The following is a 57671-nucleotide window of genomic DNA, read 5'->3' as shown; positions in this document are numbered from 1 at the left end:
TCACCAGTTGGAATTTCATCCAGGAAACCTTTAACCGCTGTATACAAGCTCACAACCTGCTGTTCAACAGGCAGAGGCTGGTTTACACCCTGTTTCAGGATTTCCATCATGCGCGCACCACGATTCAGGCGGGCCTGAGTGGCTTTGTCCAGATCGGAACCGAACTGGGAGAACGCTTGAAGCTCACGATATTGAGCGAGGTCGAGACGCAGGGAACCTGCAACCTTTTTCATCGCTTTGATCTGAGCAGAACCACCGACACGGGATACGGAAATACCTACGTTGATCGCCGGGCGTTGTCCAGCATTGAACAAGTCGGCTTCCAAGAAGATTTGTCCGTCCGTGATGGAGATTACGTTCGTTGGAATGTAGGCAGATACGTCAGAAGCCTGTGTTTCAATGAATGGCAGAGCGGTTAAAGAACCACCACCAAGTTCATCATTCAGCTTCGCTGCACGCTCCAGCAAACGGGAGTGCAGATAGAAGACGTCACCCGGGTAAGCTTCACGGCCCGGAGGACGACGAAGCAGCAAGGAAAGCTCACGGTATGCAGCCGCTTGTTTGGTCAAGTCATCATAGATAACCAGCACGTGCTCGCCTTTGTACATGAAGTACTCACCCATCGAACAACCGGAATACGGTGCGATGTACAAGAGTGGGGATGGGTCGGATGCTGCTGCAGTTACAACGATTGTGTACTCCATTGCGCCTTTACGACGAAGGGTTTCCACAACTTGAGCAACTGTAGATTGTTTTTGACCGATAGCAACATAGATACATTTCATGCCGCTGCCTTTTTGGTTCAGGATCGCATCGATTGCGATCGATGTTTTACCTGTTTGACGGTCACCGATGATCAACTCACGTTGTCCACGACCGATTGGAACCATCGCATCAATCGCTTTGATTCCTGTTTGCATCGGCTCATGAACCGATTTACGATCCATTACGCCTGGTGCTTTACCTTCAACCGGACGGAATTCCGTTGTAGCGATTGGCCCTTTGCCATCCACTGGAATACCGAGCGGGTTCACAACGCGTCCAATCAATGCTTCGCCAACTGGCACTTGCATGATTTGACCTGTACGTTTTACCTGATCGCCTTCACGGATGTCAGAGTACGGTCCCAGGATAACGACACCGACATTGCTCTCTTCCACGTTCATGGCGAGGCCCATAACACCGCTTGGGAATTCAACCAACTCGTTGGACATGACATTCTCAAGTCCGTATACACGGGCGATACCGTCACCGACCTCAATAACCGTCCCGACTTCGACTACATCGATATCGTTCTTGTATTGTTCGATCTGGCTCTTAATTAATGTACTGATTTCTTCTGGTTTGATACTCAAGTGTCCTCACCCCAATCTACTGTACTCGTCTGTTAAAAGACTGCTCAAGACGTTCGAGCTTGCCAGCCAAGCTGCCGTCATAGATCGTATCGCCAATGGCGACTTTCAATCCGCCCAGCAGAGTCGGATCGACAATGTTCTCGATACGAATCTTTTTATTCACACGGCCACCGAATTCACGGGCTACCGCTTCTTTTTCTTCATCTTTCAGTGCATAAGTCGAGTAAACGCGCGCATCAGCAATGCCGAGCGAATCGCCCTCGATCTTCAGATAATCACTCAGCAGAGCTTCCAGCAGTTCAACGCGACCACGCTCGATCAGGAGCAGAACAGTGCGCAGGACAGGTTCGGACACTTTGCCGTCAAGGCTTGCATGAAGCACGTTCCGCTTGGCTTCGTCAGAGATGTTCGGAGATACGATAAACTTGATGATCTCGGAATCCCCGGTCAAACCGCTGACAACCGCACGCAGTTCCTGTTCAACTTCAAGCACCTGCTGCTGCTGGAGAGCTACTTCGAACAATGCTTTCGCATAACGCTTGGCAACAATCGTATCGCGGCTCATTGTCGGCCCCCTACCTCATTGAGGTATTGGTTCACAAGCTCCTCTTGTGCAGGACCGTTCTCAACTTCTTTTTTGATCAACTTGGAAGCAATCTGAACGGAAGCTGTACCCAGTTCGCTGCGAAGGGCTGCAACTGCTTTGTTCTTCTCGCTTTCAATTTCACGTACCGCATCGTCTTTCAGACGATTAGCTTCAGCTTTTGCATCAGCCAGAATGGATTCAGCCTGTTTGCCGCCCGTTTGTTTGGACTGTTCAATGATGTCGTGAGCTTCTTTGCGCGCTTGCTCCAGAGCTTGTTTTTGCTCCTCCACATAGGCAATGGCCTGTTCCCGAGTCTGAGCAGCCTCATTCATCTGCGTCAGCACGAGTTCACGACGTTTTTCCATGATGGAGAACAAAGGACCGAAAGCATAACGACTAAGCAGCCAATATAAAATTGCAAATGCGATAATCGCAAGAAGCGTATTTTCCCATACGAAACTCAATCTGTTCACTCCTTCCTGGAGGTATCCTTGAAACGTTCATCCGCAAGTACGGACATTACCTAAAAAGAAGGCGCGGATGGCTATGGCCTTCCCCGCCAAACCTTATCAATTTAATTAAGCCATACCGTAGAACATGAACGCGAGTACCACACCGATGATCGGCAATACCTCGATCAGACCTACCCCGATAAACATTGTTGTTTGAAGAGTGGATTTTGCTTCCGGTTGACGGGCAATTCCTTCTACTGTCTTGCTGATTACCATACCGTTACCGATACCTGCGCCAAACGCGCCCAGTCCTGCAACAATTGCTGCTGCGATTAATGCCATTGCTCCCATTTGTATATCCTCCTTAAAATGATAAATCGAATTTTTTATTGTTCAGCCTGGTGAAGAAATCTTCGTAGGGCTTGGAACTTAATGTTCGTCGTGCGTCTCGATGCTCTGTGAAATGTACACCATCATCAAGATTACAAAAACAAATGCCTGGATCGCACCGATAAAGATACTGAAGCCTTGCCACACCATCAGCAACGGAATGGCAGCAATTGCACCAAACACTTTGAACGTGGTCAGCTTCAGGATTGTTGTGATCAATACCTCACCCGCGAAGATATTCGCGAATAGACGCATACCGTGTGTCAGCAGCTTGGATGCCGTCTCAATCAAGTTGATGGGCAAGAACAAGGCGAAAGGCTGAAGGTAGTGTTTGAGATATCCTCTCGTGTTGCGGAACAATCCAAGTCCATGAGATACCATGAACGCTACAAGCGCCAGTCCCATCGTTACCGATAAATCAGCGGTAGGTGATTTCCACCAGGCCAGTTCAACGTGCGGATGTGCTTCAGGGTCCTTGGCATGCGCTTCTTCAAACGCATCAACCGCTGTAACGATCGGCTGACCGAACACCTGCGCATGTTCTGCGCTATCCACTGAGGTTACCGCCTGAAACGGAAGACCCAACATGTTACCGACAAAGATGAACATAATCATGGAAAGAGCGAGAGAGATAAAATGTTTCCCTTTCTTCATATCCATCGTACTGGAAATCAGATTGCGGACGAATTCTACTGCCCACTCCATAAAATTTTGCAGCTTGCCGGGGTTTTCAACGGACAATCTCCGTGTAGCCAGGACAGCAAAGATAAAAACGAGGGCACCTGTAACAACAAGCATCAACACAACCGATAGATCCAATCGAAATCCGCCAAGCATAATAATTGGAGCTTCATGCATATTTTTCTCACCCCTTTCTCGACTTGAAAGCTGCAGCACCTAACTTCACTCTGCTCTGCGGGAATAGACGATCCCTATAATCAGTAAGGAAAATTGCGCAATGACCAGACCGCCTGCAACCGCGTATGTATTGAAGTACTGCGGAAAGCGCATCGATATGAATATACCGAGCACAGCGAGTGCCGCTCTTGTCAAAAATCCCAGGTTCACACGCTTCAAGTTACCTTCTGCCGCATCATCAGACATTTTCCTTACTTTGTAGCCCAGGTAAAATGCATTGATCCAGCTAATTCCCGTACCCAGGGCCAGTCCCAAAGCAATTGTCTCCACACGTGGCATAAAGGCCGCTGCGAGAAAACAAATCATAAGAAAGTACATGATGAAAACAGTCATCCATCTGCGGTATCTGGTTAGTTCACTCATCACTGTCCCCCATGAATTTTTTAGCGATAAAGTAGATGCTTACACCGCCTGCAGCCAGAAAAAAGAGAACGCTTACGGCGATCCATATTCCGTTACCTCCAATGGTCTTGTCCAACCAGGAGCCAGCGTAATATCCGGCAACAGCGAGAATGGCAATCTCGATCCCAAATGCTGTCACGAGCCCCATCGCTTTCCATACGTTATCGTCATGGTTACGGGATGAATTTGGTTTGTTCGAATCGGCCATTTTCCACGCCACCCTTGCAATCCCAGTTAATTTTACTGAATGATGAGAGCCTTTGTCAATTGATTGATTTTAGCGTTTTAAAGGGTAAAACGGCAGGTTTACAGGCCCCCGGGAGCCCATAAACCCGCGTAAACCGTACAGTTTAACTGTATGCTGTACCCTTTGGAATTCAGTCAGAAAAAACGAATTATTTTTTGAATTTTCTGTGAAATGATTCCGGACGTTCATTATTTACGCCAAAATGGTGCAAAATTGCATTGACAATTCTTTCCGAAGCATGTCCATCACCGTATGGATTGGCAGCTTGACTCATGCTTGCATACAGTGTTTCGTCTGTAAGCAGAGCTCTGGTCCGCTCATATACACGTTCCTCATCCGTACCCACCAGCTCTAACGTTCCGGCTTCAATGCCTTCCGGGCGCTCCGTGGTATCCCGCAGAACGAGCACTGGCACACCAAACGACGGCGCTTCTTCCTGCAAGCCGCCTGAATCCGTCAAAATCAAGTGAGTATGGGGGTAAAAATTATGCAAATCCACCACGTCTAGTGGATCAATCAATTGAATACGGGGATGATTCCCCAAAATCGCGTGAGCCGGCTCCTTCACAGCAGGACTTGGATGCACCGGATACACGATGGCAATATCTTCGAACTCGTCGGCAATCCGTTTGACGGCCTGGAAAATGTTGCGGTGAGGCTCGCCCTGGGATTCACGGCGGTGAGCGGTCATCAGCACAAGACGTTTGCCCTGTGCCCATTCAAGTACCGGATGTGTGTAATCCTGCCGTACTGTATATTGAAACACATCTGTTACCGTGTTGCCTGTGACATACGTACTAGACTCCGGTTTATTTTCTTTGGCAAGGTTGGAGAAAGACCAATCCGTCGGTGCAAAATGCAGGTCTGCAAGCACACCGGTTAACTGACGGTTCATCTCTTCCGGGTATGGAGACAGCTTGTTCCATGTACGAAGACCGGCTTCCACATGACCCACCTGAATCTGCTGCAGAAACGCAGCATAGCTGGCTACAAACGTAGTCAGCGTATCCCCGTGAACAAGCACGATATCGGGTTTCGCTTCGCGCAGAACAGGCTCCAAGCCTCCAAGCACACGAATCGTAATTTCATTCAACGTCTGACGATCTTTCATGACGTCCAGATCATAGTCCGGTTGAATGTTAAACACCTCAAGAACCTGATCCAGCATTTGACGATGCTGTGCGGTCACACAGACGATGGATTCGATAGATTCGGGATGTTTCTGAAGTTCCAAAATAAGCGGAGCCATCTTGATGGCTTCCGGACGAACTCCGAATATCGTCATGACTTTAATTTTGTTGGACATTAAAACAAAGCCCCTTTTCTATTCAGCATGCAGCATGCTTATTTAGTGCCGTACAGACGGTCTCCTGCATCTCCCAGTCCGGGAACGATATAACCGTGATCATCCAGACGGTCGTCCAGTGCGGCCACGTAGATGTCCACATCGGGATGTGCATCCTGAACTGCTTTAACACCCTCAGGAGCTGCAACAAGGTTCATCATTTTGATTTGAGTGCAGCCGCGTTTTTTCAACACGTCAATAGCAGCAATGGCCGAACCACCAGTTGCCAGCATCGGATCAATCACAATCAATTGGCGCTCTGTCACGTCTGTAGGCAGTTTGGTGTAGTATTCTACCGGTTGCAGTGTTTCCGGATCACGGAACAGACCGACATGTCCAACTTTTGCAGCTGGCAACAATTTCACAACGCCATCGAGCATTCCGAGTCCTGCACGCAGAATCGGCACCAGTCCGAGCATACGTCCGGAAATGACTTTGCCTTGTGTTTCAGCTACAGGAGTTTGTACATCAATCGTCTCCAGTTCAACATCTCTTGTAATCTCATAAGCCATCAACGTTGCTACTTCATCCACCAATTCTCGAAAATCTTTCGTATTCGTACGCATATCGCGTATAAACGTCAGTTTGTGTTGAATCAAAGGGTGATCACATATTACTAATTTTCCCATCTAATTTGTCCCTCCGGTAAGTTCTTCATGTTCAGCATTTCCAATAATGCCTAATCATCATTCATAGGCCCGATAAATCCTGTATATTATATCATCACCTACACCGAATTACACCATCAAAGGACATGTAATCATTACAGAAAACCGAATACTATAAAAATAGGACCGGAAACTTGGCATGTTCCGGTCCTTTTTGCTCTAGATGTGGGTTGTTTCCATTGGTGAATGGACTAGTATTTCAGATCAGTGTACAGCGGAAATTGGTCCGTAAGTGCCGTTACTTCTGCACGAGCTTCATCCAGCTTCGCTGTATCTTTCGGATTTTTCAATGTTTTGGCAATGATTTTACCAATGGCAACCATAGCCTCTTCGTTCATACCACGGGAAGTGGCTGCCGGGGTACCAATACGAATACCACTGGTTACAAACGGGCTGGTAGGATCAAATGGAATTGCATTTTTGTTCACGGTAATACCGATGGAGTCGAGGACATGCTCGGCTTCCTTACCTGTGATGTTCACGCTGCGTGTGTCGATCAGCATCAGGTGGTTGTCTGTACCCCCGGATACGATGTTCAATCCTTCGGCAATCAATGTTTCTGCCAATACCTGAGCATTCTTCACTACGTTCTGTGCGTATGTTTTGAATGAAGGCTGCAGCGCCTCACCCAATGCTACCGCTTTGGAAGCAATAACGTGCATCAAAGGTCCGCCTTGGGAACCCGGGAATACGGCTTTATCAATCGCGGCTGCCCAGGATTTGCGGCACAGAATCATACCACCACGAGGTCCGCGCAGCGTTTTGTGTGTTGTTGTTGTTACAAAATGAGCATGTGGAACCGGGCTCGGATGCAATCCGGCTGCAACCAGTCCTGCAATGTGGGCCATGTCCACCATGAACAATGCGCCTACGTCATTGGCGATGGAAGCCAGTTTTTCAAAATCAATGGTACGCGGATATGCGCTTGCACCTGCAACGATCAGACGAGGGCGATGCTTAAATGCCGCTTTGCGCACTTCATCATAATCGATCAGGAACGTATCTTCCTGTACGCCATAAGCCACGAAATTGTACAGCAAACCGGATGCATTCACCGGGCTGCCGTGAGTCAGGTGTCCACCATGAGCAAGGTTCATGCCCAGTACCGTGTCGCCAGGTTTCAGGGCTGCAAGGTACACTGCCATATTCGCTTGTGCTCCGGAGTGAGGCTGCACGTTCACATGCTCAGCACCAAACAGCTCCTTCGCGCGGTCACGTGCGATATCTTCCACGACATCCACGTGCTCGCAGCCACCATAATAACGTTTGCCTGGGTATCCTTCAGCGTACTTGTTCGTCAGTACAGATCCAAGTGCCTCAATTACCGCTTCACTTACGATGTTCTCGGATGCAATCAGCTCAATGTTGTTCTGTTGACGTTTCAGTTCAAGATTCATCGCTTCTAGTACTGCAGGGTCATTCTTGCGCAATTGTTCCATGTTTAAATTCCTCCCAGGTATAAGTGAAGTTATAAAGCGAAATTAATGTTTACACGAAAACGGAGAGTGCAGGACCAATCTAGAGAAACGAAGTGTTCGCCTTTATCACCGGATTTCCCCTTTATCACCGGATTTCCCCTTTAAAGGGGATTCAAAAAAATCTGGGGATAACAGCGATCGGAAGATGGTTTTGCAATCGGAGTTAGGAGTGTAACCTTTCAGTTTCGCTTTATAGTTGGTTGAAGATTTTAGTCGCAAAATGTCGAATCTGGTTGCTCTTCCATACGATACACCGCGCGTTCGCCGCCAATCAACTTCGGACGGGTCAAGGCTGTCGTTACACGGGCTTCCCCGATGTAGCGAAGTGCTGTACGGAACGGGACTGCCACATGCCGTAAATGCATGCCAATCATCGTTTCCCCAATATCCATTCCCGCGTGAGCCTGCACATGTTCGGCCAGGCAGGGATCACTCAGCGAGCGATATGCTGCGGATGCCATGGAACCGCCTGCCTTGGGAACGGGTACGGCCCCCACCTCGGTCAAACCAAGACGTGTGAGCAAAGAACGCTCCATCACCAGCGCACGGTTTAAATGTTCACAGCACTGGAACACAGGCTCGAAGCCAAATTCCTGCTGCACCTCGCGGATACCCGCAAGAAGCTGCTGTGCCACTTCAATCGCACCACTTGTACCAATTTTCTGGCCTGCGACTTCACTTGTACTTGTACCGATTACCACGATCTGTCCAGGCCCAAGCTGTCCGGCATGTGCCAGTTCTCGCAGAATGGATGCGGTCTGTTCCTGCAATCCGGGTTGTTCCGAATCTAACTCAATAGTCATCCTATCGCCTCCCGATAAAATCATGCCTGACTTCCTCACGGCTGCCCGATTTTGTATTCATGCACGGCATTTCAGGTACTATTATAGCGAATAATCAGATGAAAGACGAAAAAAAGAGCAGTCTGCGGGTACCGCAGAATTGCTCTTTTGCCCAGGCGACCGGCCGTTTGTTCCGGTGCTCCATTGTGGTTGTGCCCACTTCGTCGCCAGTTACACCGGATCCCTGTTTTCCCCTTCATCATAAAACAACCTGCGTCTAAAATCAACGGGTATTTTACACCACATGTTCGTTTTTTTCATAGGAAACGGAGTCTTAAGATTCGATCGTTACCGCCCAATTACATTTCCCCGCACAGCACCGGTTTATCCCAACTTGTCCAGAAGCCGATCCAGTGCGGTCCTGATCTCTGCCGCAGCTATATTATAATCGTCACGACTGCCGCCGAACGGGTCGGATATATCAAAGCTCGGAATGCGTTGGCGGATCTCAATCACGCGCTCACGCTCTGACGCCAGAATCTCCTGACCCAGTGCACGTTTCAGCTCCAGTGTCGCAAACAGGCTGTCCAGTTCCTGAAGATCATTCAGAACCTGCTCATCATTTTCCACATACTCTTTCAGGGTATACGTCTTGTGGACCGAATCCGGGAAAACCTGCATTACATGCTGCTTGTGGCTTCGCGTCAATGTAAGGATCAGATCGGCCCATCCAATGAGGCTCGCACTAAGCTGCGTGGAATGTGCAGGTCCCTCCACTTGATGATCTCTTAATACGGCTTCGGCATGACGGGAAATCGGCATACCGGTTGTTGCTGCTACACCAGCAGAACGAACCTCTACCTGAATGCCCCGTTCTGAAGCCAGCTTGCGTAAAAGCCCCTCCGCCATGGGGCTGCGGCACGTATTCCCTGTACATACAAACAAAATATGTTTCATTGTGATAGCCTCCCCATTTCGCAAATGTTGTCGAATGATGCCATATTTTAATTTTAAACGAAGCAAATTGAAAGAAAATAGGTATGACTGCACAATGCTGCAAGCATTCCGCGTGAATGGCTGTTTTAAAATATAAACAATAGCCCAAAAGCGAGCAGAATGGCTCCACCAATGGCTTCGCCATAATCGCCAAGGTTTTGACTCACTCGTCTTCCCAGCAGCAGTCCCATCACGGACATGATTCCGCCACACGCGCCGAAAGCCAGTACAGTCAGTACCAGATCGCTGCTAAACATGCCGAGTGACACGCCAACGGAAAATGAATCCACACTTACACTGAGCGAAAACAAAATTACACCCAGCATGGATCGGTGATCCACCAGCTTTGTGTCTCCTTCACGGAACGCATTCAAAATCATGTGACCACCGAGCAAAACGAGCAGCCCGCCTGCAGCATACGTCGTAATGTCCCCAAGGAGAGAACTGACGTATTTCCCCGTATACATACCGATCAGCGGCATGATGACATGGAACAGGGCTGTGACAAAGCTGATTCGCAGCACGTCGCGTAAACGAATGCCTTTCATGCCTATCCCAATGCCAAGCGAGAAGGCATCCAGCCCCAGAGCGACGGCCATGATCAAAATGGTTACCAACTGCCCCAAATGGGCAGATACATCCCACATCCCCATACCCCCAAGTCACGTAAAGGTTCTTGTACACGATATGCGGACAAGGACACAAACATGACGGGAGATAACCTTGCGCTTCCATTATTCCAAAGATCCCGGCTGAATGGAACATTTCCTTTAAGCGAGAGATTCGGATAGGAAGCAGAGATGTAAGCACACGGGTGTTAAAGGGGACGGGTCCAATCGGCAGGCAGCGAGTATCGCTGTCGTCACTGCCTGCCGATTAGGTGGACCGGAGGGAGAATAACCTCCGGTCTCCGGGTTACAGGTCACCAACCTGTATCAGTTGGTGACCCGCCGCCTTGAGCAGCCGATTCATGACGGCTGCTCCCAGCCCTTCGCGTGAGCAGGCTTCAGCCACAATATATGTGGCGCCCTGCTCATCGCAGCTGCGCAGCGCGGCATACAGCCGGCGCGCTGCTTCTTCGAGCTCGCTGGCATCGCCCAGCGAGAACACGGCATCGGCGCGGTACTGCTCCGCGTGCTCGGCGAATGCCAGCACCGCGGTGCGCTCTCCGCGCTGCGCCGCCTCCGCGAGAGCGGCGCTGATCCAGGCCGCCACGGCTGGCGGCGGCCCCTCTACCACGCACAGCGACCCTGTGGGCGCATAGTGCGTGTACTTCATGCCCGGCGAGCGCGGCGCCGGGCTTCCCTCGCCAACGGACCCTTCGGCGAGAATCGCCGGGTCCGTGGCGACACGGGCGGCGACGGCGGACAGCTGTTCCGCCGTAATGCCGCCAGGGCGCAGGATGGTGACGGTACCGTCGTCACCGACCTGCACCACCGTGGACTCGACGCCCACCCCGGTGGGGCCGCCGTCCACGATGCCGCCGATGCGGCCAGCCAGATCCTCGCTCACATGTGAAGCGAGCGTCGGGCTTGGCCGCCCGGAGCGGTTGGCGCTTGGCGCGGCCACTGGACACTCGGCCGCGGCAAGCAGCTGCAGAGCCACCGGGTGATCCGGCATGCGTACGGCCACTGTATCCAGACCGGCAGTAACCCGCGGGGAAACTGCCCCTGCCTTAACCGGCAGCACAAGCGTAAGCGGCCCTGGCCAAAAGGCCTCGATCAGCGCTTCCGCCGCTTCATTCACTTCCGTAACCAGCGGATCCAGCTGGTCGCGATGCGCAATATGCACAATCAACGGATTGTCTGACGGGCGGCCTTTGGCTTCAAATATAGCCTCTACTGCGGCTGTACTGCGTGCATCTGCGCCTAATCCGTATACCGTCTCCGTCGGGAACGCTATCGTCTGACCTTGACGAATGCAGGCTGCGGCAGCCTGCAAGTCGGCGAGCGCCTGCTGATAGGCGCTCCCCTTTTTCACAACAGATCCATGTTCTGTAGCCGTCAGCGAGTCGACTTCTGGCCCGGAAGATGACTCTTCCGCATGTTCACTCATAACAGAATTACCCACAATATGAGGAGGTTTCTCGTTCAGCAATGCTCTAACATCCCACATGGAGGTAGGTGATCCTCCCTGAGTTTCCGGAACGCTGTTTTCTGTGTAAACATCTTGTTCATTTTTTCTGTTCATATATCCATCATCCCTAAACTCCAATAGGTTAGTAAACGCGTCCTCTACCTTGGCGGTAGCTGTCTTGCTTATATTTCGAATACCTATAATTATAGCATATCTGTTCAACCTAAGAATGGGCTCCATGTCTCTCCGCGCAACCCCGTATCAGGGCAGCATTCGGAAACCCGGAGTAAAAGGATCAAAAGGGCAGCTCCCTGAATCGAAGTTGCCCTCCATTATGAATGCTCGCAGTATTATGCGAACAATCCAGCTACCCAATCCCACACCTTGACAGCCAGATCCACCAGGAAGAAACGCGCTTCAGGTGTACTTCCCTGGACGGACGCTTCTGCATCTCCAGGCTCAGCTGCCGCAGCAGATACGGTCGTTGGCTTCGCCAGCGCATCCCCCGTACTTGCATCGATGAAGCACAATGGCGGAAACAGCACACACCACCAATTCTGGCCCTTTCCTTCTCCCAGTGTTATACGCACTGCTTCGTAATCTCCTGCGGGATATACAGTGCCTCCATATAGTTTGGTTGGAAACGGAACAACACCGAGCTCTACCTGATAAGGATAATCCAGCCCACGGCTCGCCAGTTCTTCGCCCACCCGATCTTCAATTTCAGACAAATGCTCGCGAATGACATGGCGCGCTTCATCCAGACTCTGCGGGTTGTCCAATTCTGTAACCCACCCGCTCATCTGAGCAACAACGGCATCCCGAATCTCGCGTTTGACCAGTTGATCCCCTGCTGCATCCGAATTGGCGAGAATGCGCAATCGAATGGATTGTTCCGGAATCGCTGCAGCCGCCAGAGCTGCATCTGTCTTTTGACCTTCCCACATCATAATCATCATCATAAGACAAACCATAATAAGTCCAATTTGTTTCACTACCCGTCTGCTCATCCCGTTTTCCCCCTCGGCTCCCGTGATCATGCTCCCTGCAACTCTCTCATGTCTATCAGTATGCCCGGAAGAGACAGAAGTAAACCTAGTATAAAACATAAATCTAGCATATCGATTCTCTCATTCTAATGCTGATGAACAGCTATCGAAAAAAGGCCAATCCACACCTGGCTCAGGGCGGATTAACCATACTCACACGTTACCGTTGAACAACACTCTATTAACTTACAGAATCTATTGATGTACAAAGCCATTTCTGAACTATACCGTTGTCTTCTCTCTCTTGAGCAGCTGCAATAATCGTTCTGGCAGACTCGGTCTCTGCTCTCCCAGAAGAAGTTCATCTTCCTCTTCCTGTCCATAGAGTTTGATGCTCATAACCAGTCCGATACATGCCATATTTATGAGTAATGAAGTCCCTCCATAACTGATAAACGGAAGCGTAATACCCGTAAGCGGCATCAGTCCGAGGAACGCGCCGATGTTTTCGAACACTTGGTAGAGCAGCATGCCGATAATACCTACAATGATGACCGGACCTGCCCGATCTTTGCACTCCAGACCGATCAGCACCATCCGATGGATAAGAATAAAGTAGAGTAACAAGAGTACCGAGGCCCCAACAAAACCAAACTCCTCCGCTATAACGACAAATATGGAATCCGAATACGTATAAGGCACGCGTCCACTTTGCACGGAAGTACCTTGTAAATAACCTTTGCCAATGATGCCTCCTGAACCTATAGCCAAACCGGCATTTTTGGTATGCCACGTCGCCTTGGATGTGGCCTTTTCCGGTACAAGCCAAGGGTCAATCCGTTCCGCCCAATGCTCACGGTCTACCTTTTCGAGAAAGGTGAAGATCTGCTCGTGATATGTCGTATACGCTTTGACGAAACCAAAAAAGGTCGTCCCAATAATCACAAGACCAATAATCGCGTGTTTCAGCTTGATATTACCGATCCAGAACACAGCAGACAGAATGACAACGTAGCCCAGTGCGTTACCCAGATCATTTTGAATCATGACAAGTGCAAACGGAACGAATGCCCAACATCCGATGGGAACGATATCTCTCCAGAAACCAAGCATGTTTCTCTGACGTTTCACAAGCAAATGTGCGAGGAAGAGGATCAAAATCATCTTGAACAACTCCGCAGGTTGAAACGAAAGGTTCTCTCCAAGCTTAATCCAGCCATTGGCGTTATTGATCGGACCACCCACAAAGTTGACGAGCACAAGCAGAACGATTCCTATGCCATACAGATAAAATGCATATTTTACATACAACTTGTAATTCACTAACCCAATACCCACCACGGCAACAAATCCTGCAGTATAAAATAACAAGGTCTTGATATGATGTCTGGCCAATGTGGAATCTGTCTGCGTACCACTGTAAATGGCAAACACACTGACGATCATCAGCAGTAACAGTACAAAAAGGATGACGCCATCCATCTTTTTCAGCATTCTTAACATGATTCCATCCGACCTCCCGGATAACTATATATCCATTTACCAAATTAACTCAATATTTCCATTGTATAAAATCAGGAGTTAAAATGGAAATTTTTATTGTCCTGAGGAGGATGGGCCGCAAGCCACGTAGCAAACGTAACAAGTATAGCAAAACAAAAACCCCGGAAGAGTCAGATCCAAATGGATTGGATTGATCTTTCCAGGGTTCTATGTCTAACTCATTTTTATTTCTGCACACGTTAAAGAATTACTGTTCCTGCTGAGACGGTTTACGTCTGAACAACTTCATGACCAGATCCGTAATCCCTGGTTGTTCGGCAGAACCGAGAATATCCTCGTTCTCTTCCGTGTGAACCTTGATACTCATCACAATACCCATACTGATCATGTTCAGCACGAGTGAGGTTCCGCCCGAACTGATAAACGGCAGCGTGATCCCGGTCAGCGGCATCAACCCAATGAACGGACCGATGTTGACGAAAATCTGATAGAGCAGCATGGCGATGATGCCGACAATAAGATAAGGCCCAGCGCGATCCTTGCACTCCAGTGCAATCAGCACCAGCCGATGTATGAGAATAAAGTAGAGCAGCAGTAATACCGAGGCGCCTACAAAGCCGAACTCTTCCCCAATCTGTACAAAAATGGAGTCGGCATAGGCCAGCGGCACCCGATTCGACTGAATCGTTGTACCTTCCAAATAGCCTTTACCACTAATGCCACCCGAACCAATCGCCAGCTTCGCGTTGTACGTCTGCCAGAGCACATCTCGCGAGGTCTGATCCGGCACCAGCCATGGGTCGAAACGATCCGCCCAGTGCGAACGGCCAATGTCCTTCAGAAATTTGACGATCTCATCATGATAGTGAATGTACGCCTGTGTTCCACCGACAAAAGCAGCCACGGCAATCATAAAACCAATGAGGGCATGACTAAATTTGATGTTGCCAATCCATAGCAGTCCGACCAGAATGACTACATAACTCAGCGCGTTCCCCAAGTCATTTTGAAGCAGCACAAGCAGCAAAGGTGGCAGCACACAGAGTGAGATCGGTATGACATCACGTCCAAAATAAAGCGGTCGATTCTTCTTTCGGGCCAGAAGGGCCGATAAGAAAACAATGAGACAGAGCTTGAACAACTCCGCTGGCTGCAGACTGAAGCCAAAAATGGACAACCAGCCCTTGGCGCCGTAATATTCCTGACCTATAAACATAACAAGAATAAGCAGCAGCATGCCTACTCCATAAATATATAAATAGTTTTTGATGATGACTTTGTAATTGATCATCGATATTCCAAAAAAGATCACGAAACCTAAAATATAAAAGATAACAGCGTTTCTCGTGAGCCCCTCCAGCTTCGGACGGCCAAAGGTCGTACTATAAATGGACAAAATACTGATGACCATCAGGATCAGTAAGATGAACACAATCGAGTAGTCTATCTTTTTAAATTTATGCAGCATGTAGTTATGTTCCCCCAAGCATTCAGCAATCTTCGGTATATCCCATTGTAGAGGATTTCACGGCAAAAAGGAAACCCGCGGAACCTTACACTTTCGTCACCTGTTCCGAAGTACGAACACCCAGGACATGCCGCTCGATCCCGGCAAGGTCCGGGACAATGATAATTTCCGGCCAATGTCCGGCTGATTCAAGCAATGCTGCGATGTCGCGAGCCTGCCCCTGACCCAGCTCAAATCCAATGACCTGAGGCGGCGCAGGCAGCAGTACCAGCTGCTCCAGCATGACGCGGTACGGCGCAAGTCCGTCCGGACCACCGTCCAGTGCCGTGCGCGGCTCATGATCGCGCACCTCGGGCTGCAACCCGGCGATGTCGGCAGCCGGGATATAAGGCGGGTTGGACACCAGAATGTCCACCCGCACCCCGGCGAACGGGGCCAGCAGATCACCTTCGCGGAAGTCGATCTGCACCCCGTTCGCGGCCGCGTTCCGCGCGGCCACTTGCAGCGCAGCCGCCGAGATATCTCCGGCGCCGACCTGCCAGCGCGGGCGCTGCGAGGCAATCGTCACGGCGATAGCCCCGCTGCCCGTGCCAATATCGACGGCGTGCGGAGCGCCGTCAGGAAACACGCGGTCGGCTTCGCGCAGCACAGCCTCGACCAGCAGCTCGGTCTCCGGCCGCGGAATCAGCACGGCCGGCGTGACCTCGAACGGCAGCCCGTAGAATTCCTGGCTGCCGATGATGTACTGCGCCGGCTCACCCGCAGCCTTGCGCGTGACAGCGTCTTCCCAGCGGCTGCGGTGCTCGCTAGGAAAGGGATCCGGCTGCATCATGTAGTACGCGGCACCATAGGCGCCGAGCACATGCTCCAGCAGCAGCCGGGCATTATTCTGCGGCTCGTACACGCCGCACTTTTCCAAAAAAGAGGAAGCCTCCACGAAGGCTTCCCGACAGCTCTGTTCCGGCGTCATCACAAACTGCGCGCGGGTCACAGCATTATTCTCCTCTATCCATCATCTCCGTCTGCTCGGCAATCGTCAGTGCAGACAGGATTTCTTCAATCTCTCCGTTCATGACCTGATCCAGTTTGTGCATGGTCAAACCAATGCGGTGATCTGTCACACGGCTTTGCGGGAAGTTGTAGGTACGAATCCGCTCACTGCGGTCACCTGTACCCACTTTGCTCTTGCGCTCCCCTGCAATTTTCGCTTCTTCTTCCTGACGCATCATATCGAAGATCCGGGTACGCAATACTTGCAGCGCTTTTTCCTTATTCGAGTTCTGCGATTTACCATCCTGACACGTTGCCACAATACCTGTTGGCACATGTGTTACCCGTACAGCGGATTTTGTTGTATTAACCGATTGTCCGCCGGCACCGCTGGAACAGAACGTATCCACACGGATGTCTTTGTCATGGATCTCAATATCGAAATCTTCAGCTTCAGGCATGACAGCTACTGTCGAAGTAGAGGTATGAATTCGTCCACCCGATTCGGTTGTCGGAATCCGTTGTACACGGTGTGCACCGCTTTCGTATTTCATTTTGCTGTATGCACCGCGACCGTTAATCAGGAAGATAACCTCTTTAAATCCACCGACATCGTTCGTATTGGCGTCCATCAGCTCCACGCGCCAGCCTTGATTATCAGCATAGCGTGTGTACATGCGGTACAGATCCGCTGCAAACAAAGCAGCTTCATCTCCGCCAGCTGCTCCGCGAATTTCCACGATGACATTTTTGTCGTCATTCGGATCTTTTGGCAGCATGAGAACACGAATCAATTCATCCAGTTCTTTCTGGCGAGCGCTTAGCTCATCAATTTCCATTTTGACCATTTCGCGCATCTCGTCATCCAGTTTCTCGCCCTGCATTTCCTTGGCAGCTTCGAGATCCTGACTTACCTGTTTGTACTCATTGTAAGCTTCATACGTCGGCTGCAGATCCGATTGTTCTTTGGAATACTCCCGCAACTTTTTGTTATCACTAGCTACATCCGGGTCACACAGCAACTCGCTAAGCTTGTCATAACGGTCGGCTAATGCCTGTAATTTATCCAACATATATAGTCACCTCACGATTTATTTTTGGTTAATACGCTGTACATCGTTTCCGATGAGCGCTCCATGTTCCATATCTATTTCATCTATTTTTCATAACGCACAGGTTCTCAACAATCTGACTGAACCCCTGACCGTAACATTCATTAATGACCGACGCACAACATCGCTACAACGTCATCAAATCCTTTACTTATAAGTTATATAAAAGAGCCCATGCACCTTAAGCGGAATCCCGCTTTGGCCCTTTAAATAATGAGCCAAATCAACCTAGGTACACGACTCTTAATTATAGCATATTCTTATCACCCTGAACAGATGCTTTTCCACCTGCCTACGGGCTCTCTTAAGATTCATGCCCTCTTCCTCTATTATATCCACGTCTTGCTAACAATCCAGCAAAAGCTGAGCGGAATTCATGCTTTGATCTCTGCATTTGTGAAGCAGCCTTCACATTCATCTAAATAAAAAGCCCTGCCATCTTCATGGAGAAGACAGCAGGGCTGTACTTGTTTATCATATATTGCTTTGATTGGTTATAGGTTTTATACGTTGAAACGGAAATGCATAACATCGCCGTCATTCACAACGTACTCTTTACCTTCCAAACGAAGCTGCCCACGCTCTTTGGCACCGTTCATGGAACCGGCCGCAACCAGATCTTCGTAGGAAACGACCTCTGCACGGATGAATCCGCGCTCGAAGTCGGTGTGAATTACACCGGCTGCGCCAGGCGCTTTCGTACCCTTGCGAATCGTCCACGCACGAACTTCCTGTACACCTGCCGTGAAATACGTGTACAGTCCCAGCAATTTGTAAGCGGCTTTGATCAACAGGTTCAGACCGGAATCCTCGATACCGAGTTCTTCCAGGAACATTTGTTTATCTTCGCCTTCCAGCTCGGAAATTTCTTCTTCGACTTTCGCGCTGATTGGCACCACTTCTGCATTCTCAGCAGCTGCGAATTCTCTTACTTTTTGCACATATGCATTGTTTGCCACATCACCGATTTCGTCCTCGGCTACGTTCGCTGCATACAGAACAGGCTTCAGGGTAAGCAAGTGCAGATCACGTACGATCAGACGCTCTTCATCTGTCAATTCCATGCTGCGTGCTGGCTTGTCTTCGTACAGAACGGCTTTTACTCTCTCCAGTACTTCCACTTCTTGAGCAGCCTGCTTGTTGCCGCCCTTCATGTTTTTCTTGGAACGATCAATTTTCTTCTCCACACTCTCGATATCGGCCAGGATCAGCTCCAGATTAATCGTCTGGATGTCGCTCACCGGGTCAATTTTTCCATCTACGTGTGTGATGTTCTCGTCGACAAAGCAGCGTACCACATGAACAATCGCATCCACTTCACGAATGTGGGCAAGAAACTTGTTACCCAAACCTTCGCCTTTACTTGCACCACGTACAAGACCTGCGATATCTACAAACTCAAACGCCGTTGGAACCGTCTTTTTCGGCACAACAAGTTCTGTCAATTTGTCCAAACGCTCGTCCGGTACTTCAACGATCCCCACGTTAGGGTCAATCGTACAGAACGGATAGTTTGCCGACTCGGCACCTGCTTGTGTAATTGCGTTAAACAACGTAGATTTTCCGACGTTCGGAAGTCCTACAATTCCTGCTTTCAAAGCCATGTATATGACAACTCCTCATTCATTACTTGTTCGGTATGGATAATCCTATACATTATATATGACAAACCCTAAGGCATCAAGGAACTTCGGGATTTGGTGTTACTGACGATTTACCCGTTCAATTCCTTGTACATCGTCAGATCCGTTACCTCATATCCCATCTTGCGATATAGGCTGCTCGCCCGCACATTATGTCCAAACACATGCAAACCAATTCGATCCACACCCAGACTCCGGGCCGCTTGTTCAAGGGCATCCATCGTTTCGGTGCCATACCCTTTGCCTCGATGCGCTTCTTCAACGACAATGTCGAGCAAGAAGGCTTCCTTGCCGCGCCGATTGTCCGTAATGTTAAACCAGATATATCCCACATTGCCGTCCATCGGATGCACCAGGTTATAGATATAAGCTCCAGCCGTATTGAGTCCTTCAGGCAAAAAGCGATTGTAGGATGCCTCTGCAAGTTCCTGCGCCTCTTCCACCGCCCATGCTCCCGCTTCCACTTTCTCTTCTGCAAAATCCTTAATCGAACGCAAGCGAAAGCTCTCAAACTCTTGATCATTCATGGGTACAAGCTCCAAAGTATTGCCTCCCGGGTTCAGATTCGGTGTAAAAAATGTTCTATCATCCTATACCATTGTAACTTTTTATTTATCAATCTGCATAAAGGAGTTATTGATATTTCCGCACAACTTTTGATAGTCCTGCTTCGTTTATTACCATAATGAAAGGAGTTGAACACGAATGGGCATGCCCCGCCGCTCGCTACCTTGGCGAATAATTATCCCCACAATCATCGTGATTGTGATAGGTTTGGTTGTTTATTTCAGCTTTCAGAACGCCTTTGACCTTTTCAGGAACTTCCGGGTCACCATAAATAATGAATCCGACTATGACATTGTATCCGTTAAAACAGGACTGGAAAAAGGAGACAATTCCAAAAATAACATTGAGGATGGATCGTTGTATATTCTGCAAAAGGATGTTCCCAGCGGTAAAAAGGTAAAGTTTGCTCCACAGCTAAAACTCTCTGGTGAAGGAGCGATCTATCTGGAATTCACCGACAATCAAGGCAAATCCCAGCACCATACCGTGTGCGGCTATACGGAATATTTATCCGGCAACTCCTATGTCACCATAACCAACGATAAGGTCTCTGTTGTAGAGGAGTGTATGTAAACACCCTGCATCTCAATAAACAAAACGGATGCTCAGAAGCATCCGTTTTTTTATCCCACTCAAGTGCCAGTCAGAGACAAGGAACCTTACCGCCGCTCGATCAACCTTGTCGTCTGCTGCAATTCTTCAATCTGTCCGGCACCGATGCCGAACATGACGGTACGCAGTTCGAATTCCACCTGCTCCAGCCGCCAATCCAGTGCTTCATCCGAAGCCACTGCCGATTCGAGCAAAGAGCGACCGAAACCAGCCAGGTCCGCACCCAGTGCGAGCGCTTTGGCTGCATCCACCCCATTCTGTAGTCCGCCGCTGCCAATCAGCACACCTTCCGGATTCAGCGCTCTGACTTCCCGGATGCACTCGGCGGTCGGAATGCCCCAATCGGCAAAAGCTTCGGCCGCAGCGCGGCGAACCGGATTGTTGTTCCTGTATTTCTCCACCTGTACCCAGCTGGTGCCTCCTGCTCCGGCCACGTCGATAAACGCTGCACCTGCTTCATACAACCGCTGCGCCGTGATTCCATCAATCCCCCAGCCTACTTCCTTCACCCCGACAGGTACATCCATTGTGCGGCACAAGTCTTCAATCCGATTTAACAACCCACTGAAGTCCGTATTTCCTTCAGGCTGGAAAATCTCCTGCAAACCGTTCAGATGCAGCACCAGCACATCGGCACCAGCAATCTCAACCGCACGCTGAAAGTCGGCAGTGCTGAAGCCATAGTTCAGCTGCACTGCGCCCAGATTGGCAATCACCGGGATGTCAGGTGCCCAGCGCCGTACATCAAAGGTGGTCGCCAGGTCAGGTTGTTCCACTGCTGCCCGGATGGAACCTACACCAAGCGCCCAGCCTCTGGCATTGGCCACACGGGCAAGCCGCTCATTAATGGCACCTGTCGTTTTGCTTCCACCTGTCATCGAGCTGATGAGCAGAGGTGTACGAACCCTTTTCCCAAAAAACAATGTGTCCAGGCTTACCTCATCAAAATTCAGTTCAGGCAGCGGATTGTGCCGAAATGTATACCGTTCCATTCCGTTCGTTATCCCTTCTCCTGCCACATTCTCTTCCAGGCAGAGGCGCACATGCTCCAGCTTCCGTTCCCCCGTAGCCACCTCGGGAAGCAGCCGTTCGCCGGCCCGCTCTTGTTCATTCATGGTGAGACCCCCTTATGTGAGAAATTGTGCGGATGGACAGGGATCCCCTGCCGGTTCCGTTCAATAGGCTGTTCCATTTTTTCCTTGCTTCTATGTAACGCACTTCTGCATGAACAGGATCTATCATAGCCATGGTTAAACACATACCGCGCGTCAACTCTACCCAGTATACCGTTCCGAACATGCTATTGAAAGGGCGCACTCGCCCATCCCCGATTCATCGTACGAGCTCGGATGCAAGCTGCTCGCCAACCAGTTGCCCGGATAACGTCACAATCGGTGTCCCGCCTCCCGGATGTGTCGTTCCACCTACATACCACAGCCCCTTTACATCCTTGCTTTTGTTGCCCGGACGTGAGAAGGTCTGCTTCACCGAGTTGGATGATATGCCGTAGATTGACCCTTGATGAGCCAATGTATCGCGCTCGATATGTTGAGGTGTGTACCGAATCAGCACATCAGACTGTTTGAGCCCCTTGATTCCCCGCTGTGCCAGCTTATCCAGAACAATCTCACCGTAGCTTTCCGTTTGCTCATCCCAGTTCCAAGCATCGGACAAATATGGGGCGTTCACCAATATGAACAGATTACTTGCCCCAGCTGGAGCCATGCCCGCTTCGGAATAGCCGGAATAACAAATGTAGATTGTCGGATCAAGCGGCATCCTGCGTTCACGAAAGATATGGTTAAACTCCGGCTCATACTGTTCAGGGAAAAAGACAGTATGATGAAGCAGGGAATCATACTGCCGACGCACTCCAGCCAAAGTTACAAATCCGGATATGGATGGCTCATACTTGCGGATTCGACTATCACTCATCTGTTCCCGATGCTCCGGTGCCAGCAGTAGACGATTCACACTGAGCACATCGCCGTTGGCAACAACCTGATCGGCTTCCCGGAAGCCCCGATCTGTGTCCACACCTGTGACTTTGCCATTTCGAACGACAATTTGCCGGACCTCCGTGCCCGTAACAATCTCTACGCCTTTTTCCCGGGCAAGCTTTGTCATGGCAGCAATCAGCTGATAGGTCCCGCCTTTCACACCATAAACACCCTCACCCGCCTCTACATGGCCCATCATGGCGAAGATGGATGGTGCCTGATAAGGTGAAGAGCCGACATAGGTCGCATAACGGCCAAACATTGCCAGGGTATGCGGATGACTGAAATAGGATCGCAGAAGCTGATTCAGTTTCACGGTCGGCCGCACCCGCAGCAAACTGCGCAGCATTTGAAGATTATATTTGTCTTTTGCGGTCAGCAGCAGTTTGCCAAGAAAATGGCGGCTCGCTTCTGCATAGAGGGCTGCTGACTCATCCATAAATGCATCGTAACGGAGTGCGTCCTCCGGGCTGTAGGCTGCGATCTGTTCCTCCATCCACTCCCGCTTTCCGGACAGATCCACCACAGTACCATCAGCAAACACATTGCGTGTGCGGGGCTCCAGCTCATACAGCTGGACGTAATCTTCCATTTCCACTCCCGCATGCTCAAAGACAGAGCGGAAGGCGGAAGGCATCGTAATGGTACTGGGACCGCGGTCAAAATGATATCCGTCCTGTATCACCTGCTGCAGCTTGCCTCCTGCGTGTGCCTGCCGCTCCAGCATGGTTACCCGTACGCCTTGTGAAGCAAGGCGTATGGCACAGGACAAGCCTCCAAACCCAGCGCCGACAATGACAACTTTTCTGCTCAACTATACCGCCTGCCTTTCCATACATACCCTTTACCAGAGCGGCCTGCACGCCAGGAAGCCATTCCAATACCAATGACACAGGCCATGCTGATGGGTTGCAACCATGCAAGCCACCACGGCTGCCCGCCCGCTTGATCTGCCACCCTTTTCACCCCCATGCCCAACAGCGTGCCGATGATTCCATATATCATGGATGTAGAACTACCTGAATATAATCCGAAAACGAGTCCTATTGGAGGTACAAGGTACATGACTGTATACATCAACAGGGTGCCCAGCAGGAGCACATCCCTGCGTCCTGTGCCCTCGTACATGTTTTTCTTATAACCGTTCCATACCTCTAAACCGTTCTGATACATTCGTGTGCTGACCAATTCATGCACATCAACCAGCATGACCGGATGACCTGCGCGCTTGATCGCTTTCGCCAGACTCATGTCATCCACCAGATCTCCCTGAATGGCTGCATGACCACCTGAAGCCTCGTAACTCGAACGATGAATCAGCAGGAATGCTCCCGTTGCGGCGACAAATAACGGACTGGAAGACCTGCGCACCATGAAAATTGGAAGATGACTGATGATCGTAAATACCATCATGGGAACGACCAGCTTCTCCATCCACGTCTTCGCCACCTGATAGGGGAACCCTGTCACAAGACCTCTTCCCTGATCACATCCGGCAGCGACAGTTTGCCGAATCGCCTCTGGTTCCAGTCGCACATCCGCATCAACGAACATAAACCAATCGCCTTTGGCCTCCTGGACCAGTTGGTGACACGCGTATGACTTGCCCATCCACCCTGCCGGGGGTTCGGCTCCACCCAGCAGTCGCACACGTGCATCCCGATTCGCAATTGCCTGAATGATGGATGCCGTCTCATCTTCCGAGCGATCATCCAACACCAGCACTTCCATCCGGAAGCCGGATGTATCACTTGCAAGCACACTCTCCAGACATCCCTCAATATGTAGTTTCTCATTACGAGCCGGAATCAAGACAGAGACGAGTGTATCCGGGTGCAGCAACCGGTCAGCAGGGAACGAGCGGATTTTGGGCAGACAGGTCACATTCCATAGTGCAAAAATCAACTGCACACCTAGCACAGACGTCAAAATGATCCATAATATCTCAAATGCACTCATCGCTAACGGATTCCCCGCTTTCGTGCCGCATCGTATTTTTCACTCGTAGATCGTCCGTTACGAATCAGGGAGATTGCTCCCGGTAAACTTCCTTGTCCAATGCGCACCAACTCAGACTTGTGATGGTCTAACTGCTGCTCCAGCACAAGACCAAGTCTGACCGCAATCTCTTCACTCTTCCACACACTCCAGTCTTCCATTATAGGCGCACCGGCCACCATCGATATCTCCGGCAAATCATGCTGAACCATGCCATGACACAGAGTTACAGGTACAGCCAGCGTCTGGGGAGAACGACGAAGCAGTAATCCGATGCCAGGGCGAAACCGAATGGGCCTTGCATCCTGATGCAGGATTTCGCCCTGGGGAAAGATCCACACTCTTTTCCCCGCCTGAAGCAGCCCCGTTGTATACTGCATGGTCTTCCGGATTGCAGAAACACTCTCCTTGTTGATGGAGTAAGCGCCCAATTTGCGAAAGAAGGCATATTGCTGCAGCTGCTGCTCTTCCATCATGACATAATGGTCTCCTGCGGAAGTCCGGAGCGCTGCGTGATAGAGTAACAGGCCATCCCACCAGGAACTGTGGTTCATGAAATAGAGGACGGATTGATTCGGTGCTATGGACAAGCCGATTTTGCCGCCAAGCTGTGGGTCCAGTTTCCCCGAAAGCGTGAATGAACGAAAGCGCCGACGCAGCAAATAATACTGATTGTATAAGTAGAACATTCGGTTAAACCGTTTTGATTTTACGGCGGGAATCACTCAGCCAGCTCCCTTCTGCAAGCAGTGCGCCCACAAGCGCAATGATGAAACTGCCTGTGATGTCTTCTTTCAATGCAAGCAGACCGAATAACAGGATGAACAGCTGGTACACCCACTTGGCTCGCAGCAAAGAATGGCCGTCAGCAGGCATGGCTGGAAGAAAGAGCGACAGAAACGCACCCATAATGAACCAACTGATGTAATTGGTCCAGGGAACGCCATAGAATCCGCCGGGGGCCTCCCAATGCCAGAAACCTCTCGCATGCGCAACCGGATCAAGCACCAGATCAAGCACAATAGCCCAGAATCCGGTTTTGACCGCCCGAACCAGCTTCCCGGGCCAGCCAGAACCGCCGCCGCTTAGCAGAGCGGAGTTTCCGACTACTGCAATCCAGGCGAAGCCCAGGGTGACCGGAACACTGAACAGATGGATGCCGAAAAAATCTGAGTAGCCATACTCCCCAAAGGGCCATTTCGTATGGACACCAACCCACTCCACACCCATGCCGCCCAGCCACAGGATGGCTGAAGCGGCCCAGAGTCCTGGTTCCTTCCATATGACTGACTGGTCGGACAGTCCTGTTCTTTTCCGCCCCTGATAGATCAGATCCAGCACACAGAGTGCATAGAAAACAAGAAACAGACCGTTGGAAAAAGATAATATGTCAGGGACTCCGATGGTGAGCATCAGTGTTGCCCCAATGACGTACCATGCCCAATACAAAACCTGTATCATCAGGAAACCGCCGTACGGGAAGCCTGATAAGCCAATACCGGATACCGTTTCACAATCACACCGAGCATCTCCAGTTTCAACTCATCGGTCACAAAGGCCCGTTTGTTATATACGTCATAGTCGTTACGTTCTACCGCTTGTAAGATGGTGGAGTAAAAGGCGGCCGCCAGTTCGATGGCAAATGCACTTTCCGCAGGGTAGGTCTCCAGCCGATCCATCCCAAGCCTGAACCACTCCAATGCTGATGTTTTTAATTCCTGAATGATTGCTACAAACCGTTCGTCCACAATGCCATCTGCCCAGTCCTGTTCGGAGTAGCCATGTTTCTCCATGATTTCGAGGGGTACATAACGACGTGCTCTTGCCCGGTCTTCGCCCACATCACGAATAATGTTTACGATCTGCATTCCCTTGCCAAGTGCAATGCCGTTCACGGCCACTTCCGCGCCATTATCATCCCGCAGCACAGGCAGCAGCATTTCACCTACCGTTCCGGCAACGAGATAGCAGTAATGTTCAAGATCTTTCATCGTCCCGTAATGGGTTACCTCAAGATCGGTCATTTGCCCATCCATCTGGCGGAAGAAAGGCCCCTTGTCCAGGTGAGGGAAATTAGAAAACAGCCATCTCAATGCAGGCCAGATAAAGTGGCCTTCCGCCTTCTCAAGATGTTCAAAACGATCACGAATTTCGTGTATGGTATACATCGACTTTTCCGGCTCATCCACACTGTCATCAATGATGCGGCAGAACGCATAGATTACATATACTGCTTCACGACGCGGACTTGGCAAACCTCTGAAGGCCTGATAAAAAGAAGAAGAACCTTTTTGCATCAACTCTTCGCACCTGTTCAAAATCGTTTCATTCATGTTCCCATCTCCTTCATGAGTAGATTGACGGCCATACGCGCACTTTGCATCACGATCGGGACTCCGCCTCCGGGATGGACCGACGCCCCTGCTGCGTACAATCCGCGTATTGCCGGGAATGGTTTCGGCTGGGGCCGATATACACCCGATTGAAACAGGATAGGCGCAATACCGAAACTGCCCCCGCCGTATAGTCCGTCACGCTCGGCATCTGCTGGCGTACGTATCTTCTTCCATCTAATCGCTGCACGAAGCCCCGGGAACCCACGCTGCTCTGCTTCTTCCAGGACCCGATCGGCCAGTGCATCACTTTCCGTTGACCAGTCCACCCCTTCAGCATCTGGTACCGGAATGAGAAAATATAATACACTTTGGCCTGCCGGAGCAGCAGATTCATCCACAGCAACCGGGTTAAATACATAAAACGAAGACTTTGCCGGAATACGGCGCTGGTTGAACACTTCCCGCAAGCTTGCATCAAGACTCGGTGGCAGGAAAAATTGATGCGTTGCTGCATCCTCCCAGGTCTTGTCGACACCAACATAAATTAATACACAGCCGGAAGAGGGCCGATACGGCTTTTTTTTGACCGCTGCTTCAGGCATGTTGCCAAGCAAGCCCTTTAAATGAGGGAAATCCCCATTATAGATGACTGCATTCACCTCTTCAGCGCCTGCTGCCGTTTCTACACCCTGGCAAACGCCATCTTGAATACGAAGCCCGGTCACTTCTGTGTTCAGCACGACACGCCCCCCGCGCGCAATCAGTTCTGATTCCAGAATCGAGGGTAATGCAGCATACCCACCCTTCACCATCCAGATTCCATATTCATGTTCTGCATAGGGAAGAAGAGAGTAAATTCCAGGGGTACCAAACGGCGATCCTCCGATATACAGACTCTGAAGCGAATAAGCATCAAGCAGTTCTTCATGATGAAAGTAATCCCCTACAGCTTTACGTACACTTTTGTGTGCACGCAGCCTGCCCATCAGGGACAGAAGAGACGGTGTGAAAAAATCCCTTTTCCGCGGAAATGCTCTTTCCAGAAAAGCAGATCGTCCTGCCGGGAACAGCGTATCCATGTCCTTCATAAATTTCGTAAATCCCCGGCTCTCTCCAGGGAATAACCGCTCAATCTCCTCAGCCTGCTGCCTTCGGTCTGTCATCTTGGTCATGACGCGTCCGCTGCTATAGTGAACCCTGTATAACGGATCACAGCGCAGCAATTCCACCTTGGAGCGATCCACACCGGCCTCCTCCAGAATGCCATGCAGCATGTCAGGCAGAAGCACAATCGTTGGGCCCTGGTCAATGCGATACTCCCCATTTTGTTCATAGCCAATGCGTCCGCCAACTCGTGTACCCCGTTCGTATACCGTTACGTCCCAGCCTTGCCGATTCAGCAAAAGTGCCGAGGTCAGCCCGCCAATGCCTGCCCCCACAATGGCTGCCCGCTTCATGAACGGCCTCCGGCCTTAGCGGTCTTCACATATGAGGATCGATTTGAACGGATTCTGGCATCCTCTTCCTGAATCAGCCTGACACTGATTCGAGCGGACTCGAATATGGTAGGCAGGCCGCTGCCCGGATGGGTTCCGCCACCAACCAGCCATACCCTTTTCAATTCTTCAAACTGGTTATGCGGGCGAAGATACATCATCTGACCCAGATTATGAGCCATGTTAAACGTTGCCCCGCGGTACACATCCAGTTCATTTTCCCAATCCAGCGGGGTAAACATCATGGATTCTTCTATACGGCTCCGAATGTCTGCCAGCTCGGGGATCGCCTCAAGCCGCTGCATCATTGCTTCACGTACATTCTCTCGTTCCCCTTCCCAGTCGATGTCCCCCGTAAGGTTCGGAGAAGGCATGAGCACGTATAATGCAGATTTTCCTGCAGGGGCAAGCGTCGAGTCGAGCTTGGAAGGGTTATGAATATATAGAGACGGGTCAGCGGACAGCACTTTATGCTTCGTGATCTCATCGACGTTCAAACGGTAATCTTCGGGAAAATAAATCGAGTGATGCGGGAGATTAATCTCGCCGTCTACCCCAAGATAGAGCATCGCAGTAGAACAGGAGTATTTCTTGCGTTTCATTTTCTCTGGTGTATATTTCTTGAGCACACCCGGTTCAAACAGATGGTTCACCGCATGTGCAAAGTCTGCGTTGACGACCACATGATCCGCTTCAATGCGTTCACCGTTCTCCAGCAACAACCCTTCAGCTCGGCCATTACGAACGATAACCTGTTTAACCGGGCTTGATGTATGTATTCGTCCTCCATACTCTTTTACAATGTCAGCCATGGCTTGAAATACACGATTCACGCCGCCAATCGGATGAAACAGTCCATAGTGGTGCTCAATGAATGACAGGATGGTGAATGTCCCTGGACAATCCCAGGCAGACATGCCCAGATATTTGGACTGGAAAGTAAAGGCCCAGCGCAATCGCTCGTCCGTAAAATAACGGGACAGGATGCCGTAAACCGTATTGTTCACATCCAGCTTCGGAAGAGCCGTTACAGCGTCCTTGCGCAGATAGTCTGTCAACTTGCCAAAGGGCCTGCGCAGCAAGGGCATAACTTTGCCAAACTTGATCTCCTCTTCCTGCATAAACCTCAGATAATTGTCCTCATTACCGGGAAACAACTCCTTGATCTGGGCAGCGGTATCCTCACGGTTGCGGGAAGGCGTGAATACCTTATCGCCAAAGTTCAGGGCATATAAGGGAGTCAGCTCCTTCAGGTCCACATAATCGGATAGTTTACGTCCCACAACGTCAAACATCTCTTCAAGCAGCTCGGGCATCATCAGAAAAGTCGCACCCCGGTCGAAGCGATACTCACCGAGCTCCAGTCTGGCAGAGCGTCCACCGATCACTGGCTGTTTCTCATAAACGTCGACTTCATATCCCTGACCGGACAATAACATGGCCGCTGCAAGTCCACCCGGACCAGCACCAATAACAGCTGCACGTTTACGTTGCTGATTAGATATCATGCCAACTCACCTTTCTTATGGTCAAAAACATGCTTCCTACGTCCTTGACCTATTATTAAACAGTTGATAATTCATCGAAGCGGATATGGTCCAAAACGTTATACAAATATAATACAAATATTATACGAACTTGTAAACCGAATAATGACTCGCTGGTCAAATTACTGTAAAACTAAACGTTTACAACATAAAAAAACATCCTTTGCGCTTTTGCGTCAAAGGATGTCACTTAATTTATAGCCTATACATTATCATGCAATAGAAGTTGCTCATGAACTCCCTCATGTGGTCTACACCTTGTCAAAAACTGGACACCGCTTAGTTCTGCGTACGCAAAGGATTCTCCGTCAAATACTCCCGCTCCAGCCATGCCTGCCAGTCTGATGAATTCTCCGGCATGATCCAATCCGGATAAGCTGCATTTTTATTGCGCTCATAACCCTTGCCTCCAAGGATAAAGCGCATATACGGAAACTCGGACAGAATGCGATCGATCAACCGATCACTCTTTTCGCTTAAGCTGGGATTCGTAATGGAGAGACAGACCAGTTTAATCTTTTGCTCCCGGATAATGGGGAATACCCCCTCCTCGGGAGTATTGGCACCGAGATATAATACCTCGGCTCCATTTTTGCGCATAAACAGCGAAAATAACAGCAACCCCACCTGATGATGCTCCCCTTCCGGACAGAGTGCCAGAACTTTGGGCAGATGCGGATAGATCGGGAACAGATGGAAAAACTGATAGAACCGCTGTGAGATCAGCTGGGTCATAAAGTGTTCCTGTGCCACCGTTGCTCTGCCCTGCTCCCATGCATCCCCCACACGAACGAGAATGGGGACAAGCACATGATAAAACATGGAGTCATATCCATACATGGTGAAGCCAAAATCAATCAACCCGTTGGCGCGTTCACCCTGAAAATGGTAGAGCGAGTCATAAATCTGATCGGCCATGCGTGAGTATGCCTCTTCCATCGTGGGAACCGGGGTAGTTAGCGGAGCTGGCATGACCGATTCGGGCGGCTGGGGCGGCTTTGCTTTGTTCTCTTTTAACATGCGTACAGCTTCAGATATGTTGGTCTGATGCTGTTCAACCTGCTCCTTCAACCAGCGCAGGTCTTCAACATTCTCATCGGTGTACAGTCGATAACCCGATTCCGTCCGTTCAGGGGTTACCGCACTGTACCGATTCTCCCAAGCCCGGAGCGTTACCGTTGGAATGTCCAGCATGGCAGCGACTTGTTTGATGGAATACACTTTATTACCCACTCTCTTTTCTGAAATATCCAGGCCATCAATAGGTTAACGAATACTTCCTCCGTCCTTGTCAGGTATATGGAAATCCCAACATTCCACAAAAATAATACACTCATTATACACAACGGCCTTACACCTGTCGATTGCATTCAGGCAATTCGTTTATGGACTAAAACCCGTTTCTCCCTGTCCAAATACGCAGCCTGCGTCAATATGGATAACGGAGTGGTAATAGAAGTCAGCAAGTTTACAAAAGGGGGATATGCTGTTGTTTAATACAAGCCGATCATCATCAGAACACAAGACATCCAAACGTCGTTTTCCATACATACTCACAGCTCTTGGAGTTCTTATATTATGGCTCGTGGCAGTCATGATTTATCAAACATACAAGCCACTACCTGCAGGCATTTCCTATGAAAGCCCTGAATATCGGGTAGACGAGGTAGCCTTCCTTCATGACCTCACTTACCCCTCCGGGGACGGACAGATGGAACATGAGCAGCAGATTTTCCAGCGCATGCTTCAGATTGTAGAGGAGGCTGAACAGTTTGTTGTGGTGGATATGTTCCTATTCAACAACTATCAGCATAAGGGACAGCATTTCCCGCCGGTCAGTTTGGAATTCACAGATGCGCTGGTCGCCAAAAAAAAGCAGCATCCCGACATGCAGATTCTGTTTATTACGGATGAAGTGAACACCAACTATAACTCTGCACCCAATGCACTGCTGGAACGAATGAAGCAGGCTGGTATTCAGGTTGTCATTACAAATGTAGATCCCCTCCGTGATTCGACGCCTGTATACTCGGCGGTCTGGCGTACGTTCTTTCAATGGTTTGGTCAGTCGGGAGACGGCTGGCTGCCGAACCTGATGGCAAGCGACGGCCCAGACATCACGATGCGCTCCTATCTCAAGCTGCTCAACGTAAAAGCCAATCATCGCAAGGTCGTTGCCAGTGAGAAGATGGCGATCATTTCCTCAGGCAACATCCACGATGCCAGTGCCTATCACTCCAACGTGGCTTTTGAGGTTACCGGTCCAGTCATCGGGGATATACTCCAGTCGGAACAGGCTGTACTCGACATATCAGGAGGAGGTCAGGTTCCTTCCTATACTGCTCCTTCCACGGATCCAAACAAGGGGGATTTGCGAATTCGCTATCTGACCGAAGGAAAAGTAAATGATGCGGTATTGCATGAGATCAATCTGACGGAAAAAGGGGATACCTTGTGGATGGGCATGTTCTACATTGCTTCTCCGAAGGTACTGGATGCGCTGCTGGATGCGTCCAAACGGGGAGTCAACATCCGGCTTGTGCTCGATCCGAATGAAAATGCATTCGGTCAGGAGAAAATCGGCATTCCGAATCGTCCTGTAGCCGCAGAGCTGCATGACAAATCAGATGGCAAAATCCAAATCCGTTGGTATAACACAACCAAAGAGCAGTATCACACCAAAATGATGTACATTGCCAAGGCAACCGGGGATCATATCGTACTTGGCGGATCAACCAACCTTACCCCACGAAACATGAATGACTATAATCTTGAAAATGAACTATGGGTGGCTGCGCCCGCGAACCATGAGTTCACTCGCAACGTGGCGGATTATTTCGAACGAGTGTGGAATAATGAGGATGCCGAGTTCACCCTGCACCTGGATGAATTCCAGGAGAAAACGACTTTTCTGAAGGGGATTATCTATAAACTGCAGCTCATACTGGGCTTCACCACGTTCTGATTGGTGTAATTAGCACCTTAGTCGCCTGTTATAATTTAGCAGGCGGCTCTTTTGAATGACTTGACATCTGATGTGAAATATGAAAATATAATCTCCTAACGACCGTTAGGAAGGTGAATAAAATGACTGCACAATCCATATTAGAAGCGGCCTTGTTCCATTTTGCCAGAGATGGGTATGAGGGTGCGTCCCTTAGAGCTATCGCTGATGAAGTCGGGATTAAGAAACCGTCGATATATGCACATTTCAGCGGCAAGGAAGACTTGTTTCTCCATGCACTGGCCCATGCCTTTCAAGAAGTAAAACGCCATACATTAGAATATTTTCGCGATCATGCGGAGCTTGCACTGGAAGCCCGACTCAAGGGCGTGTTTCCCTGGTTCGAGCAGGAATACAACGCTAATGCTTCTGCCCGATTGATGCTGCGCATGTCTTACTTTCCTCCCCCGGGACTGTACAAAGAAGTGATGGATCTCGTGCATCCATTCCTTGATGGCATGGAGCGATCTCTAAACCGACTTCTGCAGCGAGCAATACGTCATGGAGAATTACCTTTGATTCCAACGGAACAAGCTGCCATTGCTTTTATGACTTCTCTCGATGGAATTACCGTTGAGATTATCTATGGAAGCTCACGTCGTTATAAGCGGCGTCTTGAAGCGGCTTGGCCTGTCTTTTGGCACGGCATTCATCATTTGAACGAAGAGGCACAGAAGATTGTGCCGGAAGGAGAAACAGCATCATGAACCGCAATTGGTTATATGTATTTATCGGAGGCATTATCGAAATTGTCTGGGTAAGCGGACTGAAGCACGCCTCCAATCTATGGGAATGGGCTTTAACCGCTATAGCCATCATCGTGAGCTTTGCTTTGATCATCGCAGCATCCAAGAGATTGCCCGTGGGCACGGTATATGCCGTCTTTACCGGAATCGGAACCGCAGGCACGGTCCTAACGGAAATGCTGCTGTTCGGCGAGCCTTTCCGTCTGGCCAAAATTCTGCTGATTGGACTCCTGCTCTGCGGCGTAATTGGACTGAAACTGGTCACGGATCAACACGAAGAAGCGAAAGAAGGTGTGGCATAATGGCATGGTTAGCCATTGTAGGCGCAGGCATCTGTGAGATTTTTGGCGTGATCGGCATTAACGGCGCTTCTACCAAAAAGGGCTGGCCTTATATCGTGCTCATGCTCGTTTCCTTTGTATTCAGCTTCTCGCTGTTGTCCTATGCCATGACTTCCATTCCCATGGGCACAGCCTACGCTGTATGGACAGGCATCGGTACCGTAGGCAGCACATTAACGGGCATGTTCCTGTTTGGTGAACGCAAGGAGGCCAAACGACTGTTGTTTATCGCCATGATATTGGTGGCTGCGGTTGGTTTAAAACTGATTACGTAAAAACTGTATCTATTCTGTAAAAACTAGGGCAACTTCCATCTGGAAGCTGCCTTTTTGGTATATCATGTAAGTAGATGTATCCCGGTGAAAGTGGAAAGGATGATCTGTATGAAGAAATGGTTGGCACATCTCGGCTCGCTCGCAGGATATTCATTTCTCATCCTTATAGGTGCCTTTTACCTGATTGCACTTGCTGCCATTATTATTCTGGCCATCTATGCCTTTCAGAACGGAGCATGACTCTCCTCTCTATCCTGTAGAAGGTGGCTATCCTCATCTCTCCCTCTCCTTCTATTAAATATCGGCTCATCCCTGTCGTTTTTCCCAATTCTCTCCCATTTGAATTCACACTCTCAAATCGTTTATACTAGTTCTGACCTTAAAGTCAATTCAAGAACTCATAAGTTCCGCACTGAGGTGAATGTATCGTTAATGAACCCTATTCATGAGATGAATGAGAAGAAAAAACTCATTATTACGACAGCCCTTAAGCTGTTTTCTGCCAAAGGCAGTGCTGCAACTTCCATGCAGGAAATTGCAGAGCTATGCGGCATGTCCAAGGGAAGCCTCTATCTGATGTTCAAATCCAAAGAGGAGTTGGAAGCCAGTACAATGGAGTACTGCATTTACACCCTGATGGATGAGATGTCCCAGATTGAACATGAGGCCGGTCTCACATCCAGAGAACGTCTGCACAAGCAGATTGAAACGCTGCTGGTTCACGTTTCCGAACTGAAGGAGTTTCTCCGGGTACAGCTGCGCAGCATCATGATGGATGATGAGCAGCATCCCGGCAGCAAATGCAATCCGAAGCACAGGGATATGGAGATCCGTACCTTGCACTGGTTTAAGGATAAGCTTGAGGATCTGTACGGTCCCGAGATTGAGCCTTATACCGTAGACCTTATTTTGCTAACGCATGGACTGTTCCTGTCCTACGTCAAGATCTGGTTCACGGAAATGCCATCCCTAACCGTTTCCAAAATGGCCTCGAATCTACTGCAAACGATCGATTATGCAGCGTATGGGCTGCTGAATCAGCGGCCTGCACCTTTGATTCCTTTGGAAAACTGGCCGGCATGGACCAGCGATTCACATACGGATTCGACGATGATGCGTCATCCCATTCACATCATCAAACAGATGCAGGATATCGTGACTTCCGATCTGACTGCAGGACAATCCCGGAACGATGCCCTTGAAACTATCGCCATTCTGAAACAGGAAATGATGGAATTCACACCGCGGCGTGCCATTATTCTGGGCATGATGCACAACCTGGAGAACATTCCAGCGATTGAATCCTTGCACTCCGAGCTTCAGCATATTCTGGATGCCATGTACAGCCGGTTCATCCAGGCTGACTCGTCACACAAATAAGATAAAAAACAGGGAGAACTGAGAGGAGAAGAAACTGTCGTATGAAAGGAATTATTAATTTCTCACTGAACAACAAGTTTGCGATCTGGATTCTGACCATTATCGTTTCCTTCGCTGGTTTGTACAGCGGACTAACGATGAAGCAGGAGACCATTCCGAACATCAATGTGCCATTCCTGAGTGTCACGGCGATTGATCCTGGAGCTGCCCCAGAAGGTATTGTCGAAGATGTCACCAAACCGCTGGAACAGACCCTGCGCAATGTGGAGGGAATCAAGACCCTAACATCCACATCCATGGAGAACGCTGCTTCCATCACGCTTGAATTTGATTATGGAACTGATCTGGACAATGCAACCGCAGCTGTTCGCGAGGCACTGAACGAAGTGCAGCTCCCGGACGGTGTACAGAAACCGACCATTTCCAAGTTCAGCATCAACTCGTTCCCGGTTGTCTCTCTGAGCTTGTCCGATAAGGACGGGGGAGATCTGGAGCAGTTGACCAGACTCGTTGAATCCGATATTCAACCTGCACTCGAAGATATCGACGGTGTAGCCCAAGTACAGGTTTCCGGTCAATATGTCAAGGAAGTACAACTGAAGTTTGACCAGGAGAAAATGAATGAACTGGGCCTCACTGAAGATACAGTAAATGGTATCGTTCAGGGTTCTTCTGTCCGCGTACCACTGGGACTGTTCGAACTGGACGAAGCACAGAAAGCTGTTGTGGTTGACGGGAACATCATCGATCTGGATGATCTGAAAAACCTCGCCATTCCTGTGGTGCCAAGCGGTGCTGGCGCAGCAGCTGCAGATCCATCTGCTCAAGCCGGCGGTGCTGCTGGTCAAGCCACAGCCCCGGATGCCGCACAGGGTTCCAATCCAGCTGCCGGACAATCGGCTGGTGGAAATGCAAGTGCAGGCAGTGCTTCTGGCGTTGCCAGTGCGACAGGAATTCCTACGGTAAAATTAAGCGAGATCGCGAAGATTGAAGTGATTGGTCAGGCCGAATCCATTTCACGGACAGACGGAATGGAATCTATCGGTATTTCCGTTGTGAAATCGAATGACGCCAACACGGTTGATGTGGTTAACGCAGTCAAGGAGAAAGCGGAAGAATTGCAGACGCAATTCAAAAACGCGCAGCTGACTGTATTGCTCGACCAAGGTAAACCGATTCAGGACTCTGTGAATACGATGCTCGGTAAAGCCATTTTCGGTGCTCTATTTGCCATCCTGATCATCCTGCTGTTCCTGCGTAACATTCGTTCAACCATTATTTCCATTATCTCTATCCCGCTCTCCTTGCTTATGGCAATGACTGCACTCCTTCTCATGGACATCACACTGAACATGATGACGCTGGGTGCCATGACAGTAGCGATAGGCCGGGTAGTCGATGACTCCATCGTGGTTATCGAGAATATCTATCGCAGATTGACCCTTAAGGGAGAGAAACTGAAAGGCCGTGAATTGATCCGGGAAGCTACTCGGGAAATGTTCATTCCGATCCTCTCTTCCACAATTGTAACCATTGCCGTATTCTTGCCACTCGCACTCGTAAGCGGTATGGTGGGCGAGCTCTTCCTGCCATTTGCATTAACCATGGTATTTGCATTGTTGGCATCCCTGATTGTGGCGATTACCATTGTGCCAATGCTGGCTCATACCCTGTTCCGCAAAGGCTTGAAGAACAAGCAGAATCACGAGGAAAAACCGGGGAAGATGGCCGAAGGCTACAAACGCCTTTTGAACTGGACTTTATCACATAAAATCATTACGGTCGGTATCGCTGTGATATTGCTGGTCGGCAGTTTGTTCCTGTACCCGTTCATCGGTGCAAGCTTCTTGCCAGAGCAGCAGGACAAATACGTGACCATCACATACAGTCCGGAAACCGGAGCTTTGCGTGAAGATGTTGAAAAAGAGGCACTTGTCGCTGAAAAGTGGTTGCTTGAACAGCCTGGTCTGGAGAAAATGCAGTATTCCATCGGCGGCAGCAATCCACTGAGCAGCATGGGTGGCGGAAGCTCCAACTCGGCTCTCTTCTATATTGAATATAACGAAGATACAAAAGATTTCACTCAAGTGAAAGAACAGCTTGTAGAAGGTTTGAGGAAGGAAGTTACTGTAGGTACTTGGACTGAGCTGGATATGTCCGGCGGTCTGGGAGGCAGCAGCCTCAGCATCTCCATCTATGGCGACAACGTAGACCAGATCAAACCGGTTACGGATGAAGTGTTCAAACTGGTTGAAGCGGATACGGAATCGTTCGAAAAAGCGGACACCACTCTCTCTGACACCTATGGGCAATATACCCTCGTTGCGGATCAGGAGAAGCTTAGCTCGCTGGGTCTGACTGCAGGCCAACTGGCTATGGCACTGAGCCCTGCACAGGAACGCTCTGTGCTGACGGAAGTGGACATTGATAACAAAACCTATAAAGTGTACGTCGAGACAGACCAAAAAACATTCGACAGCATCGCTGATATTGAAAATGAAAAAGTGACTTCTCCGCTCGGTATCCAAGTACCGATCAAAGATGTCGCTAAAGTCGAAGAAGGTACATCTCCGAACTCGATTATGCGTATTGATGGCAAAGTTGTTGCTCAGGTGTCAGCTAACATTTTGGCTTCCGATGTGCAAAAAGCTTCGCAAAACTTGCAGGATAACATCGACAAGCTGGATCTGCCTGATGGTGTGGAAGTGAAATTTGGCGGTACAACCGAACAAATCAATGACACCTTCACCCAACTGGGTCTCGCCATGCTGGCAGCCATCGCCATTGTATACTTTGTACTGGTCGTTACATTTGGCGGCGGACTGGCGCCATTCGCCATCCTGTTCTCCCTGCCGTTTACCGTTATTGGTATTATGGTAGGCCTGTTCCTGGCTGGCGGTACCATTGACGTCTCTGCCATGATGGGTGGACTCATGCTGATCGGGATCGTGGTCACCAATGCGATCGTCCTGATCGACCGTGTCATTCACATGGAGAAAGACGGCATGTCTACTCGTGAAGCCCTGCTTGAAGCTGGTGCAACACGTCTGCGTCCAATCCTGATGACCGCACTTGCAACGATTGGTGCCTTGCTGCCACTCGTTACAGGACTGGAAGAAAGCGCGGGAATCATCTCGAAAGGTCTGGGTATTACCGTTATCGGCGGTCTGATCAGCTCCACGCTGCTCACCCTGGTGATTGTGCCAATCGTGTATGAATTCCTGATGAAGTTCAAGAAGAAAAGAATTGAAGATTAATCTGCTTGTTTGAGCATCGATTCGAAAGAATGAAATAAACATGCTATTATAATCTGCCTCCTGTTTCTCATTGAAATGACTGTTCATTTCAATGAAAGACCAGGAGGTTTTTTTATGGGTGGAAACGGAATACCACCCATACATGTTAGGTAAAACAACACCAATCAGGACTTCAACTATGCCAAATTACAAAATGAAGATCCTGTTTTGTAAAATAAAACAAATGAGCGAGAGTTTTCACTTCATGTTCTGTAAATGGACTTATAATATAGCTTAATTATGTATGCTCCTTACCCTGCTCGTACATCACAACATAACAAACGCTCTTCAGAAACCCGCATCATAAGGCGGGATTGCAAACGGCATGCAATTCGAGGGAGGACGGTGGTTGTATGGGGGAAACGACGCTTCAACTTCAGATGAGAGATATGCTAAAACGGCCTGTATTTCGCAAGGCAGAGGTACTTGCCAGTGAACGGGCACTGGAGCGATATGTCCGCTGGGTCCATATCATGGAGGTACCTGACGTGGGCGATCTTTTAAACGGAGGAGAACTCGTGCTGACCACCGGCATTGGCTGGCAGGATAATGAGCAGCAAGGGTTGTCTTTCCTGCGCCAGTTAATCGCCCGCGGTGCTGCAGGACTCTGTATTGAGCTGGGGACACACACCAAGTCGCAACTCGGAGCAATGAAAGAAATTGCAGCAGCGGATGATTTTCCGCTCATCTGGTTCCATGAACAAGTCCGCTATATTGATATTACGCAAGACCTGCACTTCGCCCTGATTCGCAGTCATCAGCGAATGCTCGCCGAACTCGACAATCTTACTACCTCGTTCAACCAACTACTTCTAAATGGAGACGGCGTGCAGCCGCTGCTTCGATTGTTATCCCGCACAACCGGTTACCCTGTGGCGTTATATCCACTTGAAGGGGAAGCCAGCGCTGTCCCTTATTGTCCCCCAGAGCTGTTGGAGAACCGCAGAATGGCGTGGTTAACTCAGCGCAGCCACTCATCCCAGACAGACCAAATGGATCAAAAGAATCGTTCAGGGCAACCAATGAACGCCCTTACCCTCCCTATTCAGGCGCTGGAGTATACATTTGCCGATCTTGTACTCTTCCTGGAGAAGCTTCCCGATCACGAACTTGAGTTACAGCATCACAAGCATCACAAGCCTTCAAATGAATTCGTCATTCAGGCAGTGGAGCGCTGTGCAGCCGCCATAGCACAGGATTGGATGCGGACCAAATACATGGAAGAAAAGCGTCGTTACAAGGAAGACATGTGGGTGATTGACTGGCTGAATGGACATCACACGGCCAAAGAAATTCAGGAATATCTTATCAGCCGAGGCCCCCTGCTTGCTTCCAGCAAAGGTACCGTTGTTTTGTTTGACAGCAATCCGAATTATACCGACAGCCTCAAACTTCAGAAATTGCTCATACAGCGCAACATTGTCGCACGCTCTGTATTTTCCCGGGAAGGGTTTACCCTGTTCAGCACGGTATTGAACCATCAGATTATCCTGATTATTCTCGATCCCCAGCCCGTTCCTCAGCGCAAAAGCAGTCTCTGGCGCTGCATAGAGCAGCTGCAGCAGCATGAAACAGACCAGACCCACCGTCTGTTCTCCGGCCTACTGGGCATTGGTCACTGCTGTACCGATTTGTCACGTCTCAAGGACAGCCTGGATGCAGCCAAAGAAACACTGCGCATTCAGAAAGATACCGGACCCATGCAGCAGCCGTTTTACAGCAACCTCCACGGTTATCGCATCATTGCAGGGATGAAGCAGAGCGGCAGCTTGGAGGACTTTATCGAAGAATATCTCGGTCCCGTCATTCGGCATGATGCAGAAAAAGGCGGACAGCTGCTGCGAACACTCAAACAGTATTTTGTGCTTTGCTGCTCCAAGCAGGAGACTGCCACCGCCTTATTTATTGTCAGACAGACCCTCTATCATCGGTTGGACAAAATTGAAGCTTTGCTCGGAGAAGACTATGTCCTCCCCGAGAAACGCGTCGCCATTGAACTCGCCATCTATGCTTATGAATACGTCCATGGTCCAATTGCATAACTTGCATAAAGGCTACGCCCCTCGCTGTTCCCGAAGCTGCCGGATCAGAAAGTGGACGAACCACTTTCGTCCGGACGCCGTACCAACATGCTGCTCCTTCATTTCACCTGGTTGATCGGGATGCTCCCAGACTACACTGGCACCTTCCAGATGTTCCTGAACCGAATAGATCCGATAACCTAGCGTAACCATTCGTTCGATCGCCATTTTCTCCGCTTCAAAAGCTTCATTCTCCAGCATCAGTCTCACCCTCCCGTCGATGTCGTGACCGTTTGCCGCCCAGGCATGGGTGCACCCGCATCATATTTGGCACGCTTCACATATTGACCCGCTCCGGCCGCTCCGGCAAACTGTCGATCCTTAATGACATAGTCCCCCCGGCACAGGACGGTGATAGGACAGCCCTGCACCTGCATGCCTTCGAAGGCACTATAGTCCACATTCATATGATGTGTACTGGCCGATATCTCCCGGGAAACAGAAGGATCGAAAATAACGATATCCGCATCAGTACCGACAGCAAGTGTCCCCTTCTGCGGAAACAGACCAAACAGCTTGCTCGCCCGGGTAGAACACAGATCCACCCACTGATTCAATGAAATGCGGCCCTTGGCAACTCCCTCCGAATACAGGATACTAAGCCGGTCTTCAATGACAGGCCCGCCGTTCGGGATTTTGCTAAAATCATTCTTCCCCAGATCCTTCTGACCTTTGAAATTGAATGAGCAGTGATCCGAGCCAATGGTCTGCAATTGGCCGCTCTTCAGTGCATTCCACAACACATCCTGATGTGAGGCTTCCCGAAGCGGCGGGGACCAGACGTACTTCGCACCTTCGAAATCAGGCTGATCCATAATGGATTGATCCAGCGTAAGATACTGCGGACACGTCTCGCCCCAGATCCGGTATCCCATGTCACGCATGCGTGCAATCTGCTCTACTGCTTCGGCACACGTCACATGCACAACGTACAGCTGTGAATCCGCAAGCGCAGCCAGACGTGCAGCACGCCCTGTCGCCTCTCCCTCCAGAATGGAAGGACGTGTAAGCGCATGATGGATGGGCTCCGTCCGCCCTTCGGCGAGCGCCTGACGCACAAGCAGGTCGATGACATCCCCGTTCTCGGCATGCACCATAACCAAAGCACCGTACTCCTTGGCTTTTTGTAACGTCTGAAAGAGGATGCCATCATCCGCCTGGAACTGGTTTTTATAGGCCATGAACACCTTGAAGGAAGACACCCCTTCCTCCTCAATGACCTGCGGCAGCTCCTCCAGTACCTGATCATTCATCTCCCCGATCATCAGATGAAACCCATAGTCGATGGCAGCTTTCCCCTCGGCCTTCCCCTGCCACTCCTTGAGGGATTCGATGAGCGGTTTGCCTTTTTGCGTCAGACAGAAATCAAGGATTGTCGTTGTCCCGCCAAAGGCAGCAGCAGCGGTTCCCGAGGCAAAATCATCCGCGGTAACGGTACCACCAAACGGCATATCCAGATGTGTATGCGGATCAATCCCGCCAGGAATGACATAACAGCCGGAAGCATCCACAATCTCCGTTCGGTCATCCGCCACCATACCCATGCCAATCTGCGTGATCTTTCCGTTTTCGATGAGTATATCTGCTTCAAATGTATCCGATGCCGTGACCAACACGCCATTCCGAATCAGTTTGCGTCCACTCATGATATCGCCTCCTTGGTTGATTGATCTCTGGCCGATTGCAGCAAGGCAATCGCAGACTGACGTTCGTTCCAGGTTAATGGGGTCTGTTCATGTGCAATCTCCACCATTTCAATTGCCCCATCTACCGGACAAACAATGGAGCACAGATTACATCCCACACAATCTTCCTCGACCACTTCCAGGTAGTCACCGGAAGGATCGGTCAACATATCAATACATTGATGCGATGTGTCCTCACAAGCGATATGGCACTTGTTGCAGTTAATGCAGACATCTCGGTTGATGCGGGCGACCACTTTATAATTGAGATCCAGATTGCCCCAGTCCGAGTACCTCGGCACTGTCTGACCCACAAGTTCCGCTACACTGCTCAGGCCCTTCTCATCCAGATAATCGTTCAACCCGTCAATCATGTCCTCCACAATGCGAAAACCATGATGCATCGCTGCCGTGCATACCTGAACCCCTGTCGCACCCATAAGCAGGAACTCTGCCGTATCCCGCCAATCGGATATGCCTCCTATTCCTGAGATCGGCACCCCTACTTCCGGATGTCGTGCACACTCGGCCACCATGTTCAGGGCAATCGGCTTCACGGCAGGTCCGCAATAACCGCCATGGGCACCTTTGCCGCCTACATGGGGCACGGTATTCCATGAATCCAGATCCACACCCGCCAGGGAATTGATGGTATTGATCAGGGAGATGGCATCTGCACCACCACGCACAGCTGCCCGAGCGGTCGCCGTAATATCCGTGATATTCGGCGTGAGCTTCACAATCACGGGTGTGGTCGCTACTTCCTTCACCCACATCGTTTGCAGCTCAACCAGGTCCGGCTGCTGTCCGGAAGCTGCTCCCATGCCACGCTCAGCCATGCCGTGAGGACAGCCGAAGTTCAGCTCCAGACCATCCACGCCGATCGCTTCCACCTTTTTGACAATCTCATGCCACTTCTCCCGTTTGGGTTCCACCATCAGCGAAGCAATGACCGCACGATCCGGAAAACGTTTCTTGGTTTCAGCGATTTCCCGCAGATTAACCTCCAGTGGGCGATCGGAGATCAATTCAATATTGTTAAACCCCGCTACCCGCTGCCCGCCGAAATGTACAGCAGCAAACCGGGAAGAAGTATTGATGATCGGTTCACCCAGCGTCTTCCACACCGCTCCGCCCCAGCCTGCCTCGAAGGCACGCTGCACCTGATATCCCGTATTGGTCGGTGGCGCGGATGCCAGCCAGAATGGATTAGGTGATCGAATACCTGCCAGATTTATCGATAAGTCAGCCATAACGATCCCTCCTTGGTGTTGTTTGCACATCTGGTTCTACACCTATGACTTCGTGGTCCGAACAACCTTTTGATCTGTCTGTAATTTAACGAACTAAGCACACTCTATTAGACGTAATACTACAAGTATGGCGTTGTAACGAATCCACTACGTTTTATTTTCGCGTGCAAACAGTAATCGCTCCAATATCTACCGGTATAGCGTCACTGATGTTCGTTAGCCTCTCCCTTTCATGCTGACCTTTAAAATAAGGTGCTGGCAGTTCGTTAGCGTTCGAAACAAACGAGTTAACCTCAAGCTGTCACTTCCACCTGTCCAGGCAGCGCCTTCATCAGTGCGGCTGCGGCCAGTTTGCCCTGCTGTGCTGCCGAGACAACCATGGCTTCGCCCTGACCCTGGCCAAAGATCACATCGCCCGCCGCATAGACCTGTGGATGCGAGGTGCGATAGGTCTGCGGTTCCACTTCAACGACGCCCCAGTGATGACGCAGGCCGAAGGCTTCAATGAGTGGCAGCAGCCGGTTCTGTCCAATCGCCCGGACAACGGTGTCACAGTCAATCATGAACTCTGTCCCTGCCTGGGGTACGGGTAATGCACGCCCACCTCCCGGTGGGGTAACCAGCTCCATTTTCACACACTCCACAGCCCGGACTCGCCCATTCTCATCACCAATAATGCGCTGTGGCATCGTAAACCAGCGGAATTCCACACCTTCCTGTTTCGCAAACGTATACTCAAACGCATATGCCGTCATCTGGCTCTCCCCGCGCCGATAGAGCATCTGCACGCGCTCTGCTCCCAGGCGAACCGAGCAGGTAGCCGCATCCACTGCCGTGTTGCCTGCACCGATGACAGCTACGTTCAGACCGTTGAGCGCAGGCGGGACGCCCTGCTTCGTGGATTCCACCAGTTCAATCGCATCGTATACCCCTTCCAGCGTCTCTCCTTCGATTCCCAGCATCGGAACAGAACCCATCCCACAGGCCAGAATGACAGCTTCATGCTGCTCCAACAATTGTGAAGGGGCCATATCCATGCCTATACGTACACCGTAACGAATGTTCACCCCCAATGCTTCGACCTGCTCCACTTCCCACAAGGCTACCGCTTCCGGCAAACGGAAAGATACAATTCCGTACGTATTCAATCCCCCGCCTTTGGGTTTGGCTTCATAGATCGTCACGTCATAACCTGCACGACCGAGCTCTCTGGCTGCGGACAATCCGGCAGGACCGGCCCCTACAACAGCGATGGATCTCCCATTGGAGGCAGCTGCCTGAAATAGCGGCTCATTTTTCGCACGTGCCCAGTCTGTAGCATATCGCTGCAAATCACCGATGCGAATGGGCTTCGACGATTCATTCAGCACACAGGCGCCTTCACACAGTTCCTCAGTTGGACAGACCCGTGCACAGCTCGCACCCACCGGATTGGCATCCATAATAGTTCGAGCCGAACCTTTAAGGTGACCCGTCGAGATTTTGCGGATAAACGAAGGGATGTTAATGTCTGTGGGACACGCCTTGATACACGGTGCATCGTAACAGTACAGGCAGCGGTTTGATTCCTCCATCGCTTCCTTGCCAGACATAGCGGGTTTCATCTCGGCAAAACGGCTCTCCCATCCATAATCGGATAACGTTGCTCCCGGGCTGTTTATCACGACCACGCACCTCCTAAGGATTAATCTGGATTGATCTTCTAACAGAACCTTTCAATCGCCCTTACAGGTTAACCAGATGTTCATATGTCTCGGGTCGCCGATCCCGGTAAAATTGCCACACATTGCGTACTTCACGGATCATTTCCGTATCCATCTCCCCAATGACAACCTCATCCTGATCCCTGCTGCCCATGGCAACCATTCGTCCACGCGGGTCCACCAGATACGACTGACCATAAAATTCACCCATATTCCATGGCGCTTCCACACCTACCCGGTTAATGGCAGCGACATAATAGCCGTTGGCGACCGCATGAGCAGGCTGCTCCAATTTCCACAGATATTCCGATGTACCGGCCACTGTAGCTGACGGGTTGAAGACAATTTCGGCCCCTGCGAGCCCCAGCAGACGAGCTCCTTCCGGGAAATGCCGATCATAACAGATGTACACGCCAACCTTGGCATACGTTGTATCAAATACCGGGTATCCCAGATTCCCGGGCCTGAAATAATATTTTTCCCAAAACCCGTTCGTGCCCTCGCCGGCTTCCACATGCGGGATATGATGTTTACGGTATTTCCCGAGGTAGGAGCCATCGGCATCAATCACGGCAGCCGTATTGTAATACGATGCAATGCCTTCCACCTCATACACAGGCAAAATGATAACCACGCCCAGTTCCTTCGCAAGCACCTGAAAACGTCTGGTCGTCGGTCCTTCCGGCACGGGTTCGGCAGATGCATACCACTTCGGATTTTGCTCCGTACAAAAGTACGGTCCATAGAAAACTTCCTGCAATCCGATAATCTGAGCGCCCTTGGCAGCGGCTTCACGGACCAGGCTGATGTGCTTTTCAATGGCAGCCTCTTTGTGGTTTTCAACCGAGGCTGATCCTTCCACTTCATGTGAAGCCTGAATCAGGCCAATACTGACTTTTCCCATACGTTAAATGCCCTCCTTCTGCCATGATTGATTGGTATAAAATAAACCCACCCAACGTTTTGAGTCCCTTGAAATGTTGATCAGTCGCCCGAATCAATGTCAGCAGGCAGCCGGCTGCACATTTGCCGAATCGTACGGTAGAGCACCTCTGTTCCCAGTGCAATGTCCTCCGGCGAGGAATACTCGCTCGGATGGTGGCTGATCCCATCCTTGCTGCGGACAAAGATCATGCCATACTCACACACATGGGACAGCGCCAGCGCATCATGGAACGGGCCGCTCATCAGCTCCGGCAGGGGCAGCCCCATCTCCTCTGCAGACGAACGGATGGCCGCCTGGATCCGTTCCGCACAATATCGCGGTTCACTGTTGGTATCTTCGGTCAGGGAATAGGTCAGGCCATGCTGACTGCATACTTCATCGAGCACATTCATCAGCCGGGCTTCGAGTTGATTCCGGCGTTCCATCTCCATATCGCGCAGGTCCACGGTGAAGCTGACTTCTTCGGGGATAATGTTGCGTGAGTCCGGGAATACCCTCAGACTGCCCACGGTACCAACCGTAGGGGCATCCGGATCTGCTCTTACCATGTCGTCAAATGCCGCAATGACCCTGGCACTGCCTGCAAGCGCATCATGCCGCATGGCCATTGGTACAGAGCCGGCATGCCCTGCCATGCCCTTGATCGTAACCGTGAGCCATAACGGACCAGAAATGCCTGTTACCAGGCCCACCGGGGCATCCAATGATTCCAGCACAGGACCCTGTTCAATATGCAGCTCCAGATAGCTGCCAATCGAGCCTGTCGCATAGACACCTTCAGCAAACTTCTCTACGGAGCAACCGAAGGCTTGCAGGGCCTCACGGCGGGTCACCCCATTTTTGTCCTGCCGCTCCAGTTCTCCCTCTTCCAGCTGTCCAGTCATTCCACGCGAGCCAAACAACCCTTTATTGAAGCGGGAACCCTCTTCATCGCAAAAGGCAATGACCTCAATTGGCATAGAGGGCTGAACGCCATTCTCCATCAGACACTGTACAACTTCCAGCGCGCCCAGAACACCGATCGCTCCATCGTATCGGCCGCCGTAAGGCTGTGAATCAATATGCGAGCCAATCATGAGAATAGGCAGTGCCTGATCTGTCCCTTCAAGGCGGCCGATCAGATTCCCGAACGGATCGATCCGGGTTGCCAGTCCGGCTTCTTCCATCCAGAGTCGTACCTGAATAATGCCATCCATGTCTTCGGGCGTGAGGGCAAGCCGGCATACGCCCGTCTCTCCAATTCGTCCGATACGGGACAATTGTTCAATTCGTTCATTCAATCGAAGCTGGTTAATGCCTTTTCCGGTTGTGATCTGCATCTTCCCTCGCCTCCATGCGAATTATTGCCAAACGGTCTAATTATTCCTGCGATTCAGGCTATCCTGCCTCCAAACTGCGCAGTGCTTTGAGTACACTGCCAGTAATCAAATTCAGCTCATCTTCCGTGGTGACAAATGGAGGAGAGATCGTCAAAATGTTAGCGAACCCTGGTACCGTGTCCCCGTTTTTACCGATCAGTACCCCATCCTTCTTGCAGCTGGCCAGCACTTGTACCACTTTCCCTGCATCTGCCGGGGAGCCATCCGCTTCAATGAGCTCAATGCCACACGCAAAGCCAAACATCCGGATATCTCCGACCACGGACAGCTCCAGCAGCGGCTCCAGCTTCTCCCGAAGCAGGTGCCCCAGCTGATCCGCACGCTCGACCAGGTTTTCACGCTCCAGAATGTCGAGATTGGCCAATGCCACCCGGCAGGAAACCGGATTGCCGCCGAATGTATTCACATGGCGAAAGTGTGCATCCGGCCCGGATTCCCGGAACGTATCGTATAGATCCGCTCGTACAGCAGTAGCGGATAGCGGAGAATACGCGCTGGTCATTCCCTTGGCCATGGTGACAATATCCGGCTGCACCCCATAGTTCTGATGTCCAAACTTCTGTCCGGAGCGCCCGAACCCGCAGATCACTTCATCCACGATTAGCAGCACACCGTAGCGCTGACAGATCTCCTGCACGGTTCGCATATAATCCGGAGGCGGGACAATCATGCCGCCCCCGGTAATCACCGGCTCCATAATGACCGCCGCTACGGTCTCGGGACCTTCCCAGCGGATGACCTCTTCATAGATGGTCGCACATTCGAGTCCGCATCCTTCCTTGTTCCGTCCAAACGGACAGCGATAACAATACGGAGGTGGAACATGGGAGAAGCCCACACCCAGCGGTTCGTACTTGATCTTACGGGCTGCCTGCCCGGTAGCGCCGAGTGCGCCCATGGAGTTGCCGTGATAGGCCCGGTGCCGGGAAATGAACTTGTGTCTGGTTGGCTCACCATTCTGGTGATGAAACTGACGGGCTATTTTAAACGCCACCTCATTCGCATCTGAGCCCGAGTTGGAAAAGAAGATCCGATAATCTCCCTCCAGCCAGTCATTCAGCTTCTCTGCCAGCAAAATCGCCGGTTCGTGACTCTGCGTCATCGGTACATAAGCGAGTGCTTTCATCTGTTCATAGGCACTCCTCGCAATCTCCTCACGTCCATGCCCCACATTCACACACCACAGTCCGGACATCGCATCCAGATAACGCGTACCATCCTGATCGGTAATCCAGCTGCCTTCCCCGCTAACGGCAATCATCGGATGATCGTTATGAGGCGAGATGTGATGCCACACATATTTGCGGTCCTTCTCCAGCCATTCTTCCTTGGTACTGCCAAGCGGCTGAGGTTGCTGATCCACAGAGCTCATCCGTTATCCTCCTTCGACTGCCTTATTTTACCGCTTCTTCATAGATGCTCTTCTCCAGTGCTTCGTCCAGATTGGCTGCCTTCTTGATCAGTCCATAGTTGAGGGCAATGTCCGCTGTACGGGCAAACGATTCATCCACGAAACTGCCCACCTGCTGCTCTGTAAATCCTTCCGGACGAATCAGCTTCGCGATCTCTGCCAGCATCGTCACCTGATGTTCACGGGTCGTACTTCCGTCGGTCACATTGCTCATGACGGTATCCACAGTCTCTTCCTGATTGTCGATGGCGTAGTTCCAGCCTTTCAGAATGGCACGGGTAACTTTTACAGCCAGGTCACGGTTGCTGTCGACCCAATCCTTTTTCGCAATCAATGTATCTTCCAGCATGCCTACGCCGGCATCCTCGATGTTGAACACATCCAGATCAGACTCCTGTACTCCACTTTCCAGCACAACGTGATATTCGTTATATATCGTGGCTGTTGCTACATCCACCTGGTCATTGAAAAACTGATCCATCGTAAAGCCCTGTTTCACCAGCTCGATATCCTTCTTCGGATCAAGTCCGTTCTTCTCCATGAAAGCGAGGACCTGGAACTGCTGGCTGCCGAACCATGTGCTTACCTTTTTGCCCTTCATTTGTGCCGGATCGGTAATTCCCGCTGACTTCTTGGCGATCAGGCGATAGCTGCTCTTCTGTGAAATCTGGGCAAGGGAGACCAGCGGAAGACCGTTATCACGGCTCACCAGCAGACTGTCCACCCCGGTGATCCCCACATCGGCTGCGCCGTTCACCACCTGCTGTTCAATGACGATATCCGGACCACCCGGAATAATCTCGGCATCAATGCCCTCATCTGCAAAAAAACCTTGTTCCTTCGCGGCATAAATACCGGCGAACTGAGCCTGGGGCACCCATTTGAGCTGAATTTTCACTTTGGTTAAGGGCTGCTCCGCAGCTCCTCCTGCACTTGCTGCAGCAGGTTCGGCAGAAGGTTCCGTTTTCGTGGAGCATGCTGCCAACATGGCAACAACAAGCATCAGCACCAACACCAGTAAACCTGATTTCGACGTTTTGTACATTTACAGAACAACCCCCTTGTTTTTATAAGGATTCCATCAGGTACTGCAACGGATCCGTGGATTGCCTGTGTCCCGTTGGTCTCATGAGTTTGTACGTGTACGATTCCACGGAATAAGCCGTTTTTCCGCCAGTACAACCGCTTCATACAGCACAATGCCGAGGGCAGCGGCAATAACGATACAGGACCAGGCAAGCGGCATGTTTGCGAGGCGAATCTGATCCGAAAGCAGGTATCCAAGTCCTTGGGATGCGATAAAAAATTCACCCACAATGGCTCCGATAATACTGGTGGACATATTGATCTTCAGCCCGGCAAAAAGGGAAGGCATGGCGTGAGGCAGCCGCAATTTCAAGAAGACCTGCATGTTGCTGGCAGCAAGCCCGCCCAGCAGTTCACTATACTGCGGCTGTATGGAGGTAAGCCCCTTGAACAAGCTGACCGCCATCGCGGCCATCGTAATGACGGCCACTACCGCGATCCGTGACCAGATGCCATCGCCAAACCAGTTATTCATGATCGGAGCCAGCGCGACAATCGGCACTGCGTTTAGAGCTGACATCACGGCAACCCCTGCCTTGCCGCTGATTGGAAAGAACGAGGCGCCCGCTGCCGCCAGCGCACCCAGCAGGGAACCGAGCAGGAAACCACCCAACATTTCCGTTCCACTATATAGAGCATATCGAAAGAGCATTTCCGCATTTTCCCTGATGGATGCCGCAATGGCCGAGGGTACAGGAAGCTGATAACTTTCCAAGGAAAATAACCGATGAAAGAACCGGAAATGCCACAAAGCGAGAAATAACATGCCTGCCAGCCAGGGAAGCAAGTACAACACGATCCGTTTCCGCCCTGTATTACCATCTGATCGTTCCTTCTCTGCTTGTCCCCGTTGACCCTGAACCTCCGACCCTGGGACTGAAGCAGCCAAAGACGATCCAGACAGAGTTGACGTACCAGAGACAGAAGCAACCCCGCTCTCATCCCGATTGTGGTTCATCATCACACCTTCATTCATGCTCTGCTCCCTCCCTTGGCTCTGAATTCGGGCTGCCAGGGTGTCAACCAGCGCTCTGCCAGGCTGATAAACAGATACGAGATCAGTCCAATGCCGATACTGAGCACGATCGTGGCCCAGAACATGCCGACCTGAGCACTGCCATAGTACAGGGAACTGACCATCAGGACTCCAAGTCCATCCGGTGCACCCATCAGCTCCACCACAATGGAGGAGGTCACTGCGAGCGGGGCAGCGATCTTCATGCCTGCGAACAGTCCCGGTAGTGAGGAAGGCAGCAGACATTTGATATATCGAGTTGTCAACGAGGCTCCACAAGAACGCATCAGCTCCAGATGTTCCGGTGCAGCGCTTTTTAATCCTTTGAGTGTGTGAATAATGATGGGGAAGAACGTGACATAAGCCGCCATGAATATCCGTGCCCACTCGGCGTCATGAATGATGCCGTAGACAATCGGTGCGAGACCGATGACCGGAATCATCTGCGAGGAGATGACATAGGGAGATAATGTACGTTCCAGCCAAACGGCGACACTCATCAGAAGCGCCAGCACCAGACCCAGCAGCGTTCCCCCGGCAAATCCAATGGCAGCATTGCCGAACGTCACCGCTCCCTGCTCAGCGAGTGTCCCCGAGTAGCGAATCAGCGTGGCAAGAACGTCATGAAGATAAGGCAGTCGGGATGCGGCCTGCTGAGGTGACATTAACAAGTGGAGAATCCAGGCAACGCCTTCCCACAGCAGCAATATGGACAGTATCCAGATCACGACCCAGGAACGATACTCCAGCTTAAATGAGCGCAGGGACATGATCCGGATCACGCTCCTTGTGGAAACAATTGCGTATGGTGGTCAGCATGTGGTAGAAATCTTCGGTCTCCCTCAGTTCATTGGTACGGACCGAGGGCAGGGCGACAGGATGAATGGAATGCACCTGTCCGGGATGTGCGGAGAGGACGATAATGCGGTCCGATAAAAACACCGCTTCGGGGATACTGTGCGTAACAAAGAGGAATGTTTTGCCCGTGGACCGCTTAATATCAAGCAGCTCCAGTTGAAGCTTCTCCTTCGTGAATTCGTCGAGCGCGGAGAATGGTTCATCCATCAGCAGCAATGGCGGATCAAGCGCAAGTGCACGGGCGATGGATACCCGCTGCTGCATGCCTCCGCTGAGCTGCCAAGGATAATGGTCAGCAAACCGGGTAAGTCCGACCATCTCCAGCAGCTCACCGCTGATGCGGCGGCACTCTTTTTTGCTCGTGCCCAAAATCTCCAGCGGCAGCTCAACGTTGTGACGCACTGTTCGCCAATCAAACAGAGCTGGAGTCTGAAATACGATTCCGAATTGCCTCTGGAGACGCGCCTTCTCTGGTTCTGCACCTGCAATCCGGACGGTGCCTGATGTTGGCTGCAGCAAATCGGCTATGAGCCTGAGCAGCGTCGATTTGCCGCAGCCAGAGGGGCCAAGCAAAGAGACAAATTCATTGGGCTGGATGTGGAACGTAACATCAGACAGCGCGGTGACCTGTTTTGCTCCAGTGCCAAATACAACAGATACATGATCCACTTCAATGTGGCTAACTTCGGGGACGTTCATGGATGACATGGGCATTCTCCTTTTCGCGGGAAGTTGGTTACATTTCACACCAAGGCCGAATGGAAGGTTTGCGTTCACGAACGTAACAGGTTTTTCTGGTTAGGTAATACTATATATCATTGGGCGGGGATTACATTATACAGACTGTTTTGAGTATGGGCCCTTTCATGTTACACAGTGTAAAATGAGACGAATTCTCATTCATGACGATGTCAATGCTCCGACTGTTTATCTGACATCACTTTACTGAATAATCGCATATTCCAATGAAGAATTATTGTCCTCTGCCCAAAGAATTGGCATTGGTGGGGATACGCCTTCCAACGTCTTTCGGCCTATCCTATAGGCCAATCGCAGCCCTTCCCTCCCTGAAAAGCGCATGTTTCTTTGTATTTATTGAATAAATATTCGGAAAATATGACATATACCCTCGTATTCTTGTCGTTTTTCTTGTATAACGTTCTATATGGAAAAGACAGGAATACACCGTCTTTTAGAAATTACAGAATCCATATCGTTTCTAAGAAAGGGCTATGCAAAAGCTTTCAACTTCAAAGATCGGGGTGGTCTGCATGTTTGATTGGCTTGGATGGAAAAAAGGGTGGCCGTTATGGCGGTCGTATCGGTTGAACGCACATATCAAGGGTGATGTGGAGCAGATTTTTGAGGGGATTGCCGATACGAGGCAGCAGCTTCTGATGGATTGGGCCGATGAGCAATGGAGTCATATGGATCGTTTACTGCATCAGGTCAAATCGGCTGGACCGCTGGATGCAGAACATGTAGCGCAGAATAGAAACAAATGGGATGTATGGTTCAAAGCTGCGTACATCCGGGCAGCAGATAGTACGGAAATTTTTATGCTCGATGAGCAGAATCAGGTTGTATTTTCTACATATAAAAAACATGTTGGACAGATCTATGAAGATAACGAAGTTTTAATTGGACCAGGGTTACAGTATTCCAAAACGGATATGAACGGGAAACGATGTCTATATGGCCCCTATTCAGATCCGTTAACACTGGACATTGGGCGGCGCTCCTCCTCTTTTCACGATGATGTCACCCTGATGTTCATTGAACCTATCGTACAGGAAGGACGTTACATCGGTTCACTGTGCTGCCGTATCCCCAATGATGTACTGGGGGACTTGATTCAACGGGAATCCGGACACATCTATCCTGATTCGGGGGACAACTATCTCTTTATGGCTGAATCGAAACTGCGGCCACAGCTGCAACCCGGAACGGCTTTGTCCCGCAGTCGCTTCGAGGATCGTACATTTACACATGGCGAAAATCTCAAGGATGGCGTTACTACCGAATGGGGGATTGTATCCGTCAAAGAGCATACCGAGCTGGAACTGATGTTTACCGACCCTTCCACCGGCGAGCTGCATCCGGGTGTAGCGAACACCATCCGCAACGGGTCGAACCTGTTTGCTGCCTATCCGGGTTACTCCGATTACCGCCATATTTCCGTAATTGGCAAAGGAATCACCTTCCAGCTTCCCCACTGTCCGGATCGTTGGGGCATGATGTGCGAAGGCGATCTGGAGGAAGTGTACCGGATACGCAGTATCGGCTGGCGTCAGTTCAAGCTGCACAGCCTGTTCATCGGTTTGTCAGGCATTGGGGGAGCAGGTCTCGTGTATGCACTTTCAGGCAGCGCATGGAGTGCAGCAGCCATAGCGGCATTCAATATCATTTTTGGCTTGTTCATCGCAGATCAGCTGCAACGGAGACACTACCAACGCGTCCATGAGGACTTGAGGCGCATCAGCAGGTTTATACGAATCAATGCGGAAGGTCAGGGCGATCTGACACAGCGTCTGGACATGTCTGCTTTTGCCCAGGACGAATCAGGTGAGCTCGCGAAATGGATCAACAACATGATTGATTCGCTCGAAGGCATCATGCTCAAGGTTCAGGTTGCCACCGTGGATGTGATGAACAATCAGTATCAGATGCGCACTTCCACCGAGACAACCCAAGTTACCACCGAACGTGTAAACCACAAGCTCGGCTCCATGATCCACGGCATACGCGAACAACTGGAGGATCTGGATCAGGCCAAGCTGGCTGCCGACCATATGCGGCATACGCTGCAGCAGTTGGAGACCTCCGCCACCGAACAGATTGTGGTGGCGCGTCAGGAAGTGGAACGCATTGGCGACAAAATGAATCAGATCTCAGGAACAGTCACAGATACCAACCGTACGATTTTGTCCTTTATGGATACCATGCAGGACATTTACCGTGCACTGGCGGCAATTGATGAGATTTCTGCTCAAACCAACCTCCTTGCGCTGAATGCGTCCATTGAAGCAGCACATGTAGGAGAACATGGCCGCGGCTTCGCAGTCGTTGCCGGTGAGATTCGCAAACTGGCTGAGCTGTCCCGTTCCTCTACCGAGGACATTCATCAGATTCTGGATAATATCACAGCTGCAGCGGGAGCTGCTGCCCGCTCCATCCATGAAGGAGATCAGGTTCTGGCTGAAGGCAGCACCCTTGTGCAAGCCGCTGCACAGCTTCTGCAAAAGGCAACAGCCGAGGATCCGCAGAGGACTCAGGTTGTGGATCGGGTCGTGATGCTCATGGAAAGTATTGCTGCCATCAGCCATAAAAACCGCTCCACGTCCGCAGAGGTGGAGGCCGAGATGATGGCACTGCTCAGCGACATGATGCATGTTCAGCAATCATCCCATAACGTGGAGGTCATTACTGTTTTCCTGCAGCAGCTTGTGGGCCAATTCCAGTTGACTCATCCCGAAAAAATGGCTGTCATCTGACGTCATCGTTGACGCGGATTGGAGAAATGGCTAAAATTTGATGCAACTGTTCCTTTTGAATTTCGACATTGTCGTATCGTTCATTTTATAGAAGTTTTTCCAATCCGAATCAATGAAAGGGTGGTCTGCATGGAGATGCTCCAGGATTCTTTTGGCAGGATACATGACTATATCCGTATTTCTGTTACGGACCGCTGTAATTTGCGTTGTGTGTACTGCATGCCAGCTGAAGGCATGGAGTTCGCCCCGCATGATGAAATTATGAGTTATGAAGAAATCACTCAGGTACTCAAGGTGCTCGCCCCGATGGGGATGCGCAAGGTGCGCCTGACTGGTGGTGAACCTTTGGTACGCAAGGATCTGCACAAGCTCGTTGGCATGATCTCGGCTATCGACGGAATTGAGGATATTGCGCTGACTACCAATGCGCTGCTGCTGGATAAACAGGCTCAGGCACTGAAAGATGCTGGGCTGAACCGTATTAACATCAGTCTCGATTCCCTTCATGCGGACCGATTCTCCATGATTACTCGTGGTGGAGATGTCAACAAGGTGCTCAAAGGGATCGAAGCTGCAACGGCGGTTGGACTTGCGCCAATCAAGTTGAACGTCGTACTCATGAAAGGCATCAATGATGATGAGATCAAGGATTTCATTGCCATGACGATCGATCAACCGCTGCATGTGCGTTTTATTGAATACATGCCTATCGGACATGCTTCGGATTCATGGCGCAAATCATATCTGCCGCTGGAAACTGTCACCGATGCATGTGCAGAGGCTGGCTGGACAGTAGAGAGCACATCAGGCCCGGCGGGGAACGGCCCTTCCCGTAACATGAAGATTGTTGGTTCGCAGGGAACCTTCGGCCTGATTCACCCGGTAAGTGATCACTTCTGTGATAACTGCAACCGGCTTCGCCTGACGGCAGACGGACATATCAAAGCCTGTCTGTACTGGTCGGATGAATACAATGTCCGCCGCTACGTTGATGATCCGGATGCCATGGCAGCCCTTTTCCTCAAGGCACTCGGCACGAAGCCGAAGAACCATGAAATGGCCCTGGCGCTGGAGCAAAAGATGCAAAGCCATACCCCAACCGTACGGCGCATGTCCCAGATCGGCGGGTAGCCGTTTTTTAGGCACCATCGTGGGTGCGGATTTATGCAAATAAGCGTAAAAAGCGTTGTGTAAGCCATACTATTTCGTTTATAAGCTGCGGAGGAGATATCCTTCGCAGCTTTTTTCATGAAATTATCACATGAGATGGCTTAATTGAGCACTTATTTTTACCTTTCTACTACTGAAATTGTTACAATAAGAATGAATACATATTCCCTCTGGATCTTCACGATCCACCTGATCTGGACGATGTATAGTCAAAAAAAACCAATTAAAATATGCCGCACACAGGAGTTGACGGAATGAGCATTGTTGAAGCACTCGTTGCAGCAAGCCCTTATTTTAAAATCATGCTTAAGGAACATAATCTGATGATCGCTGTAACGGACACCGAGAAATTCTGGTATTATGTGCCCAGCGAGGATCTTGACCTCGGTATCAAGGCTGGGGATCCTGTCTCACTTGAGGATCCTACACTGCGCCGTGCCCTGATTAATGGCGAAACTTCAGCCAATCGTATCGAAGCCCATCATTATGGGACCGCCCTCAATTCTACAGCTACTCCTCTGCGAGATGAGGCGGGTAATATTGTCGGTGCCCTGGCCATCGGCTTCTCTCTAAAAAATGAAGAGCATCTAGA

General features: G+C 50.5%; 53 protein-coding genes and 1 riboswitch (2 of these 54 only partly in view). Of the genes, 12 read left to right on the top strand and 41 right to left on the bottom strand.

Annotated elements, in window-relative coordinates:
* From atpA to AAIH57_RS22175, 21 genes are all read right to left on the bottom strand, one after another.
* Positions 1-1355 carry the 5' portion of a F0F1 ATP synthase subunit alpha gene (gene atpA, locus AAIH57_RS22275; protein WP_175396666.1) on the bottom strand. Its footprint begins 160 nt before the window's first position, so only the first 1355 of its 1515 coding nucleotides appear in the window; the start codon lies at positions 1353-1355; the stop codon falls past the left edge of the window.
* A 16-nt stretch (positions 1356-1371) separates the two neighbouring features.
* Positions 1372-1920 (bottom strand): F0F1 ATP synthase subunit delta, encoded by a 549-nt coding sequence (locus tag AAIH57_RS22270; protein WP_175396667.1) that lies wholly within the window; start codon positions 1918-1920, stop codon positions 1372-1374.
* Entirely contained in the window at positions 1917-2405 is a 489-nt protein-coding gene (gene atpF / locus AAIH57_RS22265; RefSeq protein ID WP_095291225.1) for a F0F1 ATP synthase subunit B, read from the bottom strand. The genes AAIH57_RS22270 and atpF overlap by 4 nt, the downstream gene beginning before the upstream one ends.
* Before the next feature lie 114 nt (positions 2406-2519).
* Positions 2520-2744, bottom strand: coding sequence for a F0F1 ATP synthase subunit C (atpE, locus tag AAIH57_RS22260; protein ID WP_017691934.1), 225 nt, complete (start codon positions 2742-2744; stop codon positions 2520-2522).
* 78 nt (positions 2745-2822) lie between these two features.
* Positions 2823-3641 (bottom strand): F0F1 ATP synthase subunit A, encoded by an 819-nt coding sequence (gene atpB / locus AAIH57_RS22255; protein ID WP_430023023.1) that lies wholly within the window; start codon positions 3639-3641, stop codon positions 2823-2825.
* A 45-nt stretch (positions 3642-3686) separates the two neighbouring features.
* Complete coding sequence (locus AAIH57_RS22250; protein ID WP_095291219.1) at positions 3687-4064, bottom strand: ATP synthase subunit I; 378 nt, start codon at positions 4062-4064, stop codon at positions 3687-3689.
* A complete protein-coding gene (locus AAIH57_RS22245; protein ID WP_175396668.1) occupies positions 4057-4311 on the bottom strand; it encodes an AtpZ/AtpI family protein in 255 nt (84 codons plus the stop codon). The genes AAIH57_RS22250 and AAIH57_RS22245 overlap by 8 nt, the downstream gene beginning before the upstream one ends.
* Positions 4312-4498: 187 nt before the next feature.
* Positions 4499-5656 (bottom strand): non-hydrolyzing UDP-N-acetylglucosamine 2-epimerase, encoded by a 1158-nt coding sequence (gene wecB, locus AAIH57_RS22240; protein WP_413036179.1) that lies wholly within the window; start codon positions 5654-5656, stop codon positions 4499-4501.
* A 38-nt stretch (positions 5657-5694) separates the two neighbouring features.
* On the bottom strand, positions 5695-6324 hold the full coding sequence (gene upp / locus AAIH57_RS22235) for a uracil phosphoribosyltransferase (RefSeq protein WP_053782842.1): 630 nt from the start codon (positions 6322-6324) through the stop codon (positions 5695-5697).
* A gap of 230 nt (positions 6325-6554) precedes the next feature.
* Positions 6555-7802 (bottom strand): serine hydroxymethyltransferase, encoded by a 1248-nt coding sequence (gene glyA / locus AAIH57_RS22230; RefSeq protein WP_095291213.1) that lies wholly within the window; start codon positions 7800-7802, stop codon positions 6555-6557.
* Positions 7803-8050: 248 nt separating this feature from the next.
* Complete coding sequence (locus AAIH57_RS22225) at positions 8051-8644, bottom strand: TIGR01440 family protein (RefSeq protein ID WP_175396670.1); 594 nt, start codon at positions 8642-8644, stop codon at positions 8051-8053.
* Between the two features lie 142 nt (positions 8645-8786).
* Positions 8787-8868: riboswitch (ZMP/ZTP riboswitch) on the bottom strand.
* Positions 8869-9007: 139 nt separating this feature from the next.
* Complete coding sequence (locus tag AAIH57_RS22220) at positions 9008-9580, bottom strand: low molecular weight protein arginine phosphatase (protein WP_175396671.1); 573 nt, start codon at positions 9578-9580, stop codon at positions 9008-9010.
* A 125-nt stretch (positions 9581-9705) separates the two neighbouring features.
* A complete protein-coding gene (locus AAIH57_RS22215; protein WP_127537248.1) occupies positions 9706-10266 on the bottom strand; it encodes a manganese efflux pump MntP family protein in 561 nt (186 codons plus the stop codon).
* Between the two features lie 268 nt (positions 10267-10534).
* Positions 10535-11809, bottom strand: coding sequence for an L-threonylcarbamoyladenylate synthase (locus AAIH57_RS22210; RefSeq protein ID WP_430023022.1), 1275 nt, complete (start codon positions 11807-11809; stop codon positions 10535-10537).
* Positions 11810-12045: 236 nt separating this feature from the next.
* On the bottom strand, positions 12046-12705 hold the full coding sequence (gene spoIIR, locus AAIH57_RS22205; RefSeq protein ID WP_430023021.1) for a stage II sporulation protein R: 660 nt from the start codon (positions 12703-12705) through the stop codon (positions 12046-12048).
* A 261-nt stretch (positions 12706-12966) separates the two neighbouring features.
* Complete coding sequence (locus AAIH57_RS22200; protein ID WP_430023020.1) at positions 12967-14187, bottom strand: FtsW/RodA/SpoVE family cell cycle protein; 1221 nt, start codon at positions 14185-14187, stop codon at positions 12967-12969.
* A 247-nt stretch (positions 14188-14434) separates the two neighbouring features.
* On the bottom strand, positions 14435-15655 hold the full coding sequence (locus AAIH57_RS22195) for an FtsW/RodA/SpoVE family cell cycle protein (RefSeq protein ID WP_175396674.1): 1221 nt from the start codon (positions 15653-15655) through the stop codon (positions 14435-14437).
* A gap of 85 nt (positions 15656-15740) precedes the next feature.
* The gene (gene prmC / locus AAIH57_RS22190; protein ID WP_430023119.1) at positions 15741-16625 is read right to left on the bottom strand and encodes a peptide chain release factor N(5)-glutamine methyltransferase; all 885 of its coding nucleotides are present in this window, start codon (positions 16623-16625) and stop codon (positions 15741-15743) included.
* Between the two features lie 25 nt (positions 16626-16650).
* Entirely contained in the window at positions 16651-17718 is a 1068-nt protein-coding gene (prfA, locus tag AAIH57_RS22185; protein ID WP_175396675.1) for a peptide chain release factor 1, read from the bottom strand.
* Between the two features lie 542 nt (positions 17719-18260).
* Positions 18261-19361 carry a redox-regulated ATPase YchF gene (gene ychF, locus AAIH57_RS22180; protein ID WP_430023019.1) on the bottom strand — a complete coding sequence of 367 codons (1101 nt, stop codon included), beginning with the start codon at positions 19359-19361 and terminating at the stop codon, positions 18261-18263.
* A 110-nt stretch (positions 19362-19471) separates the two neighbouring features.
* The gene (locus AAIH57_RS22175) at positions 19472-19942 is read right to left on the bottom strand and encodes a GNAT family N-acetyltransferase (RefSeq protein WP_430023018.1); all 471 of its coding nucleotides are present in this window, start codon (positions 19940-19942) and stop codon (positions 19472-19474) included.
* 163 nt (positions 19943-20105) lie between these two features.
* On the opposite strand from AAIH57_RS22175, the gene AAIH57_RS22170 reads away from it, so the two are divergent.
* Positions 20106-20540 carry a hypothetical protein gene (locus tag AAIH57_RS22170; RefSeq protein WP_430023017.1) on the top strand — a complete coding sequence of 145 codons (435 nt, stop codon included), beginning with the start codon at positions 20106-20108 and terminating at the stop codon, positions 20538-20540.
* An 86-nt stretch (positions 20541-20626) separates the two neighbouring features.
* Here AAIH57_RS22170 and fni read toward each other — a convergent pair whose 3' ends face one another.
* The 9 genes from fni to AAIH57_RS22125 form a co-directional block, all read right to left on the bottom strand.
* The gene (gene fni, locus AAIH57_RS22165) at positions 20627-21694 is read right to left on the bottom strand and encodes a type 2 isopentenyl-diphosphate Delta-isomerase (protein WP_430023016.1); all 1068 of its coding nucleotides are present in this window, start codon (positions 21692-21694) and stop codon (positions 20627-20629) included.
* A 217-nt stretch (positions 21695-21911) separates the two neighbouring features.
* Complete coding sequence (locus tag AAIH57_RS22160; RefSeq protein WP_430023015.1) at positions 21912-23393, bottom strand: phytoene desaturase family protein; 1482 nt, start codon at positions 23391-23393, stop codon at positions 21912-21914.
* Positions 23390-24538, bottom strand: a complete 1149-nt coding sequence (locus tag AAIH57_RS22155) for a glycosyltransferase (RefSeq protein WP_430023014.1) — start codon at positions 24536-24538, stop codon at positions 23390-23392. The genes AAIH57_RS22160 and AAIH57_RS22155 overlap by 4 nt, the downstream gene beginning before the upstream one ends.
* Positions 24539-24540: 2 nt before the next feature.
* On the bottom strand, positions 24541-25302 hold the full coding sequence (locus tag AAIH57_RS22150; protein ID WP_430023013.1) for a lysophospholipid acyltransferase family protein: 762 nt from the start codon (positions 25300-25302) through the stop codon (positions 24541-24543).
* On the bottom strand, positions 25271-26038 hold the full coding sequence (locus tag AAIH57_RS22145; RefSeq protein ID WP_430023012.1) for a carotenoid biosynthesis protein: 768 nt from the start codon (positions 26036-26038) through the stop codon (positions 25271-25273). The genes AAIH57_RS22150 and AAIH57_RS22145 overlap by 32 nt, the downstream gene beginning before the upstream one ends.
* Complete coding sequence (locus tag AAIH57_RS22140; protein ID WP_430023011.1) at positions 26038-26910, bottom strand: phytoene/squalene synthase family protein; 873 nt, start codon at positions 26908-26910, stop codon at positions 26038-26040. The genes AAIH57_RS22145 and AAIH57_RS22140 overlap by 1 nt, the downstream gene beginning before the upstream one ends.
* The gene (locus tag AAIH57_RS22135; protein WP_430023010.1) at positions 26907-28370 is read right to left on the bottom strand and encodes a phytoene desaturase family protein; all 1464 of its coding nucleotides are present in this window, start codon (positions 28368-28370) and stop codon (positions 26907-26909) included. Before AAIH57_RS22135 ends, AAIH57_RS22140 begins: the two co-directional genes overlap by 4 nt.
* Positions 28367-29917: a phytoene desaturase family protein gene (locus AAIH57_RS22130; protein ID WP_175396686.1), complete on the bottom strand. Its 1551-nt coding sequence runs from the start codon at positions 29915-29917 to the stop codon at positions 28367-28369. Before AAIH57_RS22130 ends, AAIH57_RS22135 begins: the two co-directional genes overlap by 4 nt.
* Positions 29918-30235: 318 nt before the next feature.
* Positions 30236-31177 carry a MerR family transcriptional regulator gene (locus AAIH57_RS22125; protein WP_175396687.1) on the bottom strand — a complete coding sequence of 314 codons (942 nt, stop codon included), beginning with the start codon at positions 31175-31177 and terminating at the stop codon, positions 30236-30238.
* A gap of 268 nt (positions 31178-31445) precedes the next feature.
* Here AAIH57_RS22125 and AAIH57_RS22120 point away from each other — a divergent pair, with 268 nt between their 5' ends.
* The 8 genes from AAIH57_RS22120 to AAIH57_RS22085 all read left to right on the top strand — a co-directional run bounded on the left by AAIH57_RS22120 (position 31446) and on the right by AAIH57_RS22085 (position 41040).
* Positions 31446-32921 (top strand): phospholipase D family protein, encoded by a 1476-nt coding sequence (locus AAIH57_RS22120; protein ID WP_430023009.1) that lies wholly within the window; start codon positions 31446-31448, stop codon positions 32919-32921.
* Positions 32922-33043: 122 nt separating this feature from the next.
* Positions 33044-33667, top strand: coding sequence for a TetR/AcrR family transcriptional regulator (locus AAIH57_RS22115; protein WP_430023008.1), 624 nt, complete (start codon positions 33044-33046; stop codon positions 33665-33667).
* On the top strand, positions 33664-34008 hold the full coding sequence (locus tag AAIH57_RS22110; RefSeq protein ID WP_175396690.1) for a DMT family transporter: 345 nt from the start codon (positions 33664-33666) through the stop codon (positions 34006-34008). Before AAIH57_RS22115 ends, AAIH57_RS22110 begins: the two co-directional genes overlap by 4 nt.
* Positions 34008-34322 carry a DMT family transporter gene (locus AAIH57_RS22105; RefSeq protein WP_175396691.1) on the top strand — a complete coding sequence of 105 codons (315 nt, stop codon included), beginning with the start codon at positions 34008-34010 and terminating at the stop codon, positions 34320-34322. The genes AAIH57_RS22110 and AAIH57_RS22105 overlap by 1 nt, the downstream gene beginning before the upstream one ends.
* A 108-nt stretch (positions 34323-34430) precedes the next feature.
* Entirely contained in the window at positions 34431-34562 is a 132-nt protein-coding gene (locus AAIH57_RS22100; RefSeq protein ID WP_281366068.1) for a hypothetical protein, read from the top strand.
* 192 nt (positions 34563-34754) lie between these two features.
* Positions 34755-35702, top strand: a complete 948-nt coding sequence (locus AAIH57_RS22095; protein WP_175396692.1) for a TetR/AcrR family transcriptional regulator — start codon at positions 34755-34757, stop codon at positions 35700-35702.
* A 41-nt stretch (positions 35703-35743) separates the two neighbouring features.
* Positions 35744-38959, top strand: coding sequence for an efflux RND transporter permease subunit (locus AAIH57_RS22090; protein ID WP_430023007.1), 3216 nt, complete (start codon positions 35744-35746; stop codon positions 38957-38959).
* Positions 38960-39351: 392 nt separating this feature from the next.
* Positions 39352-41040, top strand: a complete 1689-nt coding sequence (locus AAIH57_RS22085) for a PucR family transcriptional regulator (protein ID WP_430023006.1) — start codon at positions 39352-39354, stop codon at positions 41038-41040.
* A gap of 12 nt (positions 41041-41052) precedes the next feature.
* Here the strand turns inward: AAIH57_RS22085 and AAIH57_RS22080 are convergent, their stop codons facing one another.
* The 11 genes from AAIH57_RS22080 to AAIH57_RS22030 form a co-directional block, all read right to left on the bottom strand.
* Complete coding sequence (locus AAIH57_RS22080) at positions 41053-41280, bottom strand: hypothetical protein (protein ID WP_175396695.1); 228 nt, start codon at positions 41278-41280, stop codon at positions 41053-41055.
* Between the two features lie 5 nt (positions 41281-41285).
* The gene (hydA, locus tag AAIH57_RS22075; protein ID WP_430023005.1) at positions 41286-42725 is read right to left on the bottom strand and encodes a dihydropyrimidinase; all 1440 of its coding nucleotides are present in this window, start codon (positions 42723-42725) and stop codon (positions 41286-41288) included.
* The gene (preA, locus tag AAIH57_RS22070; RefSeq protein WP_430023004.1) at positions 42722-44017 is read right to left on the bottom strand and encodes an NAD-dependent dihydropyrimidine dehydrogenase subunit PreA; all 1296 of its coding nucleotides are present in this window, start codon (positions 44015-44017) and stop codon (positions 42722-42724) included. The genes hydA and preA overlap by 4 nt, the downstream gene beginning before the upstream one ends.
* 293 nt (positions 44018-44310) lie before the next feature.
* Complete coding sequence (locus tag AAIH57_RS22065; protein WP_430023118.1) at positions 44311-45621, bottom strand: NAD(P)-dependent oxidoreductase; 1311 nt, start codon at positions 45619-45621, stop codon at positions 44311-44313.
* Positions 45622-45742: 121 nt separating this feature from the next.
* Positions 45743-46624: a nitrilase-related carbon-nitrogen hydrolase gene (locus tag AAIH57_RS22060; protein WP_430023003.1), complete on the bottom strand. Its 882-nt coding sequence runs from the start codon at positions 46622-46624 to the stop codon at positions 45743-45745.
* 80 nt (positions 46625-46704) lie between these two features.
* Positions 46705-47985 carry a M20 family metallo-hydrolase gene (locus AAIH57_RS22055; RefSeq protein WP_430023002.1) on the bottom strand — a complete coding sequence of 427 codons (1281 nt, stop codon included), beginning with the start codon at positions 47983-47985 and terminating at the stop codon, positions 46705-46707.
* Positions 47986-48043: 58 nt separating this feature from the next.
* Positions 48044-49417, bottom strand: coding sequence for an aspartate aminotransferase family protein (locus AAIH57_RS22050; RefSeq protein ID WP_430023001.1), 1374 nt, complete (start codon positions 49415-49417; stop codon positions 48044-48046).
* Positions 49418-49439: 22 nt separating this feature from the next.
* Positions 49440-50501 (bottom strand): ABC transporter substrate-binding protein, encoded by a 1062-nt coding sequence (locus AAIH57_RS22045; RefSeq protein WP_175396701.1) that lies wholly within the window; start codon positions 50499-50501, stop codon positions 49440-49442.
* Positions 50502-50582: 81 nt separating this feature from the next.
* On the bottom strand, positions 50583-51518 hold the full coding sequence (locus AAIH57_RS22040; protein WP_430023000.1) for an ABC transporter permease: 936 nt from the start codon (positions 51516-51518) through the stop codon (positions 50583-50585).
* Entirely contained in the window at positions 51515-52327 is an 813-nt protein-coding gene (locus AAIH57_RS22035) for an ABC transporter permease (protein WP_430022999.1), read from the bottom strand. The genes AAIH57_RS22040 and AAIH57_RS22035 overlap by 4 nt, the downstream gene beginning before the upstream one ends.
* Complete coding sequence (locus AAIH57_RS22030) at positions 52308-53123, bottom strand: ABC transporter ATP-binding protein (RefSeq protein ID WP_217506472.1); 816 nt, start codon at positions 53121-53123, stop codon at positions 52308-52310. Before AAIH57_RS22030 ends, AAIH57_RS22035 begins: the two co-directional genes overlap by 20 nt.
* 563 nt (positions 53124-53686) lie before the next feature.
* Here AAIH57_RS22030 and AAIH57_RS22025 point away from each other — a divergent pair.
* The 3 genes from AAIH57_RS22025 to AAIH57_RS22015 form a co-directional block, all read left to right on the top strand.
* A complete protein-coding gene (locus AAIH57_RS22025; RefSeq protein ID WP_430022998.1) occupies positions 53687-55909 on the top strand; it encodes a methyl-accepting chemotaxis protein in 2223 nt (740 codons plus the stop codon).
* Between the two features lie 129 nt (positions 55910-56038).
* Positions 56039-57040, top strand: coding sequence for a GTP 3',8-cyclase MoaA (moaA, locus tag AAIH57_RS22020; protein ID WP_175396704.1), 1002 nt, complete (start codon positions 56039-56041; stop codon positions 57038-57040).
* Between the two features lie 293 nt (positions 57041-57333).
* Positions 57334-57671, top strand: the beginning of a protein-coding gene (locus AAIH57_RS22015; RefSeq protein WP_430022997.1) for a methyl-accepting chemotaxis protein. It continues 502 nt past the right edge of the window; only the first 338 of its 840 coding nucleotides appear in the window; its start codon is at positions 57334-57336; its stop codon lies off the right edge, out of view.

The organism is Paenibacillus sp. MABNR03 (assembly GCF_050455445.1).
Taxonomy (GTDB): Bacteria; Bacillota; Bacilli; order Paenibacillales; family Paenibacillaceae; genus Paenibacillus; species Paenibacillus xylanilyticus.
Note: the sequence above shows the minus strand (reverse complement) of the source record. Positions and strands in the feature narration are given on the sequence as shown.

Coding starts and splice junctions, on each gene's coding strand:
- AAIH57_RS22270 (WP_175396667.1), bottom strand. CDS start 1,920: ATGAGCCGCGATACGATTGTTGCCAAGCGTTATGCGAAAGCATTGTTC.
- atpE (WP_017691934.1), bottom strand. CDS start 2,744: ATGGGAGCAATGGCATTAATCGCAGCAGCAATTGTTGCAGGACTGGGC.
- atpB (WP_430023023.1), bottom strand. CDS start 3,641: ATGCATGAAGCTCCAATTATTATGCTTGGCGGATTTCGATTGGATCTA.
- AAIH57_RS22250 (WP_095291219.1), bottom strand. CDS start 4,064: ATGAGTGAACTAACCAGATACCGCAGATGGATGACTGTTTTCATCATG.
- AAIH57_RS22245 (WP_175396668.1), bottom strand. CDS start 4,311: ATGGCCGATTCGAACAAACCAAATTCATCCCGTAACCATGACGATAAC.
- wecB (WP_413036179.1), bottom strand. CDS start 5,656: ATGTCCAACAAAATTAAAGTCATGACGATATTCGGAGTTCGTCCGGAA.
- upp (WP_053782842.1), bottom strand. CDS start 6,324: ATGGGAAAATTAGTAATATGTGATCACCCTTTGATTCAACACAAACTG.
- glyA (WP_095291213.1), bottom strand. CDS start 7,802: ATGGAACAATTGCGCAAGAATGACCCTGCAGTACTAGAAGCGATGAAT.
- AAIH57_RS22225 (WP_175396670.1), bottom strand. CDS start 8,644: ATGACTATTGAGTTAGATTCGGAACAACCCGGATTGCAGGAACAGACC.
- AAIH57_RS22220 (WP_175396671.1), bottom strand. CDS start 9,580: ATGAAACATATTTTGTTTGTATGTACAGGGAATACGTGCCGCAGCCCC.
- AAIH57_RS22215 (WP_127537248.1), bottom strand. CDS start 10,266: ATGTGGGATGTATCTGCCCATTTGGGGCAGTTGGTAACCATTTTGATC.
- AAIH57_RS22210 (WP_430023022.1), bottom strand. CDS start 11,809: ATGAACAGAAAAAATGAACAAGATGTTTACACAGAAAACAGCGTTCCG.
- spoIIR (WP_430023021.1), bottom strand. CDS start 12,705: ATGAGCAGACGGGTAGTGAAACAAATTGGACTTATTATGGTTTGTCTT.
- AAIH57_RS22200 (WP_430023020.1), bottom strand. CDS start 14,187: ATGTTAAGAATGCTGAAAAAGATGGATGGCGTCATCCTTTTTGTACTG.
- AAIH57_RS22195 (WP_175396674.1), bottom strand. CDS start 15,655: ATGCTGCATAAATTTAAAAAGATAGACTACTCGATTGTGTTCATCTTA.
- prmC (WP_430023119.1), bottom strand. CDS start 16,625: ATGACGCCGGAACAGAGCTGTCGGGAAGCCTTCGTGGAGGCTTCCTCT.
- prfA (WP_175396675.1), bottom strand. CDS start 17,718: ATGTTGGATAAATTACAGGCATTAGCCGACCGTTATGACAAGCTTAGC.
- ychF (WP_430023019.1), bottom strand. CDS start 19,361: ATGGCTTTGAAAGCAGGAATTGTAGGACTTCCGAACGTCGGAAAATCT.
- AAIH57_RS22170 (WP_430023017.1), top strand. CDS start 20,106: ATGGGCATGCCCCGCCGCTCGCTACCTTGGCGAATAATTATCCCCACA.
- fni (WP_430023016.1), bottom strand. CDS start 21,694: ATGAATGAACAAGAGCGGGCCGGCGAACGGCTGCTTCCCGAGGTGGCT.
- AAIH57_RS22155 (WP_430023014.1), bottom strand. CDS start 24,538: ATGAGTGCATTTGAGATATTATGGATCATTTTGACGTCTGTGCTAGGT.
- AAIH57_RS22145 (WP_430023012.1), bottom strand. CDS start 26,038: ATGATACAGGTTTTGTATTGGGCATGGTACGTCATTGGGGCAACACTG.
- AAIH57_RS22140 (WP_430023011.1), bottom strand. CDS start 26,910: ATGAATGAAACGATTTTGAACAGGTGCGAAGAGTTGATGCAAAAAGGT.
- AAIH57_RS22135 (WP_430023010.1), bottom strand. CDS start 28,370: ATGAAGCGGGCAGCCATTGTGGGGGCAGGCATTGGCGGGCTGACCTCG.
- AAIH57_RS22130 (WP_175396686.1), bottom strand. CDS start 29,917: ATGATATCTAATCAGCAACGTAAACGTGCAGCTGTTATTGGTGCTGGT.
- AAIH57_RS22115 (WP_430023008.1), top strand. CDS start 33,044: ATGACTGCACAATCCATATTAGAAGCGGCCTTGTTCCATTTTGCCAGA.
- AAIH57_RS22110 (WP_175396690.1), top strand. CDS start 33,664: ATGAACCGCAATTGGTTATATGTATTTATCGGAGGCATTATCGAAATT.
- AAIH57_RS22105 (WP_175396691.1), top strand. CDS start 34,008: ATGGCATGGTTAGCCATTGTAGGCGCAGGCATCTGTGAGATTTTTGGC.
- AAIH57_RS22100 (WP_281366068.1), top strand. CDS start 34,431: ATGAAGAAATGGTTGGCACATCTCGGCTCGCTCGCAGGATATTCATTT.
- AAIH57_RS22095 (WP_175396692.1), top strand. CDS start 34,755: ATGAACCCTATTCATGAGATGAATGAGAAGAAAAAACTCATTATTACG.
- AAIH57_RS22090 (WP_430023007.1), top strand. CDS start 35,744: ATGAAAGGAATTATTAATTTCTCACTGAACAACAAGTTTGCGATCTGG.
- AAIH57_RS22085 (WP_430023006.1), top strand. CDS start 39,352: ATGGGGGAAACGACGCTTCAACTTCAGATGAGAGATATGCTAAAACGG.
- AAIH57_RS22080 (WP_175396695.1), bottom strand. CDS start 41,280: ATGCTGGAGAATGAAGCTTTTGAAGCGGAGAAAATGGCGATCGAACGA.
- hydA (WP_430023005.1), bottom strand. CDS start 42,725: ATGAGTGGACGCAAACTGATTCGGAATGGCGTGTTGGTCACGGCATCG.
- preA (WP_430023004.1), bottom strand. CDS start 44,017: ATGGCTGACTTATCGATAAATCTGGCAGGTATTCGATCACCTAATCCA.
- AAIH57_RS22065 (WP_430023118.1), bottom strand. CDS start 45,621: ATGAAACCCGCTATGTCTGGCAAGGAAGCGATGGAGGAATCAAACCGC.
- AAIH57_RS22060 (WP_430023003.1), bottom strand. CDS start 46,624: ATGGGAAAAGTCAGTATTGGCCTGATTCAGGCTTCACATGAAGTGGAA.
- AAIH57_RS22055 (WP_430023002.1), bottom strand. CDS start 47,985: ATGCAGATCACAACCGGAAAAGGCATTAACCAGCTTCGATTGAATGAA.
- AAIH57_RS22050 (WP_430023001.1), bottom strand. CDS start 49,417: ATGAGCTCTGTGGATCAGCAACCTCAGCCGCTTGGCAGTACCAAGGAA.
- AAIH57_RS22045 (WP_175396701.1), bottom strand. CDS start 50,501: ATGTACAAAACGTCGAAATCAGGTTTACTGGTGTTGGTGCTGATGCTT.
- AAIH57_RS22040 (WP_430023000.1), bottom strand. CDS start 51,518: ATGAATGAAGGTGTGATGATGAACCACAATCGGGATGAGAGCGGGGTT.
- AAIH57_RS22035 (WP_430022999.1), bottom strand. CDS start 52,327: ATGTCCCTGCGCTCATTTAAGCTGGAGTATCGTTCCTGGGTCGTGATC.
- AAIH57_RS22030 (WP_217506472.1), bottom strand. CDS start 53,123: ATGTCATCCATGAACGTCCCCGAAGTTAGCCACATTGAAGTGGATCAT.
- AAIH57_RS22025 (WP_430022998.1), top strand. CDS start 53,687: ATGTTTGATTGGCTTGGATGGAAAAAAGGGTGGCCGTTATGGCGGTCG.
- moaA (WP_175396704.1), top strand. CDS start 56,039: ATGGAGATGCTCCAGGATTCTTTTGGCAGGATACATGACTATATCCGT.